Source organism: Streptococcus ovuberis, assembly GCF_012396585.1.
Lineage (GTDB): Bacteria > Bacillota > Bacilli > Lactobacillales > Streptococcaceae > Streptococcus > Streptococcus ovuberis.
Genome location: NZ_JAAXPR010000016.1, coordinates 1 through 54,640 on the forward strand (window position 1 = coordinate 1; position 54,640 = coordinate 54,640).

Sequence of the window (54,640 nt, forward strand, 5' to 3'; positions counted from 1 at the left end):
CATATGATTCTTTCTAATGAGTGGTTTGATTGCTTTTCATTATAGGTCATATGGGGCTTTTTTCATACTCAAAAAGGCTCCATAATCTCCGAGGTGGATTTACCCACTACAGAAATTATAGAGCCATTTTTTCTTGACAAGAATATCGCACTGCGATATAATCAACATATAACGAACCACGATACATCGAGATGCGAAAGGAGTGCTATGCAGGAGAAGATTAAGCGGGTCTACATTCCCATGACCGAGACGGCTTTTTATATCCTCTTTGCTTTGCAGGAGGAGCGGCATGGGTATGAGATTACCCAGCGGACCAAGGAACTAACTGCTGGACAGGTCATCATCAGCCCTGGCACCATGTACGGTAGCCTGTCCAAGATGGAGAAAGATGGTTTGATTCAGCTGGTGCGTGAGGAGCAAAAACGCAAGATTTACCGCACCACGCCGCTGGGTCAGGAAGTCCTGCAACTGGAGCAGGAGCGGATTGCTAGACTCTATCACAATAGCAAAGGAGACATCTATGAAACAGATAAGGCGCTTTAGTACCTATCAGGATCCACAAAAACTAGAGATCTATCTCCGCCAGCAGCATCAAGCGGGCCAAGCCTTACAGGCAATCCATGGTTTTTCGGGAAAGCTGACCTTTGCGACTACCGTCCCTGAGGATGTGGTCTATCGGCTGGACTATTATGAGGCCAAGGGCGGTTTTTTTCAGCCAGAGTACGATCATGGCTATCGAAAACTTTTTGCGGATGCGGGCTGGGAATTTGTAACATCGATGATGCCCTATGTGGTCTTTCGCCAGCCAGTGACGGCAGACACAGACCCTCGTGACCTATCGCTTTACAGTGACCGAGACAGCCTCTTAGCCTACCATAAAAAAGTGCTTCATCGCCAGTTGAGAATGGTTGCCATCCCCTTCTTGTTTCCTCTAAGTCAAGATTTAATGACAATAGCGACCGGTGGAGAATGGCGGAGCGGGCGGTTGGTCTTTCTTGGTCTAGTGTTATTGACCTATGCTGGTCTAGCCAGCTATTTTATCAGCAGTCATTATCAAAAAGTCAAAGGAGTAAACGATGGCAATTAAAACAGTTTTTAAATCCTTCTTTATCACCGATTTTGAGGAAGAAGCCGCTTACCTTGCGGCCATGCACCGGAAAGGCTGGAAGTTGACCAAGATTAGCTTTGACTGCCTCTTTCATTTTGAAGCAACAGCACCTGAAGAGATGGTCTAGCCAGCTTGACTTTAAGGGCAATGGCAGAGCAGATCAGGAGAGCTACTACCAACTCTATCAAGACTACGGCTGGGAACCAGTCACGACTTGCAATAGCTTTGAAATTTTTAGAAAACCTGCTCGTCAAGTGGAAGATGATGGCATTTTTAGTGACAATGCTAGTAAGTTGGAAATGATTGGCCGAATTTTTAAACGACGTTTCCTGCTTAGCATATTTTTATATCTTTACTTGATTGTCCTTCAAGATGAAAACACAACCTTCCGAATTGGGGTTAGCTTGATTTATCTACCACTCCTTCTTTATGTCGCTTATCGCTTTTACCGATTAAAAAGGAAATATGGAGGTGTGTGATGTGTCAGAAAAACAAACAGAAACAGGATACAGTCCTTCCAGTGTTCCTATTAAATGTAGTAACTTTTTGGAGATTTACCCTGCCTCGTACCAATCTGGCAGCCACTACCTTATCTGGCTGGGGCATTAATCTTTTAGCTCTTTTTCAGTTGGGCATTATGCTGGCGCTAGTGATTAAATCGTTGAGACAACGACAGTCATCTCAGTCTCAAGACTGAAATTAGCACTCTTGGCAAAAGAGTGCTAATTTTTTCTTGACAAGTGCTAGGAATGATGTATAATAGAATCATGAATTAGCACTCGGCGAATGAGAGTGCTAAAAATTAGAGGAGGTGAGGCTGTGATAACCGATCGTCAAAAGGCGATTTTAGATTTAATTGTAGACATCTTTACGCAGACTCAGGAACCTGTCGGGTCAAAAGCCTTACAGGAGCTGATTAACTCTTCTAGTGCGACCATTCGTAATGACATGTCTGCCCTTGAAAAATTAGGACTTTTAGAAAAAGCCCATACGTCAAGTGGACGGATGCCTAGTATCACAGGTTTTCAATATTTCGTGGAAAATTCTCTGACCCTAACGCAGGTGGCAGAGCACCATATCTATCAAGTTCTGAAAGCTTTTGATGATACCTTTTTTACCATAGAGGATCTCCTGCAGCGTGCGGCAGATGTGCTAGCAGAATTGACAGGCTACACAGCAGTCGCTCTGGATGTGGAGCCCAGTCGGCAGAAGTTGACTGGATTTGAACTGGTAACAACGACGACGCATACAGGGCTTGCTGTTTTTACTTTGGATGACTCATCGACTATCACTAGCCAATTTGCCTTGCCCAAAAACCTCTTGCCGACGGATTTGATGACCATTCGGCGACTAGTCCATGAGCGCTTTATCGGCAAGACAGTATTAGATATTCACTATCGCTTGAGAACAGAGATTCCTCAGATTGTGCAGAAATATTTCACAACGACGGATAATGTTCTGGATCTCTTTGAACACCTTTTCCGAGATATTTTCGAGGAGAAGATAATGGTGGCTGGCAAGGTCAAGTTGTTGGACTTTGCAGATTTTGAAACCTATCACTACTTGGACCAGATTCAGTTGGTTTCTCGGGAAATCCGAGAAGGCTTGACAGAGGACCAGATGCAAGTGGTCAAGGTTGCTGATAGCCGATCGTCAAATCTGGCTCAGCTGACTGTGATTAGTCAAAAGTTCCTGGTGCCTTATCGTGGTCATGGTATTTTGACCCTGATTGGACCGATCAGTTTGGATTACAAGCGGATGGTGAGCTTAGTCAATCTGGTCAATCAAGTTTTAGCTATGAAGTTGACAGACTTTTATCGCTATTTGAGCAGTAATCATTATGAAGTCAACTAAATTCACTGGGCAGTTGCCTAGAAGTCTCACGAATTTCAAGGTGAGTCTAAAAATCGCTTACTTATTATTGTAACTACGAATGGAGGACCCATGTCTGAAGAAATCAAAAACGAAGAAATTATTGAAGAAGAGGTAGTCGAAGAGGTTTCAGAGGTCGCTGAAGAAACAACAGGAGCAACCACTGAAAAAACTGACTTGGAATTAGCCCAAGAAAAGGCTGACGATTTTGAAAACAAATACCTGCGAGCCCACGCTGAAATGCAAAACATCCAGCGCCGAGCTAGCGAAGAACGCCAGACCCTGCAACGCTACCGTTCGCAGGACTTGGCCAAAAAAATCTTGCCTAGTCTCGACAACTTGGAGCGTGCCTTAGCTGTTGAAGGCTTGACGGACGACGTCAAAAAAGGCATCGAAATGGTTCAGGACAGTCTCCTCCAAGCCCTGAAAGAAGAAGGCGTTGAAGAGGTTGAGACAACAACTTTTGATCCAAATCTTCACATGGCAGTTCAAACCCTACCAGCTGATGACGACAACCCAGCAGACACTATCGCCCAAGTCTTCCAAAAAGGCTACAAACTCCATGAACGCCTGCTTAGACCAGCTATGGTGGTGGTGTATAACTAGTCAATAATGATGGGCGTTAAAACGCCTCATCATTATACGGCAACCGCTATGGCGGATTGCCTAGACTCCTTACTAGCTCGATAGCAAAATGGTATCGATTTTGCTATCTCACGTCGCAATTACACTATACAATGTTAATAGCTAATCAAAAAAATAAATAGGTCCGAAATGACGATAAACTATGAAAATAAGAAATAAAATTGCTATTTCGGATGCATCAGCAATGAAGCGAACGAAGTGAGCCATTCCGATACTCTTCACCGTAGTGGTCGTGAGATAAGCGATTGTTTCGCTTATCTCACGACGGAATTTTTGAGACCTTAGGCTCAAAAATTAGCTATAAAACGCCGTAGGCGTTTGCTAGCGTCCGCACTACCTAAGAAGAGGATCAATAAAAATAACTTTAAAAGAGGTAACACACATGTCTAAAATTATCGGTATTGACTTAGGTACAACTAACTCAGCTGTTGCAGTTCTTGAAGGAACTGAGAGCAAGATCATCGCTAACCCAGAAGGCAACCGCACAACGCCATCTGTGGTCTCCTTCAAAAACGGCGAAATCATCGTTGGTGATGCAGCAAAACGCCAAGCAGTGACCAACCCAGATACCATCATCTCCATCAAATCTAAAATGGGGACTTCTGAAAAAGTCTCTGCCAACGGCAAAGAATATACTCCGCAAGAAATCTCAGCCATGATTCTGCAATACCTCAAAGGCTATGCAGAAGAGTACCTTGGTGAGAAAGTGACTAAGGCAGTTATCACTGTTCCTGCCTACTTCAACGACGCGCAACGTCAAGCGACCAAAGACGCTGGTAAAATCGCTGGTCTTGAAGTAGAGCGTATCGTCAACGAACCAACCGCAGCAGCTCTGGCTTATGGTCTTGACAAGACAGACAAAGAAGAAAAAATCTTGGTCTTTGACCTTGGTGGTGGTACCTTTGACGTGTCTATCCTAGAACTCGGTGATGGGGTCTTCGACGTTCTCGCAACTGCTGGTGACAACAAACTCGGTGGTGACGACTTCGACCAGAAAATCATTGACCACATGGTGTCAGAATTCAAGAAAGAAAACGGCATTGACTTGTCAGCAGACAAGATGGCTCTTCAACGCTTGAAAGATGCAGCTGAAAAAGCTAAGAAAGACCTGTCAGGTGTAACCCAAACCCAAATTAGCTTGCCGTTCATCACAGCAGGAGCAGCTGGTCCACTCCACTTGGAAATGACCCTGACGCGTGCGAAATTTGATGAATTGACCCATGACTTGGTAGAGCGTACCAAAGTGCCTGTTCGTCAAGCCTTGTCTGATGCTGGTTTGTCAGCTTCTGAAATTGATGAGGTTATCCTTGTTGGTGGGTCAACCCGTATTCCAGCGGTGGTTGAAGCTGTCCGTAAAGAAACAGGTAAAGAACCAAACAAATCTGTTAACCCTGATGAAGTCGTTGCTATGGGTGCCGCTATCCAAGGTGGTGTCATCACTGGTGATGTGAAAGACGTTGTCCTTCTTGATGTAACCCCATTGTCACTCGGTATCGAGACTATGGGTGGAGTCTTCACTAAACTGATCGATCGTAACACAACCATTCCAACATCTAAGTCACAAGTCTTCTCAACAGCTGCTGATAACCAGCCTGCCGTAGACATCCACGTGCTTCAAGGTGAGCGTCCAATGGCTGCGGACAACAAGACACTTGGTCGCTTCCAGTTGACTGACATTCCAGCAGCACCTCGCGGTATCCCTCAAATCGAAGTAACCTTCGACATCGACAAGAACGGTATCGTATCTGTTAAGGCCAAAGATCTTGGTACACAAAAAGAGCAAACGATTGTGATCCAATCAAACTCTGGTCTTACCGATGAAGAAATCGACCGCATGATGAAAGATGCAGAAGCCAACGCAGAAGCTGATGCGAAGCGTAAGGAAGAAGTGGATCTTCGTAACAACGTAGACCAAGCCATCTTTGCGACTGAAAAGACCATCAAGGAAACCGAAGGCAAAGGCTTTGACGCTGAGCGTGATGCTGCCCAAGCTGCTTTGGACGAACTCAAAGCTGCCCAAGAAGCAAACAATATCGACGATATGAAAGCGAAATTGGAAGCCTTGAATGAAAAGGCACAAGGTTTGGCGGTGAAAATGTATGAGCAAGCCGCAGCAGCCCAGCAAGCTGCCGCAGGTGCAGAAGGTGCTCAAACTGCTGATAACAATGCTGGTGACGATGTCGTAGACGGCGAGTTTACGGAGAAGTAAGTGACAAAAACCGTTTAAAATCCGTTTGAAGATAGGCCGCAGAGCGGCGTCCCCTTCAACAGCTTACATCAGTAGGAGGAATTGTTATGTCACTGGTAGACAATAAAAGGAATGCTGTTGCTTTTTATGAAACAGCCTATCTGGGGAATCCTAGGGAAGCAGTGGAACTGTATGTTGGAGAAAACTATCTCCAACACAATCCTAAAGTGGAAGATGGCAAAGCGGGATTTATTGCTTATTTTGAAGAAATGAAGCAATACTGTCCAAATAAGGAAATTGAGTTTGTTAGAGTCATCGGAGAAGGTGATTTAGTTGCTCTTCACACCCATCAAACTTGGGGGGCTCCTGAGAATAAGGAATATGTGACCATGGATTTCTTCCGTTTTGAAGATGGTAAAATTGTAGAGCACTGGGATTCGATTCAAGAGGTCATGCCAACCAAGTCAGGCAGGGCAATGTACTAATTTTATAAATAGGATTAGCACTTTACCAACAAACCAGAGGTTGCAAGCCAGCCTCTGGTTTTGGGTAATTGTTGACGAGGAGGTTTTTCATGAAAAAAGTTGCCTGTTTGCTCTATCCCAATTTCTCTTTATATGAAATTGCCCCTCTGACCAGTACACTAGTCTTATCCTTTGAGAAAAAAATTGATTTTATCGCTACCTCAAAGGAAACAATTTATTCAGAGGACGGCCTGCCTTGTCATGCCACTAAAACCTTAGATGAGGTAGATGTAGAAGAATATGATTGTATTCTTTGCCCGGGCATGATTGACTTTACTCCGGCTTTACGAGATGACTGTCTCATTCAATTTCTTGCCAGTTTAAAAGGGAAATCGATCAAAATTGCAGCGATTTCCTCTGCTCCTATCTTACTTGCTAAGGCTGGGCTACTAGATAACACTCTATACACAGGTGGTATTTGGCAGAATTTCATCGATTATTTTGAGTTCTTGCCTAGAGATAATTTTCGCCCCCTACCGGTTTGTGAGGATGGGAATATCATTACAGGAACGGGGTTTACTGTTAATGCCTTTTCGCGTCAGGTCCTGACCAGTCTTGGATTGGTTGAAGATGCAAGTAGGTACTTCAAAGAGCTGGATAATTACTCTGAGGATGATTTTATGTTTCAGTTATCCAACGAAGCGTTTGAAGAGTTCAGGTCAACATTTGAAAAATTGTCTTAACCAATTTTGCAGAAAAGAATAAGGTTCGGTTATTCGAACACAGTCGTTTATCTAGTGTTTGGCAGGAAGTTATTGACGCAACTAAATACGGCTACGAATCGGTGAAAAAGAGAAATCTTCCTAGATAACAAGTATCTCTGTCGGGTTTCCTATTTTCGCTGAGATGAAATTACAGAAAGGAATACAAGTGTTCTTAATGGAACACGGGCTACGGGCTGTGCAAAAAAGATAGGGTTGTCTAGGACGCAAGTGTCTCTCGTCAAATCTCCTGTCTCTGCTTTGTCCGTAACGCCCTTTGTATCTTAATTATGAACAATCAAGAATACTACGACCGACTGGGCGTCTCCAAGTCTGCGTCGCAAGACGAGATTAAAAAGGCCTATCGGAAATTATCTAAAAAATATCACCCAGACATCAATAAGGAAGCTGGGGCGGAGCAAAAATACAAGGACATTCAAGAAGCTTACGAGACCCTGGGCGACGAGCAAAAACGGGCGAGCTATGACCAGTTTGGACCTGCTGGAGCAGGCGGTGGTTTTGGTGGTGGCGGTTTTGGCGGCTTTGATGGTGGCGGTTTTGGTGGTTTTGAAGACATCTTCTCTAGCTTCTTCGGTGGCGGTGGTGCTTCTCGCAATCCCAACGCCCCTCGTCAAGGGGATGACCTTCAATATCGAATCAATCTCAAATTTGAAGAGGCCATTTTCGGTACAGAAAAAGAGGTCAAATATAACCGCGAAGCAAGTTGTCATACCTGCCATGGTTCTGGAGCCAAGCCTGGCACTAGCCCTGTGACCTGCGGTCGTTGTCATGGTTCTGGTGTGATCAATGTTGATACGCAAACGCCACTCGGTATGATGCGTCGCCAAGTCACCTGTAATGTTTGTCACGGTCGTGGTCAAGAGATTAAAGATCCTTGCCAGACCTGTCATGGAACTGGTCATGAAAAGCAAGCCCATTCTGTGACGGTTAAGATCCCAGCAGGGATTGAGACAGGACAACAAATCCGTTTGTCAGGTCAAGGAGAAGCGGGCCTTAACGGTGGCCCCTACGGTGATCTTTATGTCGTGGTTAATGTTCAGGCTAGCGATAAGTTTGAACGCCAAGGGACAACGATTTACTATGATTTGAACATCAGTTTTGTTCAAGCTGCTTTAGGAGATACGGTGGACATTCCGACTGTTCATGGCGATGTGGAAATGACCATCCCAGCTGGCACGCAGACGGGTAAGAAATTCCGTCTGCGAGGCAAGGGGGCACCGCAATTACGTGGCTCAGGCCAAGGGGATCAATTTGTTACAGTCAACATTGTAACACCAACCAAACTCAATGATAAGCAGAGAGAGGCGCTCAAAGCGTTTGCTGCTGCTTCTGGTGAACAGGTCCAACCTAGTAAGAAAAAAGGTTTCTTCGAGTCTATCAAAGATGCCTTGGAAGGGGAATAAACCACTTATTAGCCAAGTTTCTCTAGTGAGGCTTGGCCTTTTTGTTGCGGCTAAGTTGAGCACTGCTGTCATGCTCATCGTCCATTGACGTTTATGCGATATTTTCCAAAGTGTTTTAAAATGAGTATTGATAGCTGGATTTAGGGGCATATTTTCATCGTTGTCCAACGAAAGAGTCAGGTGTTTTTTGTCTTTTTTCGCTTTAAGGATTTTTCAAGAAAAATTTCACTTTTCTTTAAGGTTCGAGCTTTATACTATTATCATCCTAGCAAGATAACTTGCAGGATCTCCTAAATTTTTTTATTTTCTTTTTCATATAATCTCCTGGGAAAAGCGGGTCTAACCTGCTTTTTCTGTTTTCTGTGATGTTCACTCCGTTTTGCAGCTACGGAGCGAAACAAGACCCGTTAGGTGGGGCGGAGTTCTGTTTTGGAGGTAGGTACTTTGTTTGATGATTTCACAGCAAAAACGATTTTGCATTGTGAATGGAGGCGAATAGTACTCCAAAAACCTCACTTGGCTAGGACAGTTCTAGTAATGTCCTTAAAGCCAATAAGGGTCAAGTCTACCTCCTCTTCTAATGGGGCTAACCCCGATTGCACGTGAATTCAGCTCACCTTATCCTTGCTTGCTTTGTTAGAAAATGATGGTAAACAAGATTCCTCTTTCCTGAAACTGAGCCCCCACAGATTGTTTTGAATAGTCTTTTTTTTCTGAGGTGAACGTGGTAGAATAGGTCCATGACACGATATAAAGCAATTATTTCTTATGATGGGACCAGATTTTCGGGGTTTCAACGACAACCTAATGAGCGTACGGTTCAGGAGGAATTGGAAAAAACCTTGATACGGATAAATAGTGGACAACCTGTGACGATTCATGGAGCTGGGCGGACAGATGCAGGTGTTCATGCTTATGGACAGGTCATCCATTTCGATCTTCCCCAAGAGCGCGATGTGGAAAAACTCCGGTTTGGTCTAGATACCCAGGCGCCGGAAGACATTGATGTCGTCTCAGTTGAGGTAGTGTCTGAGGACTTTCATGCCCGCTACAGCAAGCATAGCAAGACCTATGAGTTCCTCGTTGATACCGGTCGGCCTAAGAACCCCATGATGCGTCATTATGCGACAGCCTATCCTTATCCCTTGGACCTAGCCCTCATGCAAGAGGCTATTAAGGATTTGGTTGGTACGCATGATTTTACAGGGTTTACAGCAACAGGAACTAGTGTGGAAAATAAAGTCCGCACCATCACTCGGGCGACTGTAGAGTATGAGGGACGTCCTAATTTTTTGGTCTTTACTTTTACAGGCAATGGCTTTCTCTATAAGCAGGTCCGCAACATGGTTGGCACCCTCTTAAAAATTGGGAATGGACGGATGCCTGTTGGTCAGATAAAGCGGATTTTGGAAAGTAAAGAACGTAGTTTGGCGGGTCCAACAGCTGCTGGCAATGGCCTCTATTTAAAGGAGATTAGTTATGACGACTAAGTATGTTTTAGCGATTTCAGGCAATGATATTTTCAGTGGTGGGGGACTTTATGCGGATCTCTCGACGTATGCAGCTAACGACCTTCATGGCTTTGTAGCGGTGACCTGTCTCACTGCTATGACGGAAAATGGTTTTGAAGTCTTTGGCATTGACCGGACCATCTTTAATCATCAGTTGCAAAGTTTGAAAGATGTGCCTTTTTCAGCGATTAAGTTGGGGCTTTTGCCTGATGTGGAAATAGCAGAGCTGGCCTTGGATTTTATCAAGGGACATCAAGAAATTCCTATCGTTCTGGATCCTGTTTTGGTCTGCAAGGAGAGCCACGATGTTGCAGTCAGTGCCTTGCGCGATGAGCTCCTCAAGTTTTTCCCTTATGTGACCATTATCACGCCGAACCTGGTCGAAGCAGAGCTACTGGCTCAAACAACGATTGAAACTTTGGAAGATATGAAAGCTACGGCTAGGCGTTTGTATGAATTGGGAGCTAGAGCAGTTGTGGTTAAGGGAGGCAACCGCTTTAGCCAAGAGAAGGCGGTGGATGTCTTTTATGACGGTACGACCTTTGAGGTTCTAGAGTACCCAGTTCTTGAGAGCAATAATGTCGGAGCAGGTTGTACCTTTGCTTCTAGTATTGCTAGTCAGCTGGTTCTTGGGCGAGAAACGCATCAGGCCGTTCGTCTCTCAAAAGAGTTTGTCTATCAAGCTATCAAACATTCAGATCACTATGGAGTAAAACAACATCATGACCAATCATAAACTGAAAACCCTGACCTTACTAGCCGTTCTGACAGCCTTGACAATTGTCTTGGGCATGTTTGTCAGGTTGCCTACGCCTACTGGCGTCACCACCTTGCTTGATGTGGGGATTTTCTTCACTGCCTTTTACCTTGGTAGGCGCGAAGGAGCTATGGTTGGAGGATTATCAGCCTTCCTGTTCGACCTGATTGCAGGCTATCCGCAGTGGATGTTGATTAGTCTTTTTGCCCATGGCGCCCAAGGCTATCTAGCAGGATTCACAGGAAAAAAACGCCCGATCGGGCTAGTGCTTGCGACCGCAGTCATGGTTGGGACCTATTTCCTGGCTTCTAGTATCATGAATGGGGTTGGCGCTGCTTCGCTAGAAGTGTTGACTAATATGATGCAGAATGTCGTCGGAATGGTTGGAGGCTACCTGCTTTATAAGGCCTTTAAAGGCATCGGTGTGAGAGGTTTGGCATGAATCTAAAACAATTAGAAGTTGAAACGAGGGCCTTGGTCTTAGACTTGCTGGAAAGAAGCGCAATAGCCAGAGGCCAAATCTTTGTCCTAGGCCTATCTAGTTCTGAAGTGGCTGGTGGAACCATTGGAAAAAATTCTAGCCGCGAGATTGGCCAAGTGATCGTTAAGGTTCTTCTGGATGAGCTGACTGAGCGAGGGATCTATCTAGCGGTGCAGGGCTGTGAGCATTTGAATCGAGCGCTGGTGGTGGAAAGGGAACTAGCGCTAGCTAAGAATCTCGAGATTGTCAATGTCCTGCCGACCTTGCATGCCGGTGGCAGTGGTCAGTTAGCTGCCTTTGACTACATGGCTGATCCTGTAGAAGTGGAATTTATCGTGGGGCATACAGGGCTTGATATCGGGGATACGGCAATCGGTATGCATATCAAACATGTCCAAGTGCCCCTAAGACCTCTTCAGAGAGAGCTGGGGGGTGCCCATGTGACAGCCTTGACGACCAGGCCTAAACTTATTGGTGGTGCTAGAGCGGCGTATCAAACAGATCCGCTTCGAAAATTGTAAGGAAAGTATAGAGAGCTATTTAGATTTTTTTCTAAATAGCTCTTGTTTTTTGGTTTAGTGTGTGTTAAAATCTATTTAGAAATATTTCTAAATAGATTTTAAAGGAGCAAGTTATGGGATTTGGCGAGACTTTTAAAGCCTTATCTGATCCAGTTCGGCGTGAAATCTTGACACATTTGAAAAATGGTCCTGCGTCAGCAGGGGAGATTGCTGGCCGATTTGAGATGACAGGAGCGACCGTCTCTTATCACTTGAAAGTCTTAAAGAATGCTGATTTGATCAGCGAAACCAAGGTGAAAAATTTTATTTACTACGACCTCAACACTTCTGTATTAGAAGAGGTTCTGTTGTGGTTGACTGATTTGAAAGGAGAAATAGAAAATGAAGCTTAATAAAAGGTTGTTGGTGGTAACGTCCGTTTTCGTTTTTCTCCCCATGCTACTTGGGGTAGTCCTGTGGGAGCGATTGCCTGAGCAGTTGCCAACGCATTTTGGATTGGATGGGAGCGCAGATGGTTTTTCGAGTAAGGCAGAAGCGGTTTACCTGCACCCATTTATTTTTCTGGGGGTACACCTATTCTCTCTAGTTGTGACGACTATTAGTCCCAAGTCTCAAAACATCAGCCCTAAGATGATGCGTCTACTCTATTGGTTTATTCCAGTTTTAGCGGGTCTTCTTCAGACCATAACCTACCTAGTAGCATTGGGCTGGATAATAAATCCTACTCGGTTCATCTCTTTTTTGCTAGGCGGTTTCTTTATGCTTGTCGGGAATTACCTGCCAAAGACCAAACAGAATTATGCGGTTGGGATAAAGCTTCCGTGGACTTTGGATGATGAAGAAAATTGGAACAAGACCCACCGTCTGGCAGGCAGGGTGTGGATGTTGGCGGGGCTACTGATTTGTTTGTCTGTTTGCTTCCCTATTGAGCCTCTCTATGTTCTCCTTCCTCTGATTGCTATTATGATTCTACTGCCAGCTATTTATTCCTACAAGCTGAGCCGGCAAGGTGAGAAGTTAGATTTATGAAAGTTTGCTGGTGAAACGCTTTTGAGAATCAAAACTTTCTGCTAGAATAAGAGTATGTTAGATTTAAAGGACTATGGAATAGACATGTGGCCTAAGGAAAAGATTGAAGCTTTTCGTAAGGCACTCTTGGATTGGTATGATGCCAATAAACGCGATCTGCCCTGGCGGCGGACGGCAGATCCGTATGCCGTATGGGTATCCGAGATAATGCTTCAGCAGACTCAAGTGGTGACAGTGATTCCCTATTATGAGCGATTTTTAGACTGGTTTCCGACAGTTGAAGCCTTGGCTGAAGCGACTGAGGAGCGCCTTTTAAAGGCTTGGGAAGGTTTGGGGTATTACTCACGCGTACGCAACATGCAGGCGGCCGCCCAGCAGATTATGACGACGTTTGCAGGTGACTTTCCCCAGACTTACGAAGAGATTCTCAGCCTAAAAGGCATAGGTCCCTACACCGCCGGGGCTATTGCTAGTATGGCGTTTGGCCTGCCGGAGCCTGCTGTTGATGGTAATGTCATGCGGGTCATGGCGAGACTATTTGAGGTGGATTATGATATCGGAGATCCTAAAAATCGCAAGATTTTCCAAGCTATCATGGAGGAGCTGATTGATCCTGAGCGCCCGGGAGATTTCAATCAAGCTTTGATGGATTTGGGAACAGATATTGAAGCGCCTAAGAATCCTCGACCAGAGGAGAGTCCTGTCCGTGCGTTTAGCGCAGCCTATTTGCATGGGACCATGGACAAATACCCGATCAAGGAAGCTAAGAAAAAACCGAGACCCGTTGAGATTCAGGCCTTTGTTATCCGCAACCAAGAGGGGCAATATCTCCTAGAAAAAAATCAGGAAGGGCGTCTGTTATCGGGATTTTGGTCCTTTCCCATCATGGAGACCCAGCTGGTTGCTCAGCAGTTGGACCTCTTTGAGGAGGGAAATCAAGTCCTTGAACCCCTATCTCAACTAAGGGGGTTTGAGGAAAAGTATCAGCTGGAACCAGTTTGGAAGGAGCAAGCCTTCTCTTTAATCACCCATGTCTTTAGCCATCAAAAGTGGCGGATTCAGCTGGTTGAAGGCTGGGTAAAAGATCCGCAATTGCCTGACGAAGGGCAGCTTGTGTGGGCTGATTTAGAAGACTTTGAGACGTATCCCTTTGCCACACCACAGAAGAAGATGGTGGACGCTTATTTGAGAAATAGCTGAGCAGAAAAACCTTGTACACATTACTTACCCCATTTTAAGGGGAGATCCAAAGGAGGATTCTAATGAAAGTTACTGTAGATCAGAGTTTTTGGGAGATCTTTCCCCAAGCTCAAATTTCAGTTTTATCTGTTACGGGCATAGATAATCGGATCGATAAAGCGAAACTTGGCTATTTGCAAGAACTTCTGTCCCAAGCCAGCCAGAAGGCCCAAGCCTTTTTGACAGAAGATAATTTCGCACACAATGAGGTGATCAAGGAATGGCGGGAAGCATTCTCGCAATTTAAAACCAAGAAAGGTGCCCGTTCGTCGATTGAGGCCCTGCTCAAGCGTGTTAGTCAAGGTAGGGAGTTCCACCCCATCAATCCCTTGGTTGATCTCTATAACAGTATCTCACTAACGTATGGCTTACCATGTGGTGGGGAAGATGCGGCTTGTATCCAAGGTGATTTGCACCTAGGCAAGGCCTTAGGAGGAGAGTCCTTCCGTCCACTTGGTGAAGACGAGGATCTCCCTGCACTCCCTGAAGAGATCATCTACTATGATGAGGTTGGCGCTATTTGTCGTAATTTTAACTGGCGAGAAGCCCAACGCACCATGTTGACAGAAGAAACTACCAGCGCGGTTTTAATCATTGAAGCCATCAATGATGTCCAGAAAGTGCGAGAACTGGAAGCTATAGTAGCTCTGCAAGAACTGATCCAAGACTACTTCGGTGTAAAAGGAACGGTCAGTCATTTGACCAAAGAAGTGCCGACTGCTAATTTTTAAAAAAGAAAAAGACAGCTTGCCAGTCAGGAGCCCACTGAAAAAGTGAGTCTCATTAGAAATTGGACAGACAATAATTATTTCTTTCCCTAATAGTGAATTAAAAAAACGAATGAATGATAAAAAGTGTTCAGTAACTAGATATCATTATTCGTTTTTTATGATAATCATTTTTGCTATTTAGACTTTTTCAGTGCCTCGCCAGTCAGAACAAGTTGTTTTTAGCTGGAATCGGAATTGCCTAAGGATGAGCCAAGGATCGGCAATATCCTGATTTTCTGTGTTGGCCTTAATCTGATCTTCGGAAGATTGATCGGGGTGGCCAATATGCTACCATCCTTGATTTTAGCGATGTTAGGAACACTTTTTTTCTAAAACATTTTTCAAAATATGTCATTTATAGTTGACATGTTTTTACTTATCTGATATACTGATGGTGTAATATATATGTGACTTTGGGCAGATTGGTCCAAAAAATTTTAGACGAAGGTGTCATCTATAAGTGACATGTGAGGGAGACCTTAACATTTTTTAACTGCTGTGTCATATATACGAGCCGCTACATAGAATAGAGCGAACTAGCAAGTCAGATCTGCTATTTCCCCGAGAAAGGAGAAGTCATGAACCGTGTCAAGGACTTTCGCACCGAGTTAGGTCTGTCCCAGCTGGCCCTGGCTAAAAGCATCGGTGTCGCCAGACAGACCATCAATCTAATCGAAAATGACAAGTACAACCCCTCGCTGGACCTTTGCATCAAGCTGGCAGAGGCGCTCGAAACCGACCTCAACACCCTCTTTTGGGAGACCAGACATTTGTAAGGAGATAGGATGAAACACTTTGATAAAAACAACTTTTACCCCTTTTTTCTTCGCCGTTTTTATGGCATCAATGGGGAGCTGGATGAATACAGCATGGCAGAGATCAATAAATTCGGCAACCACATGTTTATGTTCCTCTATAGTTTGGTATTAGTGGGTTTCCTGCTGGAAATTTTTGCACTTGCGGACATCTGGGATATACTGGCCCTACTAGGAGTCTTTATCCCATTTAACGCCCAGGTTAAACTCATTAGACGTTTGGGACTAGATAAGCTTGAAGTCGAACAAGACCAAATGAAAGCAGCAAAGAAAACCATGTTCAAACGGGCTCTCTGGCAAACGCTCATCATGATGGTATTTATGCTCCTAACCTCTATCGCTATGTGGAGGATGGGAATTCCCCAAAAAGGTGGCACCAGTGCAGGGATTTTCTTTAAAATCGCAGTTCCAGGGGTAGTGGCTGTCCTGACCCCGATTGCTTTCTTGGTACAGCTGAAAGACAACCTCAAGAAAATTAGTCTGATCGAAGAAGGAGACGAGACATGAAACATAACTTTTTCATCCGTACCTTGACTTATCTCCTCATCTACCTGCCTATCAGCGTTATTATCGAAGTCACGACTGAGGGCGACTTGAGCAACTTTTTGACCTACCAGAGACTCTTTAGTACCCTTTTCTTTGGTGTCTTTATGGCAGCTCTCATGCCACATGTCATCAAAAAGCATAAATAGTAAAAAGGAGCTTCCCTATGAACAAATTAGGACACTTGACCCGCAGTAAAAAGGGGTTCATCACCTTTGCCATCGGCTACAGCCTCTTAACTCTCCTTTATCTTTACAGCTTTCTAATCGCCAAGGAGGATCTCATTATCATGCCTCTCTATCTCTTTTGGATGATTCAAACCGTCTCACTGTCCCAGGTAAACCGTACCAAGTACCAGGTCTGGGCCATGCGACTGGTTAGCATCGAATTAGCCCTAGTAACCGCGGTACAAGTCTATGCAGGTTTTGCCCGCCCTGTCTTTTATATCTTTGCTGGACTGATCTTTCTTTTGAGCTTCGTGAAGTACCCGAGTCCAACCGATTCTAACCATAAAGAATAAGGAGTTTTCGTATGAACAAAGAACCTTTTACCGACAAACTGATCAAACGCTTTTACGGTATCACAGGACCTCTGGATGAGTACAAGCGCCACGAGGTGGATCGTATTGGTAATATTGGGTTTATCGTCCTCTTTTATGTTTTGGTACTTGGGAATTTTTTGGCCATTTTGGCTGCTTATCATTACCCGGAGCAGGTTGCTCTGCTCTATCCGATCATTCTGACGGTAGTCATCTTGTTACTCAGTTTCTACATTGTTCTTAAGGGGAAAAAGGCTGGTGTCTCACACTTTGAAAAAGAAGAACTTAGCGAGAAGGAGCTCAAGAAACTCTCTTATGCAGGATTGAAAGCTGGCCTCTTTTTTGGAACAGGGGTGTACCTGATGCAGGGGCTTCTTCAGTGGCTAATCGATCAGGAACCCTTTCTTGCGGTGTTGACTAACTGGCGCACCGTGATTGTTGCCGTACTTCAGGGCATTTTCTTCGGTGGCTTCATCCACCTCATCATCAAATCCCGCATGAAAAGAAGAGACTAGGTATGAAGAAGCGCAATGATTATTTTGGGAAGCCTTATTTTCTCTGTTTAAGCATACTCTATAGTTTTTGGTATGGGTTATGCCTATACAGTTGCATTGCTGATGAAGAGCCCTTGTCATTCTTTCCCTTAGTGGTTTTTTGGCTGGTCCAAGCTCTTCCTCTCTTGACGACTTTCTGGAGCAAGTACCGTTTGAGGATGGTGCGCCTTGTGAGTCTGACTTTGGCAGTGGTCATGGCCGTAAAGATTGTCCGAAGCTTCCTTCCCAGCTATCAATGGTGCTTTGTCTTGGGGCTGCTTGTCCTAGCCACACTGCCTGAGACGTTTTTGAGACGGGTGACTCAGCAATAGATTTTAGCAAGTGACTTGTTTTAATTACTTTAACTTGTATTGAAAGGAAATGATTTATGAAAACATTAAAAAACAGCGCAAAATTTATCGGTTTGATTGCCCTGATTTTGGTCATCAACCTCAGTCCTATGTTCATGATTGGGAATCAAGCTAGGACCCCTGTTGGCCTTCAATGGTTTTTAAGCATTGGCTATCTGATCTTGGCCAGCCTAGTGATCCGTCTAGTTTACAAGCGCTATAAAACCTATGAAAGTCCTGAGGTCAGGGCACAGAAATTTGGCTGGAAGGACCTTGGCATCGCCCTGCTGTTCTTTTTGGGAACACGGGTAATCGCTATAGTGGGAGCCATCGTGTTCCAACTTTTACTGGGAACAGCTACTTCGGCTAACGATGCGGCTTTGACGGCGACAGTAGGTCAGGTACGTTCTATGTTTGTTCTTTACTTCGTAGCTTTCCATGTAGCGATCGGCCTTTTTGCTCCGATCTTGGAGGAGCTGGTTTTCCGTGGGTTGTTCACCAAGTATTTCTTCGCCAATCGTGCTGGAAAATGGCTACCGTTGATTCTTTCGTCAGCCATCTTTGCCCTGCTTCACATTGCGCATCCTGTAGAATTTATCGTCTATTTCCCACTGGGCGCTCTGTTCTACCTAGCCTATGCCCGCAGAGGGAACATCAAGGACTCCATAGCGGTGCATATCCTCAATAATAGCCTATTGGTCATTTTATCAATCGTGAATTATATCCTTTTGATGTTGCAATAAGAGATTAGAAAAGCCTATGAAAAAGTTAAGGGAATTTTCATAGGCTTTTTGGCTACTCGTCAACAAGGAAAAGATCAAGCGACTGTCAGAACTTTTTGCGTTTCCGTCAGAGAGATGTGGAGACTCAGAGCATTGGTCTGTCTTCCTTCTAGACGCAGAAATTCATCTGTGCTATAATAAACAATAAGTTGTAAGCGCTATATATAACATTGGAAATCGTTAGGAAAAGATTGTCAGAAAAATCTTAGTAGGCCAAGATTTAGAAAGGAAGGATTCTCATGTCTAAAGTGTTATTAGTGGTCAATCCAAGTGCTGGTGGGGAGAAAGCTAAAGTTTTTGAGCAGCAGGCTAAGAAGAAATTAGCGAGTTTATTCGAGGAAGTGGTTGTTAAGTATACTGAAAAAGCCGGTGATGCAACGACATTTACCAGAGAAGCAGCAAATGAGCGTTACGACAGTGTCTTTGTTATGGGGGGAGACGGCACGGTTAACGAAGGGATTAGTGGTTTAGCGGAATTGGATTACCGCCCGACCTTTGGCTTCTTTCCTTTAGGGACGGTTAATGATTTGGCACGTGCATTAGGCATGTCACTGGACCCCGAAGAAGCCATTCGTCGGCTTGATATCAGAAAAACGAAACCACTAGACATTGGTAAGGTCAATGACCAGTACTTCATGAATGTCGTGGCCATTGGGACCATTCCAGAGTCAATTAATAATGTCGATCCTGAGCAAAAAACCAAGTGGGGTAAATTAGCGTACTTTATTTCTGGTTTCAAACAGCTGACAGAGACTACTTTTTATGATTTTCGTTTGACTGTTGATGGAGTGGTCCAAGAGGTTAAGAGCAGTACCTTGCTGATTGGATCGTCCAACACCATCGGTGGTTTTGAAAGCATTCTCCCAGAAGCAAGGGTGAATGATGGCTTGTTGCATCTCATTTACCTCAAAGACCAAAGCCTGTTAGATACCTTGGTCGCTGTGCCAGCTTTACTGTCTGGGCATAGTGATTCTAGTGAGAATATTGGCTACCAGACCTTTCAAGACCTCAAAGTAGAATTACTGGACTCAGACACCCAACTCAGTATCAATGTAGACGGTGATGAGGGAGATCACTTGCCAGTCAAGATTAGGATATTGCCATCGCATCTGGATGTTTACTACTAGCTAGGACTTGTGGAGCAGTCACTCATCTTGGAAAAATCAGATTGCTAACGCTTTAACCAGTTTTGCCAAAAACCATTGGAAAGTTTCGGGAAGTGAATTTATGACCCAACTAGAAATTTAGTAAAAGTCAGCAAAAACCTTTGAAAAATCTTAGTCTTGTGGTAAAATTGTAGGGTATGTAAAAAAACTTAAGGAGAGACATCATGTCTGTATCATTTGAAACAAAAGAGACAAACCGCGGCGTTTTGACCTTTACCATCGCCCAAGCGGATATCCAACCAGAGTTGACAAAAGTTTTCAACAAGATTAAGAAAGATCTGGCAGTGCCAGGATTCCGTAAGGGGCATTTGCCACGTCCTATCTTCAACCAACGTTTTGGTGAAGAAGCGCTTTACCAAGATGCTTTGAATAACCTCTTGCCAGATGCCTATGAAGCAGCTGTAAAAGAAGCGGGAATCGAAGTAGTTGCTCAACCTAAAATTGATGTTTTATCTATGGAAAAAGGCCAAGATTGGACCATCACAGCTGATGTTGTGACAAAGCCTGAGGTAAAATTGGGTGATTACAAAAACCTTGAAGTAACTGTAGAGGCTTCAAAAGAAGTGACGGATGAAGATGTTGACGCTCGTCTTGATCGTGCGCGCAATAACTTGGCTGAGCTTGCGATTAAAGAAGGCAAAGCTGAAGAAGGCGACACTGTGGTTATCGACTTTGTTGGTTCTGTGGATGGCGAAGAATTTGAAGGTGGTAAAGGCGATAACTACTCACTTGAGCTTGGTTCAGGCCAATTCATTCCAGGTTTTGAAGACCAATTAGTTGGGCATGAGGCTGGCGAGACCGTTAATGTTGAAGTAACATTCCCAGAAGATTACCAAGCTGCAGACTTGGCTGGTAAACCAGCTGTCTTTGTAACAACTATCCATGAAGTCAAGACAAAAGAAATCCCAGACTTGGACGATGAGTTGGCTAAAGACTTGGATGAAGAAGTAGAGACCTTGGATGAATTGAAGGCGAAGTACCGCAAGGAATTGGAAGCTAGCAAGGAAGAGGCTTACACGGATGCAGTAGAAGCAGCAGCGATTGAGCTTGCTGTAGAGAACGCTGAAATCGTTGACCTACCAGAAGAGATGGTTCACGAAGAAGTACACCGTGCCATGGACGAATTCCTTGGTAATATGCAACGTCAAGGCATCTCACCAGAAATGTACTTCCAAATCACTGGCACTACTCGCGATGACCTTCATAAGCAACATGAAGCAGATGCAGACAAGCGCGTGAAAACCAACCTTGTTATCGAAGCTATTGCCAAGGCAGAAGGGTTTGAAGCTACGGATGAGGATATCGAAAACGAAATTCAAAACCTTTCAACTGACTACAATATCCCAGTTGAGCAAGTGCGTAGCCTGCTCTCAGCAGATATGCTTAAACATGATATCGCCGTTAAGAAGGCTGTTGAAGTTATCACCAGCACTGCTAAGGTAAAATAAAGAAGTCATAAAGATTGCCAAAAGAGTCCTTAGGATGATTTCGGCAATCTTTTTTAGGTGTGAGTAGAACCATTGAGTGCTGTAAAATAGCAACTATTTGTGTTTGGGTTAAAGAGTCGTCAGGTGTTCTGATCACTCGGTGTTAGCTCAGGTGGTTCAATTGTTGGAGTCTGTTTTATCGTTTTGGCAAAACATAGCCTGATTTTGAAAGAATGTTACTCATAAATAAAAGAGGAGCTGTTGTGAACGACTTCTCAAAAGCCTCGAGTTTTGTTATAATAAAGAAAACGATTCCAAAAGGAGGAGAATCATGGAAGTCAAAGAAATCATGAGGATTTTGGAGGAAATGAAGGTAGCCGTCTTTGCAACGGTTGATAAAGATGGCCTACCACATGCAAGGCATATTCATTTGGGTGTAGCCAATGAGCAGGGCGTCTTTTTTATGACGGGGCCCAATACCCAATTCCATGAGCAGATGATGGATACTGGCCAAGTAGCAGTGACAGCAATGGCACAAGAGGACTACCTCATTCAAGTCATTCGGATCGAGGGACGAGTAAGGCCTGTCGGCCCAGATTTGCTTCATGCCTTGTTGAAAGACAATCCTTACGTGTCATATGTTTATCCTACAGCGCAGGAGCAACAGGATGTTCAGGTTTTCCAACTTTATGAAGGAAAAGGGTTTTACCATAGCTTGACCCAAGGGCATAAATATGTCTTTTCCATCGGGGACAAGCAGTCTCCGACCAGCAGGACTATTGTTTAATAGGTTTATAGAGGGGTGCTTGGGATTTTTTGGTGCCTGAAATCGGTGAGGTTGCCTTCTATAGCCCGACAATCCGATGAGGTCAGTCACTAGAGACCGCATTGGGCATAGGCAAACCTTAAAAGATTTGATATAATAGAGACGACAAAAGATATTAGGGAGTATGCCATGATTGATTTAGCAGTAGCCTGGACCTTTACCAAGGAGACTTATGCGCCAGAAAATGCAATCAAACTATTGAGACCAGATGAAGATATTGTTGCGGTTTATAAGACAACCAAGGATATTGCTATTTTTACGGATAAGCGTTTGATTGTCAGAGATGCACCGCCTCTAGCTCCAAAGAAGGTGGAGACCTATGTCTTGCCTTACAGGGCTATCCAAATGTGGTCAACGGAGAAGAATGGCACAATTTTAGACTTCGGCGCAGATGTGGCATTATGGACACAGGTTGGCCGGATGAAGATCAATCTCAAAAAAGAAATTGACTTGCAAAAGTTTGAAGCCCTCTTGTCTGATCTCATTGTTTAATTTAGAACTTTAGCCAAAACATTCAGGCATAACATCTTAGTGGCGAAGATGGGTCATCGTTTTGTCGAGATAAGGTGACTAACTGAGTTGCCTGTGATGGTGTTAGCCGTGTTTTTCGAGTGGCAATGTAGGGGGCTTGGCAAAAGCCAAGGGGCAATGCTAACCGTATAGGACGGTTAGTTCGCGTTAAGACAAGTCTAATGTCTTGGGATGTCTTGTCTTGAAGAGAGACCGTCATGAGAGGTAAGTCCTCTGCTGAGTGATTCGCTCATTTTAGCATCTGTTTTAGCTTTTAAATGAGAGAGCGAGCAAAATCGCGTTTTCGGACGATCGATTGGGACTCGCTTTTTTCTTTTTAGGTTAGGCGGATTTTCGGCTTAAAGTTACTTTCGTTACATAAACATAAACGGAGTGGCTTTATGGTGATGGCGCTGAAAAAATGGGAAGTATCAACGTCCTTCACCACTGATAGCAGTCTGACTTTCTTGAAGCAGCTAGATTTTCTGTTTTGAAGGTTCAATCACTATAAAACTGCAACTGTCCGGTTGAAAGCGTACCGTTCCTTAAAAAATTGTGGTAAAATAATAAAAAAGATTTTTAGAGGATAATTTATGACTGTACTTTACCAATCAACACGAGATGCAAAATTGACAGCTACGGCTAGTCAAGCCATTTTACAGGGGTTGGCAACTGATGGTGGTCTCTTCACCCCACTTAATATCCCTCGGGTTAACCTTGATTTTGACCGTCTGACATCAGCATCATATCAAGAAGTTGCCAAGTTGATTCTATCAGCTTTCTTGGATGATTTTACGAGTGAGGAGTTGGATCACTGCATCGCGGCAGCTTATGATCACAAATTTGACGTGCCAGCCATTGCGCCTTTGGTTAAATTATCGGATCATCAGTACCATTTAGAGCTTTTTCATGGTTCGACCATTGCTTTTAAGGACATGGCCTTGTCTATTCTGCCTCACTTGATGACAACGGCTGCTAAAAAACATGCTTTGGAGCAAAAAATTGTAATCTTGACAGCCACTTCAGGAGATACTGGGAAGGCTGCAATGGCAGGTTTTGAAGATGTTCCAGAAACCGAGATCATCGTTTTTTATCCACGAGGTGGTGTCAGCAAGGTCCAAGAACTTCAAATGACCACTCAAACTGGGGAAAACACCCATGTTGTTGCGATTGAAGGGAACTTTGATGACGCTCAGACACAGGTTAAGAAAATGTTCAACGATGCTGACCTGAGAGAACGTTTGTCTGAAGCTGGTTATCAGTTCTCATCTGCTAATTCCATGAATATTGGCCGTTTGGTGCCTCAGATTGTCTACTATGTCTATGCCTATGCTCAGTTGGTCAAGTCAGGTGAAATTGCGGCAGGAGAGTTAATTAATATTGTCGTTCCGACAGGGAACTTCGGTAATATCTTGGCGGCTTACTATGCTCAGCAAATTGGTCTTCCTGCTAAGAAGCTAATCTGTGCTTCAAACGAAAACAAGGTGCTGACGGACTTTTTCAAGACCAAAACTTACGATAAGCAACGGGAGTTCAAAGTGACGACATCGCCATCTATGGATATCTTGGTTTCCTCCAACTTGGAGCGCTTGATTTTCCATTTGGTTGGCCATTCGGCAGAACAGACGGCCGACTTGATGCAAGGACTAAGCCAAGAGGGGCACTATAGTTTAGGTGAGGTTGACGAAGACATCTTGTCTCTTTTTGAAGCGGGCTACGCGACAGAGGCTGAGACTGCGAAAGAAATCAAGCGTCTCTTTGATGCAACCGGCTATATCCAGGATCCGCACACAGCAGTTGCATCAGCTGTTTACCAGGCCTATGTCAGAGAGAGTGGCGATAAAACGCCAACTGTCGTAGCGTCAACCGCAAGCCCCTATAAATTCCCTGTGGTAGCAGTTGAGGCTATAACAGGCCAGACTGGCTTGTCTGATTTTGAAGCTTTAGGAGAATTGCAACAACTTTCAGGCGTAGAGCTCCCACGAGCAGTTCGAGGTCTAGAGGTTGCACCTGTCAGACATGAGACGGTGGTTGAGGTAGCTGATATGCAAGGAGCAGTAGAGCGTTACCTTGGCTTGATGACCAATTAGAGATAAGGAATGATTTTTAGAGGATTCAGCCCTTTCCAGACGATGCTATATCACCGTAAAATTCTCTCGGTAGCTCTACCAGTTCTGGTAGAGAATCTCCTCCAAAGTCTCATGGGGCTTGTGGATACCTATCTCATAGCCCAGTTGGGAGTCGCTGTCGTCTCAGGAGTAGCTATAGCAAACAATGTGTTAGCTGTCTTTCAGGCAGTCTTCATAGCCCTTGGAGCGGTGGTGTCTGCTACTCTTGCTAAGCAAAACTGTAAGGATGACATGCGTCTCAGAGAAGCCATGCAAGTTTCTATCACACTAACCTTCTTGCTTGGTGGTGTCTTTGGCTTGATTGGCTTGATTGGGGGCTATGAGCTTTTACGACTCCTTGGAGCAAGATTGCAAGTTCTTCAGAATGGCTACTCTTACCTAGCCTATGTCGGTGGAAGCATTGTTTTGCTAGGATTGATGACAACTTTTAGCGCTATGTTAAGAATCTTGGGTAAAACGAGGGTTCCGATGATAGCTAGCTTTATGGTCAATCTCCTTAATATCTTCCTATCTATCATTGGGGTTTATGTCCTGAAATGGGGAGTGGTAGGTGTTGCTTTAGGAACGGTTTTAGCGCGTCTTTTAGGGGTTGTTTGGCTTTGGTTTCAAATCCCTATAAAGCCTAATTTCCTTCCTAAATTTGACAAGCTGATCTTCCTGCAAGTCTTTCCGGCAACTGGAGAACGTTTGATGATGCGGCTAGGAGACTTAGTCGTCATCGGCTTGATTGCTAATTTGGGGGCTCCTGTCTTGGCTGGCTACGCTATCGGTGAGACCCTGACGCAGTTTAACTACCTTCCTGGTCTCAGTGTGGCAGTGGCTACCGTTATCTTGACGGCTAGCTTACAGGATGACCCCAAAGCATTGCAACGTCTCCTTAAGGAAGCCTACTGCATGAGTTGTGGCTTAATGTTTGTCTTAGCTTTGCTCGTTCTTGTCGCTAGTCCTTGGCTAATGTCGCTTTATACCAAGAATTTAGAGGTGACTCGTTCTGGGACGGAGGTGATTTTAGCCTCGCTAATTGGAACCCCCTTTACAACTGGTACGTTAATAATGACGGCATTTTGGCAAGGATTGGGACAAGCGCAACAGCCTTTTTATGCGACAGCCTTGGGAATGTGGTTGCTTCGAATAGGGCTCAGCATGGTGTTGCTTTATTTCGTTCAGGCAGGTCTGTGGTCGATTCTTTTCGCAACTATTATAGACAATGCTTTCAGGTGGGGCTATTTGACCTACCTCTATCTATTAAAAAGGAGAACTACTTTTGTTAAAACTAGATAAACGATGGCTCCTGACCTTGGTCGTGGTCTTAGCGATTAGTCTGGCGGTCTTTCGCTACTGGTCTTTTGCCGAGCAGGTTTTAAAAACAACTTGGAAAGCGTCGCTTCCTTTTATTGGCGGTGCCATGTTGGCCTATGTGGTTAATATTTTGATGTCTGGCTATGAGAAAGTTTATAAAAAGTTGTTTAGAGGCAAACTGGCCAAACAATTAGCACGCCCTGTCTGCTTGGTTTTGGCAAATGCTACTTTTTTGATCCTCCTATTGATTTTACTAGGAATTGTTATTCCGGAGCTTGTTGAGAGTATTCAAGGGCTGATTGCCTTGGCGCCTAAAGCTATTCAAAACTTGGTGAAAAGTATTCAGGAAAATAGCTTGCTGAATAATACCCTTAATCAGTACTTTGGGAGTGATGCTTCAGAGGAGCTTACTAGGCAGATTAATGACTATGCGACTCAGATTTTAAATAGCTTGGGGACGTTTCTGTTGGGCCTTCTTAATTCCGTGACGGAGATTTTTTCGGCCTTGCTCAATATTTTTATGGCTGTGATTTTTTCACTCTACGTGCTTGCTAGCAAGGAAGACTTGGGCCTCCAATTCCGCCGTCTCCTGACAACTTATCTCCCTAAATTGGTTGCACCATTTGAAAATGTACGTCAGATCTTCCACCAGTCTTTCCGGAGCTTTTTTATCGGCCAGACGACAGAGGCTATCATTCTGGGGACCTTAACCTTTGTTGGGATGCTGATTTTTAATTTCCCTTATGCGTCAACAGTTAGTATTTTAGTTGGTTTTTCGGCCATGATTCCAGTCGTGGGTGCCTATATCGGAGTGACAGTAGGTGTCATTCTCATTATGACGCAGTCCTTTAGTCAAGCTATGTGGTTCCTTGTCTTTATCGTTATTCTTCAGCAATTTGAGGGAAATCTCATTTACCCTAGAGTTGTTGGAAATTCTGTTGGTCTTCCGGGAATGTGGGTCATCTTGGCTATCACAGTTGGTGGTGCCCTTGGTGGTATTTTTGGAATGTTAGTGGCGGTGCCCTTCCTAGCTTCTTGTTATAAATTGATTAAACAAGATGTCCAACGAAGAGAAGCTGAAAATAGAGCGATTGGATAAAAAAATAAAAAAAGATTGTCAAGTAACTTTACTTTACAAAAAAGATATGATATCATAGTGAAGTTGATGAAAATCAAAGACTATTATTTGGAGGAAACAGACTAATGGCAGTACCTGCACGTCGCACATCAAAAGCGAAGAAAAACAAACGTCGCACTCACTACAAATTGACAGCACCAACTGTAAAATTTGACGAAGTAACTGGTGATTACTCACGTTCACACCGTGTATCTTTGAAAGGATACTACAAAGGACGTAAAGTAGCTAAAGCTGGCGAATAAGAAGGGAGAGACAGATGCGCGTTAATATCACACTTGAACACAAAGAATCTGGTGAGCGTTTGTACTTGACTTCAAAAAACAAGCGTAACACCCCAGACCGTCTTCAATTGAAAAAATACTCACCAAAATTGCGTAAGCACGTGATTTTTACTGAGGTGAAATAGGGATTCACTACACGTCAATAGACGGTAGAAACCTTGATTTAAAGCGATTCTTGAAATTCTAAATTTCATTACATTGCAATACAAATCAGCCGAATCACTACCTTTTTCACTACCTTTATTTGAAATAAGAATATGGATTCGGACGATTAAAAGCAAGAGAGACTTCATCACGAGGTTTCTCCTTTTTCTATTTTCATTCCTAAAAATTTTTGAAATAGCGTAGTCTTTTCTAAAATTTATGGAATCTAAAACGCAAGCTCGACAAGCCTGCGTTTTTATTTTGGACAAAATAAAAGGGGGACCCAGCCCCCAACAAAATGTTCCAACGTTTGAGATAACCTCGAACCGAACTTAATACGGGGTCTAGCCCCTCTCTATAATTATATTACCTTTTTACTTTCTATAAGTCAAGAAAATTACTGATTTTTTTATTAATAATTTTTAAATCTTCATCTGAGAGTTGACCTATGGGGTAACCATCTAATCTATTTTTTGAAACTGTTCGAAGTTGCTCCAGTTTAATTACAGAATCATTATCAAGAAATTGATATACATTGTTCTTCATCAAAAAATGGAAAGGGTATTTTAGCCCTGACGTTACATCTCCGAATTTTTTGTATTTAATCGTAGATGTAATTGGTGCGACAGTGACGTGTGATAACCTCTTATTTCTTTTGGAAGAAGATAATACAACAACTGGTCTTTTTTTATTTGTTTCTTGACCGATATTTTCTCCTAAATCACACCAAAATACCGCACCTTTTTCTTTTTCCCACCAAGACATTCCATTTCTCAGTCGAAAGAAATCTAATGCCATTCTCTCTTTTTTAGTCGCCCAGGTATTAAGCAAACGTTGTTTTTCTGTTTGTTCTGTCATATAGTTCTCACCTATCGAATATCTTCAGACCATATCCTGTTATATTTGGATAATTATAAATTTTTGATTCAATCCTTCTGTAAAAATCTGATTCAACACCTTTGCTAATCTTATTATGTAATTCATAACCAATCATATCTGCCATTTCTAAATATGGATAAGACTGTTTTTTATTTTCTGTTCTTTTGTTATTGAAGTATACACCTCTAATCCTCGAACATATGCTATCACTAACATAATTGGTGCCATATTCTATATTTGGGACGATGGCTTGAAGCAATTCATTATCTTCTTTCTTGCCCCTTGCTTCAAGTATTATTACACCTGTTTTATTGTGATTTTCTAAAAATATGGCATAACGCTCAATTAGGAACAAAAGGGAAAACCAATACACTGGATAAGGGGTATTATATCTCCTAGTCAAAAAATCCTTGTCTATTCCTGACGAAAAAATCGTAAAGCCAGCTTTTTCAACAAACTGTAACAATTCCAGATTCATCTTTGGATAGTCAATGATTTTGGGATTAAATGCACCTACTTTTTTACGATAATCCCTTGAATGAAACACTACCCTTTGCTCATTAAACATAGCATTTTTCCAATACTTGTGTTTAATAGCCATTATATCAGAAATGAGCTTTTCACCATCTTTTCCAGCAATTAAGATGCCTGTCATTGAAAACCAACGATTATTCTGATTGTAGTTTTTTAATGTTGGCACCCCTGTTTCATCAATGAAAAGCATATAATCATGTTCTCCATTAAATTGTTCAAAACAAGTAGGGCTATTTTTCCAATCACTAGCCATTATTTACTTCCTTTCTGAACAACTTCTTTTGTTGCTTCTATCTGTTTATCAGCATACAAAACAACATCTCTAATAGCTAATTTTTTAATAGCTTGTACCAAGGTTGCCATGTAATCAAAATGGATTTCTCCCTTTTCATTGACTGGTAATTTTATCAGTTTATCCTTGACTACATTCCAACCACCTAATTTGTTTTTATATGAGTAAATCGGTAGGTCTGTAACCTTATTGATACTAGGAACAATAAAGAGGTAGTCATTTGGTCTTAGTTGCTTATCCGAACTAATCCAATCAATTGCATAAGCGTCAGATAGGACGGTAAATTCTTGTGATTGGAAGTAAGCTCTGTACACATCACTGTTAGACGGGATAGAGATAACATTTTGTAGAACCGTCGCTCCTTCTTTAGGAACATAGTAGTTTAACCCTTGATTCATAAAACTAGAGGTCAAGGCAGGTAAGCTGAATTCTCCTTGTGGTTCTTTTGGTAATTCTTTTGCTTTATAAGGTAATTTCTTGGTTTTAACTCTATCAAATAAATCACCCATGCGAAACTCTTGCCATTGTTGAGTACCAAATACCTCTAAAGCATCTTCTTCCTCTTGGGTTAGTTGATAATCTTTAAAACCACTTACTAATAGATACGCCTCGAGCGTCTCGATGCGTTCCGCCTCGAGCGCTTTTATGCAATTTTCCATATATGAAAATGCTATCTCGCTATTTATTGTTGGTAAGGCAATTTTATCATTTTCAACCTTATTAGCCCATGTTGCTAAATAATCTCTTGAATATTTTGGATAAAGAACCGATTCAAGCACTGCTCGCAAGAACAAATTTGTTTCAAAACTTACTTCTATATTTTTGACTTTGATTAAATAGCTTTCTGCAAGAATTCCTGTTTCCTTACGTTGTGCATAAACTAAGCCTGCTGCAATTGCACCGTTATAAATAATAGAAATAACATTACTGTGAGTTTCAAAATCGCCTTCTTTTGCCCAATACATAATCCCGTTATCACCTGATTTAGCATAAACCACGGGTACTGAGTATTCTTCTGTTTCTACCTTTGAAACAGCTTTAGCCCTGTCACCTACTCCCAAATATCTTGATGATAACTTTTCAAAAACATCGCCAATTCTGTATTCAAGCCACTCGCCTCCTTGGCTTTCAAATTCTTGTTCAATTTCTTCAAGACGAGGGCTTACAATTTTTTTGAGTTATCAATATCTTTATTTTTCAATAATTGGCTAACTTCCCACGCTAAATAATCTGATACTGATTTCTGTAAATCTTCAAGAGTAGGTTTAAGATTCGGTTTTATATGTTGGTCAAAATTCCAGTCTTCACCATGTTTTTCACCAGAGAGAGCAATAACATCTTCAATGTACTCTTTTTCTGTAAAAATATTCAACTCACCTTTACCGAATTTAACGAGATTAACCACCTCTTCATAACGTCCTACCGCATTATCAACATCTTGTAAATTAGTACTGGCTTTTGACTTCTTACGGTTAGAACGTTTGTAGCCATCGTTACGCAAATCAATAAACTTCACTCGCTGTTTGGCTTCATGCTTTTCTCCTACCTTAAAGACGTAAATAGAAGTCTGTACATTAGATTTTCCTATAAAAATATCCATTGGCATTTTGATAGATGATAAAAGTGTATTTTGCTCCAAAATCTTCTGATTAATTTCCTTTGCACGTCCTGAACCTGCTGAATCTTGGATAATGACAGAGGCGTAACCACCTTTCATCATAGACAAGGCACGCTTGACAAAGTTCATGCCATTCCCTGTTTCAGAGTAAGGCGGATTTAAAAGGAAAACATCTGCTGGGAAATGCTCATTATCTTTACCATAGCCATATTTCCCATTAAATTTCTTCAAACTATCATCTTGTAGGATATTACTTGAACCATCTCCCATCAGAATCATGTTTAGAACAGCCAACATGTAGATTTCTGGAAGAATTTCAATCCCAAGAATTTGTTCAGCCTTGATTTTCTCTTCCTTTTCTCTAAGTTCATCAGGGCTTGTAATTTCCTTTTTAGCGTCATCTAACATCAGATTCATAGCAGCCACCAACAGACCACCCGAACCTGTCGCAAAGTCCCAGATATAAGAATCCTTGTTTACTCGTGCTAGTTTCGCCATCAGAAGTGCTACATACCGAGGAGTTAACACCACGTCATTTTGGTCATCACCTGCAAAGCTCAACCATCTAAACATGATATTAAAGAGCTTACCTGTAAAGTCCGTATCCACTCCGATTTTGTAGAAATATCCTAGGTCGTCAATCACTTCTGTAAAGATTTCTTTGAGGAGAGATACTCCATTTCTTGGGTCTGAAAAACTGGATTCAAGAATCGTAGGCTCTAAATGACGTAAGATTTGTTTCTGTTTGGCTTGCGGTAGATTCTTCTCTTTCAGAAATGCCTTGATTTTACGGATTAAAATATCTCCATCTGTATCACCTTCTTCATTAGAAGATTTTAAATCTGCTGGTTCTAGGGGCTTCACCTTACCTGCCACCCCCAAGTTTGCCATGATACTGGCAGCCACTAGATGTATACGTGCTAAGGCACTGATATTTTTCTGCTTATTAAAAAGGCTTTCGTTTATTTTTGTTAGAGCGTCTTCAATCCTGTCTTCACGCTTTTGGTGAATCAAACGTAGTTCAGCTTCTGACAGTTGTAATTCTTTTACCTTTTCCGTAAACTCATCAAAATTTTCAGGTTTTAAGAAAGATAAATCTGAATATTCACCAACCTTTTGACCGATACCATAGTTAGACTTGGAAACATAGTAGACACCAAAACGAGTTTCAAGGTTGCCTGCCTCGTCCTCATCTCCTGTAATTCCAATCGCAATTACATTTGTATAACTAGAATATTGCAGAATAGCGTTAGCGTAGTGAACCGCACCATTTACCGCATAGCCGTTGATATTGGTATAGTTGGGATCACCCTTTTCTTTACCGCTTGTTTTCGTATTGGCGACATGGTCTTCTTTATCCAGCTTTTCAAGTTTGTTGCTACCCCACTTCAATTCAATCATGATAGGGTAGTAGTCTAACTTGCTATCTTTCAATAACAGTTTGACATCAACTAAGTTTGCACCCTCACCACCTGTTTTAGAGGGAGCTTTTGACAAGGCTTTGTCAATTTCTGGATTAACACTTTCATTTTGTGTTACAAACTCCATACCGTAGGAAGTCAACCACTTCTCTACTTCACGTTGAATTTTTACTTCTTTACTCTGTTTTGTTGCCATTGGTTCTTTCCGTTTTAATTTTTAAAATATTTTCTACACTACGTAATTATATCATATTTCACCTTCCTCTCTCAGTTTATTCCAGGTTTCATTTCTATGTTTATGTGTATCATATAAAGACTTTATGTAATCTTGCCCAGCTTTAATAATGCCATGTTGAAATTCTAACTCTGTCTTAAAAATTTTGTCCTCCCTATAAGGAGAATAAACCGTATCATATACCAATTCACGTTCTATTAAAGAATCTAATTGGGATACATCTTTTTTCACAATAGAATATACTCTATGTCCGATTGATTCTTCAATTGGTAACTTGTGTTCCCTCACAACCTTCAAAAATAGATTGACAATATCATCACAACCAAATTGATTTTTAAATGTAATTCCCTTGTTTACATACTCATCTTTTCCATTTACTTTTGTCCTTACGTATTTTGATGAATCAAGAAATTTTATAAATTCATTTTGAAAATCTTCCTCAATCGTTTCTAGCAATTCCTTCTCAGCTAAATGTCGAGAAATAGGGACATCTTCTGTATATAGTTGCTCCATATCTACATCTAAAAAGTGGGAATTATGCTCATTTAGAATTTCTGTATAAGCTATTGTCTCAGCAAAATAAATATCATCCATTAGAGTTTCATCGAAAATTGATTGCTGTTCATCTGTCAGATTCTTAACAATCAATCTCATCATTTCAGGAATGTAATCTCCTATCTCTTCATCATCTCCCCATGAAATCACTCTACATTGGTATTTACTTTCCACATCAGATAATCGCTGACCATTTAGAGTTTCATTTATTCTTTGAACTGCTGTATCAGTCAACAAGTATGGATTTCTTTTAGTTCTTCTACCCGATACAATCCATGAAATGATATTTGAGTTTTCAGGATAAATTTTAAAAAAACTAAATCCCCTACTATTAATCATTTTCTCTATTCTTTCTGAAGCCTTCAAACAAAAAAATTCCTGTAATTCTTCATTCATTTTTTTATCCCCTTTTTATGTATTTACGTAATTTAATTATATCAGAATGCACTACTTTTACATAATTAAATAAATTATACTGTAAACATACAAGGAAACTTGTAAATAAAAATTATTAATTGGTCCTAACTGGTGCGCACCGAACGGTCGGATTGAAACAAATATGAAAACTCAGACAATAACAGTCGAGTTCTGTATATATCTGTTTATCCGTTGATTTGGTGCGCTTTTCTGCATCTTTCGGTAATTCAGTATAGCTCAGATTAGTTTCTTTCCGTTTTTGGACTGAAAGGATAAAATATGACAAGCTATATTTCTGAATACTTTTCCAAGAAAAAGCAAAATAACAAAATTACTCAATCTCTCCCAGAAGAACAGCAAAGTTTCTGGTTAGAATTTTTAACCGGTAGTGACCGAATAGAAAGTAATGCTGACAGGCGAAGTCGTCGTAAAACTGTAAGTCTTGACTTCCAACTTAAAAACAAAAGAACAGGGGATGAAACAACACTACTTGATTTACTTATAGACGACACCCCAACTCCTCTTGAAAGTATCATTCAAACAGACTATGATGAATTTATTTCAAGTCAATTACCTCACTTAGAAGTTATCCTTGATGAGTTAGATGAATTAGATAAAGAAATCATTTTACTCTACTTCAATTACAAAGAACAGGAATGCGAACATAAAGGGTATGAATTTAAAAAGTATAAGCAACGCTCTTACCGTGAAATGGGAAGAATCTTAAATTTAGACTATCGAAAGATACAGCGTAAAATTCCTCGCATTATGGACTATGTAACAAGAAGGTTGCTAGAAGAAATAAATAAAAATAATTAGAAACTCTTGATAAAAAATGGTTCAACTACCTCCAAATATGTCAGTTTATTGGGGGTAGTTATTTTTTATAAGTCCAGCTCACGACCTCAAACCGAGCATGTCAACTGTACTATTAAAACACAAATTAAAATACAAGAGGTATTTAACTATGAAAATGAAAACACAATATCGCAAAGGCGGTTACTCAAATCAAACAGCAGAACAATATATTGATTTACAAGCCCCCATCTATTTACTTAGCGATGAACTTGAACCACAACAACGCTTTGAGGACGGTAAACCAACAGGTGAAATCATCGCTTATAAAACATGGTTTGGTCAAAAAGGTCTTCCACCATTTCAGGTGAAATTCCTTGAAAAAACTGACCTTCCTGAATATCTTTCTCTTGTTAATTTTGATAACTTACAAGCCTGTGAAATCAACTACAATGTTTACTTTAAAGCCGATGGATTGAAAGAGGTGAAATAATGGTTAAATCTCTTGCAAAAAGAGAATTGGAACAATACCTTTTACAGAGCCTAAATATGGCTTTAGGCTCTGTTTTACAGGGTGAAACATCATATACCAATTCTTTTAATATTTCTGTTCAAGAAGATGGTTTTATCTTCATTCCACGTCTTCCATCTGGCTTTATTATTGATGACGACTTGTATCAAAAGATTTTCCTAATCGCCAATGCGTCACTCTACCCACAGTACACACTGTTAAAGCAAAATTCCGCTTACTTTATCGCATTAAAAACAGATGATATTCATGTTCAACGAGGGCTATTCTTTCCGTGGAAAAAAGGCATTTCTGAACGTTTGGTTATTTCCGACCTTGAACAATTTTCCACATCTCTAAAAGGTAATAGTATTCCCATCATGAAAAATCTCGTTATTAACTATGATAAAGTAACTTCGCTTGCTATTGCTGGTAATTCCGGTTCTGGGAAGTCCTATGCTCTTACATATTTATTAAGTGTATTACAAAACATCTCTGACCTGATTATCGCTGATCCCAAATTCGATACTCCTTCACGTTGGGCAAGGCAACATCAAATTGCTGTTATTCACCCTCAAGAAAACCGTTCGAAGTCTGATTTTGTGTCAGAAATTAACGAAAGTTTAAGTCAATGCTTGGCTATTATTCATAAACGTCAAGGGATTCTCTTTGAAAATCCACGTCATGAGTTTAAACATCTAACTATTGTTATCGATGAAGTACTTGCCTTATCAGAAGGTGTCAATAAAAACATCAAGGATTCCTTCTTCTCCTTACTCTCTCAAATTGCATTACTAGGACGGGCAACAAAGGTTCATTTACTCCTTGTGAGCCAACGCTTTGACCACAATACTATACCTGTATCCGTACGGGAGCAACTTAACGTACTCATTCAGATTGGAAACATCAATCAGAAAACTACGCAGTTTTTGTTCCCAGACCTTAACCCAGAGGGTATTGTTATTCCAATTGGAAAGGGGACAGGGCTTATCCAAATTGTTGACAATGAACACCCGTATCAGGTTTTACCCCTACTTTGTCCTACATATTACACAAAGAAAGGTATTCTGTAACCAATGAAAAAATCGTATTATCAAAAAATCTTTAATCCGTGTATTGTCCTATTTTTTACTGGATTTCTCAGTATCATTTGTTCATTCTTGCTCAATATCGGTATGAATTCCTTACAAAGAATCGCCTATCTAGCCTTCCTTTATCAATTTGTAAGTACGCTCTATACTACTAACTTGCTTATTGCTATTATCTCACTCTTCCTTTTTCTAGCACTGGTTTATTATGAAGTGTTCTTACGATTAAAAGAAGATAGTCTATCAAACCTATGGAAATCCGTTTATCAGACATTTACTATGCGTATCTTTTTAAAACAAAGTGAACACTCTGAAACTGTAACAACTATAGAGCAAGCAAAAGTAACACGCTACAACCCCATTAATAAATATTTTAACCGAGCAGTTCGAAAAGCAATTGTAGACATTCGAGAGAATAAAGTTACGCTCTTGATTCGGATTCCTAAAACTCAACAAGCCACAAGAATTCTAAAAGATATGGAAATGCTTATTAGTGAAGAAATCGCCAACCGTAACCCCGACTATTACTTTTCAAGACCTGAGCGAAACGGCAAATGGTTGTATTTTGTCGGTACTAAACGAAAATAGCTAAAAGGAACGGTGCTGTGGCTCACGAAGTGAAAGCCAGACAGCACCGTTCTACACTCTAGGATTTTATGGGGGTTACTACGACCCCCCATAAAATCAATAATCAATAATCACAAAATTAACTAAAATATACATCCAAAGAGGTGCTTGCCTATGGCAAAAGAACAACGTTCCAATAAGTGGGCTTTCCTATTCTATAAAGAAAGTGCACCAAATAACTATTTAGATGTACTGGAAGAAATTCATGTCCCTTTTGTACTTTCACCATGGCATGATAAAGATATAAATAAGGAAACAGGAGAGTTTAAAAAACCTCACAAACATGGGGCATTCTATTTCGATTCTCTTAAAAGTTATTCTCAAGTCTCGGAACTTATCAAGGATAAATTAAACGGTCCTGCCCATGTTGAGCCTGTACTTTCCCCAAAAGGAATGTATGACTACTTTACCCATGCAGAAAACCCTGATAAAACTCCTTATGATACTAATGACATTGAAAGTGGTTGTGGATTCAATCTTGACCAATTCTTAGTACAACAAAACTCTGATGACTTCATGACAGAAGTCATTGATACGATTGAGCAAAATGACTTTACGGAATTTGAAGAGTTAGTCTGGTATGCACGAGATAACAACACCGCTTTACTAGGATTAATCATTGAGCGTACTTACTTTTTCGCCCGTTATCTGGATTCACGTAGGCACAATCCCAAACGGATAGAAAAAGTTATTGAAGAACAAGGAGAATCATCTGATGGATATAATTAAATTAAACCAAATTGAAGAGTTGCTAAATACACTTATTACAATTATTCAGAAAGAACTACAAAATACTGGCTCTTATGGAATTGTAACGCAAAAAGAACTTCTAAAAATTTTACAGATTTCTCCTAACACCTTGAAAACATGGGAAAATAAAGGTTTGAAACGCCTTGAACCTCCAATTGAAGGAACACGTACTGTCTATTATAAAATGGAAGACGTCATTGATTTTTTAACTATTTAACTGCTAACTGTGCTAGAATAGAGTTATCAAACAAAGAATGTGAGGGTTCTATTATAGCCTTTTGATTGTCCGAAGAAAGAGGCTCTATGAGTAAAGAAATCATTCAACACAATAATAAAAAGATAACAAAAATCACCAAACAAAATGGTGATGTCAGCTATTCAATCAAAGGTGTTTACATTGGAACTGATGTAAAAACTGGAAAGCGAATCACAAAAACCATTACTGCTAAAACATTGAAATCTTTGGATAGAAAAATTGTTGAAGCTAAAATTGAGTTTGAAAAAGCTGGCTCTACTATAAAAGAAACTATCCAAATTGATAATTTTGAAAGTCTAGCTGAGGTATGGTTTCGCAACTTCAAAACATGGGTATCCTCACAAAATACCATTAACCGAGTTAGAGGTTATCTTGATACCTATATCATTCCTCAATTTGGAGAGTATAAGCCTGAACAGATTGAACCTGCTGATATTCAACTTTGGGTAAACAAACTAGCGAGAAAAGCAAAGAAGGCTGTTGATTCTGGTATAAAACGTGCTCCTAAAGGCAGTGCAAAAGATTTTGGGGCCATGGCTCACAAAGTCAGCGATATTTTTGATTTTGGCATTACAAACTGTGGGCTAACTACCAACCCAGCTAAATCAATCAAAATCCCTCCAAAGCCTAAGGCGAGCAAAGAACGTATCATGGTACTTCATGATGATGACCTGAAGCACTGGCTATCTTACCTTGAAACCTTGCCCAATACAAGAGCAAATAGACGCTTTAAAGTTATTTGTAACACGCTGTTAGCGTCTGCGTTACGAATCAATGAGTTGCTAGCATTAGAAATATCTGACCTAGATTTTCAATCTAATGAAATTCTTGTATATAAGACCCTGATGTGGAAGAGTGCAAATAAGAAACTCGGTATAAAAGGGGAAATGGTTTGTAAAAAATCTCCTAAAACTGATTCTGGAAATCGTAGAGTTGCTGTTCCTGCTTCGATAATAGAGGAACTTAGAGAATTTCATAAGGAAATGACTACCTATTTTGAAAAACATGGTCTACCAAAATCTAAACTCATTTTCCCAACCATCTATGGCAACTATATGTGTGATAGAAACGAGCGAGCAACTCTTAAAAAACGATTATCAGCCCTTGGATTACCAGACTATGGATTCCATCTCTTCCGACATACACACGCTTCTATGATGTTAAATGCTGGTATGAACTGGAAAGAGTTACAACATAGAATGGGACACAAATCTATCACAACCACCATGGACACCTACGCTGAATTAGCACCTAAAAAGAAGTTTGAAGCAGTAGGTATCTTCCTAAACAAGATGGAAGAACTGGCAGATTGACTTCATCACTACCTTTATCACTACCTTTTTACTTCAAAACTCTATAAACCTTGATATAACAAGGTTTATAGGTCACTGATTTAACCCTTACTGAGGTGAAATAGGGATTCACTACACGTCAGTAGACGGTGAAAACCTTGATTTGATACAATTTCTGATTTTTTGAATTTCAGTACATTGCAGTACAAATCAATCAAATCTCTACATTTTTCTCTACACTTTTTAGATCATAAAATGTAAGTAGAACATGGAGATTATGAAAGGAACACTTCGTATGAGGTGTTCCTTTCATATATCCAGAAAGTAGCCCTTATTGGGTATTCTAGTACTATTATGATGTATCGAGCAAAACAGATAAAGAGAAAATTTTATGCTATAATAAGGGAAATGCTTGAAAAGGGAGAAAAAAGTGTCTATTATTGAAAAGTTGAAAGGTATTGGAATCTGTTTTGGTTTGTTTGTATTATCGCAAGTAGGAGGACTACTTGTGCTGTTACAGATAAGGCTAGGGAGTGGCTTTACCTTGCTACAAACGCTGTTGATTGCGAGTCTTATTCTAGCTGTTTGCTGGGGAGCAGTGGTATACGCCTACACCAAGGGGTGGCTTAGTCTTTCTCTCGGTTGGGTAAGGGGTCAGCACCTGAAACTTTTGCTAGTGTCTTATCCTTTGGTTTATGGAGCTTCCTTTCTTGGGACAGTGGTCATGAGTCTTCAAGGCGTGACAGAGATGGCCAACCAAGAAACCCTAGATGGATTGTTTGCACAAATCCCTGTCTTTTTGACCTTTTTGCTGGCTGGAGTATCTGCGCCAATCATCGAGGAAATCCTTTGCCGAGCAGCGGTGCCGCACTTACTGTTCCCACGATACCCAAGGCTAGGGCTAGTGATTGGGAGTCTTTTCTTTGCTTGGCTACATGTTCCGGGCCACCTGGGGGCTTGGATTATTTATGGCGGTATGGGCTTAGTCTTTGCTTGGTTGCGCTATAAGACTGGGAGACTTGAGATGGCGATTGCTGGACACATGCTCTGGAATGGTGTAGCTCTTTTGATAAGTTTGTTTTTGACCTAGTATCGCTGTTAGTATCCTCTGAAATAGAGCTATTGCGCAGAGAATCGGTTTTAGAAAACGGATCATCTCGTGTGGAGGACTAGGTTTCCTAAAAAGCATATGGTCAAAGGAATAAGACCTTGCGGGAGACTTAGGCTTCTTTGGAGTATTCTTTTAAACCAAAATGGCGATAAAAAGTTTAAAATTAAGAATCACTAAAAAACACTTGAAGAACAAAGCATTCTTCAAGTGTTTTTTGAAATGGCTAAGAAGTGGACTTGTCACCTGACAGGGTCTAAAAGGGAATAGAATCTTTTAAAATTTGAGTGATCTCCTCAGGAGACTCTTGACAACCACTTTTAATCCATGTCAGCAGGACAGAGTGTATCGTAGAGATGTAAATGTCACTGGAGAACTTTTCGGAGACGTTGTAATGGCGGGCTAGTTGTGTCGTTAGATCAATGTCTGAGAACGTTACGGTATCCCAGATGAATGTTTTAAAGAGGGATGTGAGATCTCCGTGATCAATCAGCAACTGCCATATTTGGTAGTTGCTCTTGATGTCTTCAAAGGCTTTGTTAAGAACTTCGTCTTGGAAAGTCAAATCTTCAACTAGGATCATAGAGAGTTTGGAAAAGATGATCTCAGTCAAAGTCGGAAAGATATCCTCTTTAGAGGTAAATAGTTTATAGAAAGAGGTTCGACTAATGCTGGCCTCCTTACAAATATCAATAATTGTTAGGGATTGAAACGAATGAGTCACCAAAAGATGACTCAGGGCCCTAACAATTCGTTGCTCAATCAGAGATAACAAAAGTAAAACCTCAAACGTATAAAATTATTTAATACTATTATATAAGAATATCATAAAATTTTCAAAAAAGTGAACAAAAAGTGATTAGTTGTCCACCGGACTTGTTGTAAAAATGTTAAACTTCCTTGTGAAGTTATTGTGCCTTTAAGTGGATCACTCTTTCAGTTAAAGGTTTTTGACGGTGTTTTCGGTATCTCGTAGAGTTATTGAAGGACATTATTATTGATATGAAATGGAGATTGCTTATGGAGAAGTCGCACAAATGGTGGGTAATCTCCGCAATTTGTGTATTTATCATGGGTATCTCAGGCTTTGGATTCTTGTATAATCAGTGGCAATCTCAGTCTTCAAAACAGGAAGGGACTGCACAGACGGCAACATCAAGCCAAGATTCCAAAACAACGGAGCCGTTGAATCAGCAACTGCCAGATTTTAGCATGCAAGACCTTGATGGCAATGCTGTTGCGATTAAGGACTTTTATGACAAGCCTATGGTGATTGTTGATTGGGCCAGTTGGTGTCCAGATTGTCGTGAGCATCTGCCAGAAATCCAAAAGGTCTATGAGGAGTATCAGGACAAGGTTCAATTTGTCATGATCAACTTGACCGATGGTAAACGCGAAACCAAGGAGCAGGGGCTTACTTTTCCTCATTATTTTGATGAGGGAGAAGTGGCAGGTAACGCTTTCAAGGTAAGGTATATCCCTTCGACTTACTTTGTAGACAAAGAGCAAGGGATCAGAGTGATTTTCAGCCGTCGGTTGACAGCTGATCAACTCAAAGAACAGATTAAAGCAATTCTATAATATATACGCAACTACAACGATAGCTATTTGCACATATGCATGCTATGGAAAGTGATTGGGGAAAATAAATTAATTTTTTAGGAGAATGTTATGAAGCGAAAGCTTTCGAAACTCTTCGACATGCTTGTGACCGTTGGTCTGGCTTTATCATTGGTTTTAGTTTCTCCCTACTCCGTTATTGCATTACTGATCATTACCTGTGAAGAATGTAAATGGATCGTTGAGAAAATTGAGGAAGTCAAGTGGGAGTTGCCACGGCAACCGATTGACCTGATTATCTTGGAAGACATGTCCGGTTCCTTTAAAGAGGCGATTGGTCTCATTAAACGATCATTTACTACCTTGACGACTCCGGTTGCAGAAAAGGACTATAAATAAGAAAAACAAAAACTTGTTTTTATGGGCAATCTAGATATGACGGACTGTATTATGATTGTGAATTATCAAGGAATTGATAGAGATTGTCAATTTAGTATAGAGAACTTGACTGGTGGAGTGACCCTGTCAGATGATGGCGGATATGTACACAACAAGACTGGACTGATTTCAGACCAAGCTAGTTTGAAGGGGGGCGACCAGCGTCTGAATAGGGAAGACATGGGTCATGATGAAAAACGAAACCCTGTCTTCCTATTGTTTACAGATGGGATTGCCAATCTAATTGAGTTTACTAATGGACGGCATTACTGCATTCGACAAGTGCTTAATGCTTGGGGATATGCTGATGAAACGCGCTACTATATCGCTAGTTCCTGAAGGTTCTCAAAGTTGCATCACCCACAAGGGTGTGTGAGGATGTTGAAGATCAGTTTGAAGCAACAGAAGGATATGTGGTTGATGCTGTCCGCATCAATGATAAGATGGTTGTTTCTGCTAAAGTTGAAGATACTTCTGGTATAGGATTAACCTATAGGGTGGAACAAACCACCCAAGATGATGCTAATAGGAATAAGTGGACGGTTCTACATGCGGCCATTCAAAAAGTAGCTGGGAAGAATCCAAAAGAAGAAAAAGGCCCTTATGTGGCATAGTCTTCAAGACTGAACGTTTGGTAGTTGAAGTTAAGCTTAAGTTTGGATTCCAAAAATAAGGAACAGCTGACCACACGAAATTCCTCCAAGATAGCTCAGGTTACGGTCTTTATAACCAAGCCTCTATCATGTGGAACGGTGGTGCCACTCCGAATGCTGCTGAACATGCGGGTGATAAAGACAAGGACACTAACAGTGCGATCCGTCTTTCAAATGCTGTCTACGTCAAACCACCTGTTCAAACAGAAATTAAGAAAGCCGTTAATGGCAAGGATCACCATGATCTAGCCATACCAGCAGAAGAGTTTACTTATAAGATTACCTCACCATGGCCAGGTCCAGTGAACTCCTCCAAACTCGTGGATAAAGTGCTTCCAGAACTTGAGATTATCTGAATTCTGTCAAAAATTCATGAGCAAACTAGGTGCTTTTGATAAATTAAAATGATAAAATGTGATTGTTTGGACTGTTTCTTAGAGCTATAAAATAGTGTATATTTTCTGAAAGTTTTAATTATTTAATAGATGAACAATTTCTAGATAAATATACATTTTCGAGATGGGAATTTTTTAGTAAAGAGTATTAGTTATTAAGAATGATAAGTTAGGGTGTGCATGGAGATTAAACAACTAAAAAAATTAAAAAGAGAACAATTAATTACCATTATGCTAGAACAGCAGGAAAGGATTGAGCAACAAGAAGAGGAAATAAAGCAATTGATAGAACGTTTAGAAGATAAAACTATTTTATTGGAAAAATCTGGTTCGATTGCGGAAGCTTCTTTAGCGCTTAATAAAGTTTTTGAGGCAGCTCAGGCAGCGGCTGATCAGTATCTACAAAATATTAAGAGAGAGAATTGAAATTATAAGAGGATGATCAAAAAGTATATGAACAATTCTGAGCTAAGTTCTAAAGAGCTAGCACAAGAGTTAGAGCGTCTAAGGTATAGAGGACGTTTTTGGACGATTATTAAACAAACGTTATATACGTTGTTAGCGGTTGTAGCTGTAGCTATTTTAATAGCGGTATTGTGGTTACCGGTGCTTAGAATTTATGGACAATCTATGAATAAAACATTGCAAGAAGATGATCTTGTGCTTACTGTAAAGGGATCTAGCTTTGAAACTGGAGATGTTATCGCGTTTTATTACAATAACAAAGTTTTGGTAAAGCGTGTGATTGCGCAGTCTGGGGATTGGGTAAACGTTGACTCTGAGGGTGATGTCTATGTCAATCAGAAAAAATTAGATGAACCTTATGTTCTGGATAAAGCGCTGGGAAAAAGTGACATCACGTATCCTTATCAAGTGCCAGAACAAGAAATTTTTGTGCTAGGTGATAATCGTTCGGCATCTATAGATTCCCGTAATACAGCCATTGGTGGCATTTCTGAAGAACAAATTGTTGGAAAAATCTCCTTTAGAATTTGGCCGTTAGATAGGTTTGGAGTCATCAAATAAAAGGTGTAACGAGAAAAAGTTGTTTTTACAACGAATTGTATGAGATTATTATGATGGATTGGAGGTAAGGTGGACAAGATTTATAGATATGTAACGAATTATGTTGGCAAATTTGAAAATCGAATGAAATGGAAGAGTATGACTTGGACTATCTTGGTTTTGGCAACTTTTCTAACCACGTATTTTTTGATTTTACCAGCAATTACAGTTACAGATAAACAAGCTGACGAGGCTGCGATACGGTTGGAAGTTGCGACAACCGAACAAAATTTTCTAGAAAAGACAGAGGAGTTGAATGTTGCTGATTCTATAACCACTTTGATGCATTCGGAAGAAACCGTAGAAACGTCAGAGCAAACAAAAGCTACTACAGACGCAACAACGGAAATCGAAACTACCAGTGAGAAAGGGAAGGAAGCAACTCACTTTGATGGTGCTTTGACTTATCGGGGTAGTGATTACACAGTCAAAGTGACTATTCCGAAAGAGGCAAAAATACCTGGCACGGTTCAGTTGGTTGCTGAAGAGATTAAGGAAGAAGAAGCTGAGTACCAAGGCTATAAAGAAAAAGTTCTACTCAAGGTTGCTCGCCATGAGGAAGAAATTCAGTTGCTGAGGTTATATGATATTCGCTTGCTTGTTGACGAGCAGGAAGTTGAACCACAAGCTTCCGTGAAAGTTGAAGTGTCTTATGACGAAAAGTTAGATGCTAAGGATGAAGACCTGAAAATTGTCCATTTTAAAGATGATGGACAGACAGAAGTTTTAAAATCAAAGGCAACTAAGGAAACTAAAAATACAGATAGTGACATTGCTTTTAAAACCGACTCTTTCTCTATTTATGCAATTGTACAAAATGGAAAAGAAGTCCCAAGACATACTTATAAATTTCAAAATGCTGATGGTTCAGAGTATAAGTTTATCAATAAATCTGGTGATGAAATTTCAGAACAAATTATAAAAAATGGTGAAGAATTACACGGGGTTGGAATTCCGATTACGGCCCATGGTCAACACTTTAATGGTTGGTTTATTTGGAATGAGGATCAAAGAACATTAGAGGAAGCTATTAAATTTGATGAACCTATAATAGTTAACGAAAGTAAAACTATTTATGTTCGTCCAAGTATGGGGAATATGGTTTACCTTACTGTCTACGATGATGAAGATGGGAAGATTATTCTCGAAAAGGAACAATTAGCACTGAATGGCGGAAGTGTTACTGAAGATTTGAGTAAGTTTAGTCAAGTAATCAAACCACCAACATCGACACAAGTTTTAGTTGGGTGGTCGCTGACACCACATGGGACGTTGCTACAAGGAGGTGTAAATGCGACGTTAACTCTAAACCAAGATGCTAATGTCTATCCGATTTTTAAAGAATCAAAGCGTTTGGAGTTTTATACAGATACTTTAAGTGGAACGGACAGTATTTCGAATGGTGCTCCTTATATTCCTCCTAAACTTGTTGTTTCAGGAGAAACTGTAACTCAATATAAACCAGAGGATCCTAAACGGTATGGATATACTTTTGGGGGATGGTATGATACAAAACCTATTAATGGGCAGAAGCCTAGTGGAAATTCGTTTAATTTTGATGCTCCTTTAACGACAGATAAACAGCTATATGCTTATTGGATTCCTGATAAAGCGAGTTATACGGTTGTCTATTGGTTGCAGCGGGCAACGGATAGTAAGAATGCGACGAAAGAGCTAAAAACATATGATTACGCTGGGCAGCGTTCAGTAGCTTCTGCGACTGTTGGCTCTACAGTATCAGTAACTACTGCTGATAAGAATGGAACACATATTACAGGTTTTGTGCCAGCTGGATTTGAGTACACAACAGATCGTGGAGAAACCACTACAACTGTTAAGGCAGATGGCTCTTCAGTATTGAATGTGTACTTTAATCGTCGGTTAATTACCATGAAGTTTTATGATAGCGCAAGTTACATTGCCTATAATAGCCCAATCTGGAATAGTAATGATCGTAATTTGAAAGTGCTAACAGGTTTATATGGGACTTCGTTGGAAAGTAACAACTATACTTGGCCGAATAGTGGCACTAATACTTGGAGCTATTATGAGTATACTGGCAGTGACATAGGCATGACTTACTTAGGAGAGTTTGTTCTACCAGAAGGAACTTATCCGAGGATTGCAGGTTCGTCAATAAGTCAAGAAATCCGATTGTTTAAATCAGGGACAAAAGCCAAAACAATCCATTTTTATAAACAACGAGTGGATGGAAGTTATGCTCCAATATGGAGTCCAGATGATACTGGTGTGTCTAGTTCAAATTCTACTACGTTTACATTTTCAGAAAAGTACAATGGATTTAATGTTCATAGTTATATCCGTTATGATATAACAGCAGACAAGTACGTGGATAATCAATGGCGTTTAACCAGTTCTGGAAATAATACCTCAACAGCCTCTGGATATTATTATTATTATAATTACCATATTACTAACCATTATGACTTACATGTGCGATATGAACGTAAGAAATTTAAATTAGACTTTAGATATCCGGAAACAAATGCTTCGCTAGATAATTTTGAGTCAAAGGAAGTCTTATATGAGGAAAATTTATCTAAGTTTAAACCAGATACCACTACGATTAAACCGACTCCGCCTAAACCGGGGTACGAGTGGGATGGTAAGTGGTATAAAGACCGGACGTTAACGCAAGAGTTTGATTGGAATGACAAAATGCCGGATCATGATTTGGTTGTCTATCCAGGATTTAGAAAAATTAAATATAATATCGTTTTGGATCCTAATGGGGGAGAATTGTTAGGCTCACAAGATACGCATTTTACTCTGTATTATGGAGACTCTGTTCCCAAGTATAATAACATGACACGGGACTATATTGAGGATCTTAGCGGAAGTCACTATTATCGTAAAGATACAGTAGCGATACCCGATATTGCTAATGATCGTGAAACTCAGCGTGCACACTATACGATAAATCCAGCAGAGCCCAATGTTAATCCACATCAACGCTATAGAGCAGATAAAGATGCCTATCATTTGATTGGTTGGTATGTCGTTGGGAAAGATGGAAACTTGGAGCGACCATATAACTTTAGTGGTGCTGTAACGAGCGACCTTACGCTGAGAGCGGAATGGCGTCGTACGGGAGAATATAGGATTGTTTATAGCGATATGGTTTATGGGCTAGACCTTAATCCAATCCAAAAAGATGGAATACAAGTAAAAGCAACGAATTTACCAAACGATTCTAATAAGTATGATGATAAGTCGCATGCAGAGTTAGAACGCCGTCCAACATCGCCAGAAGGTTATCGTTTCCGTGGTTGGCTGTATGATGGTAAAATTTATAATCCACATGATACCATCATTATTGATGCTCTAAAAGCAGATGTTAACAAGACTTTGACAGTTTATCCGGTCTATAAATCCATAGAATCCATACAGGTTGAAACTACTCATATCACCTATGATGGAAATGGTGGAGAACGTTTAGAGAGTGGGAAAGAAATAACCCAAAAAACGTATGATAAATTACCGGTGAATACGGTCCATAAGACTCAGGGGGCTGATTTCTTTACAAGGGATGGATATGAATTGATTGGCTGGCATACGGAAAAAGCAGATGCAGAGCGTGGCAATGTTGAGTATCGTTTGGGTCAAGATGTCGGACTGGATAACAATCCAGATGCTTCAAATATTCTCTATGCTGTTTGGAAACCTAGAGAATATACAGTTACTGTAACTAAAAAAGTTATTGGTAATGAGGTTGATAGACAAAAGGAGTTCAAGTTTGACCCGAGTCCAAATCTTCAGCAAGGAAACTTTGCTTTAAAAGATTCTGTTACTAACAACAATGAAAAGAAAATATTTACTAATGTTCCGTTTGGGACAGTTATTTCAATTGATGAGCAGGATTATGTAGAGTTTGCCAAGACAGAAGATATAACCCATTCGAAACCAGCTTCTGGTGCACAATCTTGGACTGATCGTGTTGTTAACCTACCTCAACTAACTGTTGATGGTGATATTGATATCGTTTTCACCAATACACGGAACATGCAACAAGTTGTCTTAAAGAAAGTTAGCGTTGAAAATATCAATACGAGCTTATCTGGTGCTGAATTTAATATCTATAAGGTTGAAAATGGGCAGAAGGCTTCAACGCCACTTTACACCAAAGTGACATCAAATGATGCAGGAATAGTTGTTAATGGACATACACAGGAGCCATTCTTCAATTTGCCAGTAGGTAGCTATCTTATTACAGAGACTAAGGCGCCAGATGGGTACAATCTTGAAAAAGCAGATATGTCTTTAGAAGTTACGGCGACAGGCGCAAGTTTTATTCAAAATGGTAACGCTGCGGCACCAACGGTGATTAATACACCAACTGCTCAGCAATTTGAATTCAAAATCACAAACTCAAAAGGTGCTGAATTACCATCGACTGGCGGTATCGGAAAACACCTTTATCTTATCCTAGGAATGCTATTAGCATTACCGGCAGGATTACTTTTATATAAAAAACACAAATTAATGTATTGATAGGCAATACTAGAAAGAAATTATTTATTTTATGAAAAAGAAAATTATTAAATCTATACTAGCAGCAATGCTTATTCTTGGAACTGTAGCACCAGCCACAGCACCGGTTTTTGCAGCTGGTCCTGGTAGTATTGAAATAAAGAATACTCAACAAAACACTGAATATAAAGCCTATAAAATTTTTGATGCGACTAATGATGGAGACGCTGTTTCTTACACGCTTCCTAAAGATAATCCGCTATTAAAAACTCAATCTTTTACTGAGCTATTTGACACTACAACAAATGGTGATTTAACTTACATTATGCCTAAAACTGGTGTTACACCAGAAAAAATTACAAAATGGGCTCAAACTTTAAAAGAACAATTGCCTGCTGTTGCTACAATAACGGAAACTGGCACCGATTCAACTGAAACCTTGAGCGTAGACTATGGGTACTATCTTGTTGATTCATCTCTTGATCAAGGTTCGGTTATCATGGTAACTTCTGCGACACCAAATGCTATTATTCATGAGAAAGAATCCAAGCCAACTTGGGGAGATCCTAATAGTGGAGCCGGTAAAAAAACTGATAAGAAAACATATAATATAGGGGATGAAATCACTTATACTGTTACCTATACAAATGCTACTAATTTCAATGGTGGAAATAAAGTTTATCAATATGTGATGGAAGATAACATGCCAGAGGCTACTGTTATTGAACTTGTGAAAGGCTCTATTGAAGTTAAAGTTAATGATAATGCGCTGACTAAATCTGATGTTATTGCTAAAGGGAATTATAAATTAGAAGAAAATGGTAATGATTTTAAGTTGATTATTCCATGGGCAGCTTCACAAGCACAAACTGCTGATGCACAACTTGGTAAGGGTGATGATTTCTTTTATGATAAAGGGGTTAATGTTATTGAAGTTACTTATAAAGGTATCTTAAAATCTGGAGCTACTGAGGGCTCTAGTGCTCAAAATACCAATATTGCTCGTATCTATCCGAATGATGTACCTGATTCAAATGATCCTGGGCAATCAGTGAATGTCTATGATGGTGAAATTAAAATTAAAAAAGTTGATGGTATAGAAAAAACAAAAGTGCTAGAAGGAGCTCAATTTGTTCTGAGAAGGAAAGATAATCAACTATATTATAAATTTGATGAATCCACTCAAAAAACGTCTTGGGAATCTGAACAAAGCCAAGCAACTGTCAAAGTAACTGGTAAGGACGGGGGGGCAACGTTCACTGGTCTAGCTGAAGGTGAGTATGAATTGATTGAGACGGTTGCTCCGAAAGGATATAATGTTTTAAAGGATCCGATTTCAGTTACATTAGCATTCAAAGAGGGTGCAACAGGAACAGATGATACATTGATTGCTACCCCTGAAATTAAAAATAACAGTGGTGCTGAGCTTCCGTCTACTGGTAGCTTTGGAACAAAACTTCTTTACATTGTTGGTACGACGCTAGTGATTGTGGCTGGTGTTACTCTTGTGGCACGTCGTCGCGCGGAAAACTAATGTTAGGCGAGCAGATGGATAAGGAGTTGCCTTGAAAGCATTTGTAAAAAAAAATCGGATATCCATTTTGCTTGTAACAATCATGATTGTAGGGATAGGTTTGATAGCCTATCCCTCAGTCGCTAATTATTGGAACGCTTTCCATCAATCACAAGCTATTATGGATTATCAAAAGAGTGTCTCTGCTATTGATACTAGTCAGTATGAGAAAATTCTTTCTAGCGCTAAAATCTATAATGAAAAATTTAAGGAGACTGGTATCAATTGGCACATGACTTCGGAAGAACGTGATGGCTATAATAAGGAGCTAGCTATTGATATGACAGGGAATATGGGATTTATTTCTATCCCAAAGATTGATGTTACACTCCCCCTTTATCATGGGACTTCTGAGGATGTGCTGCTAACTTCAATCGGTCATATTGAAGGGACGAGTCTCCCTGTCGGAGGTGTATCAACTCATTCAGTTTTATCTGGTCATAGAGGATTACCATCGTCACGTTTATTTACTGATTTGGATAAATTGAAGGTGGGTGATCGTTGGACGGTAAGTATTCTTAATGAATCTTATACTTACGAAGTTGATCAGATTAGAACGGTTTTACCGACAGATTTGAGTAATATTCAAATTGAAGAAGGTATGGATTATCAAACCTTGGTGACTTGTACGCCTTATGGTATTAATACTCACCGTCTTTTGGTGCGTGGTCACCGTGTCTCTAATGAAGATGGTGATGGTTTAGTGACACCTGATGCCATACAAATTGAACCGGTTTATATCGCCCCATTCATTGGTATTCCAATTGTTTTGATTCTTCTTATGATTTTTATGATTGAATCTAGAAATCATCGTAAACGCTACCAGATTTTTAAAAAATTAACCGAAAAGTGATGAGAATTAGGGGATTCTCATAGGACAGGTGGGGAGTATGGGAATTGTTAAGAAGAGTAATGAGAAGAAGTGAATCGGTTACACTAAATTAAACAATCTTATGCAGTGTTCTACACTGAATTAAAGAAAAGAGGAAATGGTTAAGTAGCACAGCAATTGGAGAGTGATGGCTATGAGACGAACTATTGAAACATGTTTTTCTGACCGGTATTGTCTATTTGATATCGAACATACATTAGCTAGATGGCTAACAGGACAACAGTTATGGAACAAATCGTTCTTGCCCATAATTTAAACTATTTTGAAATTAACTAGCATCACGAATTAAGTATAGATACGGTGCTCGAAAGATCAAACAATGTCTGACCACAGATGGCATCATCCTATTGCATCGTCGTATTCGTCGGATAATGAAACGCTTAAATCTCGTATCCGTTACCAACAGGCTAGCTTCAAACCGCAGTCTAAATGGAAAACTGATGCCCCATTCCAAATCGCTTAGGCAGATAATTTAACCAAGAAAAACCACTGGAAGCCATTGTGACAGACTTGACCTATGTTAGAGTTGGAGTACGCTGGGCGTATGTTTACTTTGATTATTGACCTCTATAATCGTGAAATCATTGGTCTGTCAGTCGGTTGGCACAAGACGGCAGAGCTCGTCAAACAAGCCATCCAGAGTGTCCCTTATGCGCTGACCAAGGTCAATCTTTTCCGTTCTGACCGTGGCAAAGAATTTGATAATCAGCTGATTGATGACATGTTGAAGTCCTTCGGAATCACCCGCTCTCTCAGTCAAGCTGGCTGTCCTTATGACAATGCAGTAGCTGAGAGCACCTATCGTTCCTTTAAATTGGCGTTTATTAATCGAGAAACCTTTCATTCACTAGAAGAACTAACCTTTAAAACCAAGAACTATGTCCACTGGTGGAACCACCATCGCATTCATGGGAGTCTCAACTATCAAACACCAATGACTAGGAGAGTGATTGCTTAAGAAAAACACTTTATAATTTCTGTACAGAAAACTATTGCCTTTTCAATGGCTTTGAAGGTTTCTTCACGTTCTAAGCAAGTTGGATGTCATTGCGTTCTGAGAGGGTAAGGTGTTTATATTTTGCCATAGTAAGGACTCATTTCTAACACAAACGTCTCAGACTTAATTCCACCATAAAAATCCGTTTTAGGCTAAGTTCCACTTCGAAAGCTAAAGTGGAATTTACTTTGGGAAATTAGCTCTTGTTTCCTATCTAGTCTTGAAGTTTCAAATTCCTGCCAAAATTGTTTAAAACATGGTATAATGAGAGGGACATTTTGTTGCAAACGGAGAATTTTATGACTTTTTACAATCACAAAGACATCGAACCCAAGTGGCAGGGCTACTGGGCAGACAACCATACCTTTAAGACGGGTACGGACAAGGATAAGCCGAACTTTTATGCTCTTGACATGTTTCCTTACCCATCAGGGGCTGGTCTCCACGTGGGACACCCTGAGGGCTACACGGCGACAGATATTCTCAGCCGTTACAAGCGGGCGCAAGGTTACAATGTCCTTCACCCTATGGGCTGGGATGCCTTTGGTCTGCCGGCTGAGCAGTATGCCATGGACACGGGCAATGACCCTGCTGACTTTACGGCAGAGAATATTGCGAATTTCAAACGTCAGATTAACGCCCTGGGCTTTTCCTATGACTGGGATCGGGAAATCAATACGACTGACCCTGATTACTATAAGTGGACCCAGTGGATTTTTACCAAGCTTTATGAAAAAGGGCTGGCCTATGAGGCCGAAGTGCCAGTAAACTGGGTAGAGGAATTGGGAACCGCCATCGCCAACGAAGAAGTCCTGCCAGACGGCACGTCTGAACGAGGTGGTTATCCAGTCGTTCGCAAGCCGATGCGCCAGTGGATGCTGAAAATCACCGCCTATGCGGAACGTCTCCTCAATGACTTGGAAGAGCTAGACTGGCCAGAATCCATCAAAGACATGCAGCGCAACTGGATTGGCAAGTCAACAGGTGCAAATGTGACCTTCAAGATCAAGGACACAGACCTTGAGTTTACTGTCTTTACCACACGGCCTGATACCCTTTTTGGAGCGACTTATGCAGTTCTTGCGCCAGAGCACGCTTTGGTCGAAGAGATTACAACTGCTGACCAAGCCCAAGCTGTTGCAGACTACAAGCATCAAGCTAGTCTCAAGTCGGATTTGGCTCGGACAGACCTCAACAAGGACAAGACAGGTGTTTGGACGGGTGCCTATGCCATTAACCCTGTCAATGGGCGTGAGATCCCTATCTGGATTGCGGACTATGTCTTAGCGAGCTACGGGACAGGTGCTATCATGGCGGTTCCTGCCCATGATGAGCGGGACTGGGACTTTGCCAAGGCCTTTGACCTTGAGATTATTCCTGTCCTTGAGGGCGGCAATGTCCAAGAAGCAGCTTATACAGAAGACGGCGTTCATATCAACTCTGATTTCCTGAATGGGTTGGATAAGGCGGAGGCTATTGCTAAGATGGTAGCTTGGTTAGAAGAAAACGGCGTTGGTCAGGAGAAAATCACCTATCGCCTCCGTGACTGGCTCTTCAGCCGTCAGCGTTACTGGGGTGAGCCGATTCCAATTATCCATTGGGAAGATGGTACCAGCACGGCGATTCCTGAGAGTGAGCTGCCGCTCATTTTGCCAAAAACCAGTGACATCAAGCCGTCTGGGACAGGCGAGAGCCCGTTGGCCAATCTGACTGACTGGCTAACGGTGACCCGTGAAGATGGGGTCAAGGGTCGTCGTGAGACCAATACCATGCCGCAATGGGCAGGCTCAAGCTGGTATTACCTGCGCTACATTGACCCGAAAAACAGTGACAAATTGGCAGACGAAGACCTTCTCAAGGCCTGGTTGCCAGTTGATATTTACATCGGTGGGGCTGAGCACGCCGTGCTTCACCTGCTCTATGCCCGCTTCTGGCACAAGTTCCTCTACGACATCGGTGTGGTGCCGACCAAGGAGCCATTCCAAAAACTCTTTAACCAAGGGATGATTTTGGGAACTAGTTACCGTGATGGTCGTGGGGCGCTGGTGGCTAGTGACAAGGTAGAAAAACGTGACGGCAGCTTCTTCCATGTGGAAACGGGTGAAGAGCTAATACAATTGCCAGCCAAGATGTCCAAATCCCTCAAGAACGTGGTCAACCCTGATGATGTGGTCAACCAGTACGGAGCGGATACTCTGCGGGTTTACGAGATGTTCATGGGGCCGCTTGATGCGTCTATCGCTTGGAGCGAGGAAGGTCTGGAGGGCAGCCGCAAGTTCCTCGACCGTGTCTACCGCTTGATCACGACCAAGCCATTGGTTGCGGATAATAGCGGAGCGCTGGACAAGGTGTACCATGAGACAGTGAAAGTCGTCACTGAGCATATTGAAGAGCTCAAGTTCAACACAGCCATTGCCCAGATGATGATTTTCGTCAACGCTGCCAACAAAGAAGATCAGCTCTATCTTGATTATGCCAAAGGCTTTATCCAGCTGCTAGCGCCATTTGCACCGCACTTGGGTGAGGAACTCTGGGCAAGCGTGACAGGTGCAATAGATGGCATTTCTTATGTGACCTGGCCGACTTATGATGAGAGTAAACTGGTCGAAGACGAAATCGAAATCGTTGTCCAAATCAAGGGCAAGGTCAAAGCTCGCCTAACGGTTGCCAAGGACCTCAGCCAAGAAGAGCTGGAGAAAACTGCTCTGGCAGATAGCAAAGTCCAAGCTGAAATTGCAGGACAGACGGTGGTCAAGGTCATTGTTGTACCGAATAAGTTGGTCAACATTGTGACGAAATAACGAGAGAAATCGACTTTATAAGGGCCTCATTGTCAACTGTAGTGGGTTGACCAATCTAACATCGAGAGAGGACAAGCTTTGTCTTCTCTTGTTTTATGTTTATCGCAATGAAAATGCGAGTTTTGAAGTTTTCAAAGTTCCGAAACCCA

The 54,640-nt window shown here is 41.1% G+C and carries 61 protein-coding genes and 3 pseudogenes; 57 read left to right on the plus strand and 7 right to left on the minus strand.

Features of this window, described 5'->3' with window-relative positions:
- Window positions 1-207: 207 nt before the first annotated feature.
- The 36 genes from HF992_RS08310 to rpmG all read left to right on the plus strand — a co-directional run bounded on the left by HF992_RS08310 (window position 208) and on the right by rpmG (window position 27,232).
- Window positions 208-543, plus strand: coding sequence for a PadR family transcriptional regulator (locus tag HF992_RS08310; RefSeq protein WP_168549575.1), 336 nt, complete (start codon window positions 208-210; stop codon window positions 541-543).
- On the plus strand, window positions 521-1,087 hold the full coding sequence (locus HF992_RS08315) for a DUF2812 domain-containing protein (RefSeq protein ID WP_168549576.1): 567 nt from the start codon (window positions 521-523) through the stop codon (window positions 1,085-1,087). Before HF992_RS08310 ends, HF992_RS08315 begins: the two co-directional genes overlap by 23 nt.
- On the plus strand, window positions 1,077-1,235 hold the full coding sequence (locus tag HF992_RS08320) for a DUF2812 domain-containing protein (protein WP_168549577.1): 159 nt from the start codon (window positions 1,077-1,079) through the stop codon (window positions 1,233-1,235). The genes HF992_RS08315 and HF992_RS08320 overlap by 11 nt, the downstream gene beginning before the upstream one ends.
- Window positions 1,186-1,587, plus strand: a complete 402-nt coding sequence (locus HF992_RS08325; RefSeq protein WP_168549578.1) for a DUF2812 domain-containing protein — start codon at window positions 1,186-1,188, stop codon at window positions 1,585-1,587. Before HF992_RS08320 ends, HF992_RS08325 begins: the two co-directional genes overlap by 50 nt.
- Window positions 1,587-1,805: a hypothetical protein gene (locus HF992_RS08330; RefSeq protein ID WP_168549579.1), complete on the plus strand. Its 219-nt coding sequence runs from the start codon at window positions 1,587-1,589 to the stop codon at window positions 1,803-1,805. Before HF992_RS08325 ends, HF992_RS08330 begins: the two co-directional genes overlap by 1 nt.
- A gap of 122 nt (window positions 1,806-1,927) precedes the next feature.
- Window positions 1,928-2,962: a heat-inducible transcriptional repressor HrcA gene (gene hrcA / locus HF992_RS08335; RefSeq protein WP_168549580.1), complete on the plus strand. Its 1,035-nt coding sequence runs from the start codon at window positions 1,928-1,930 to the stop codon at window positions 2,960-2,962.
- Window positions 2,963-3,052: 90 nt separating this feature from the next.
- Entirely contained in the window at window positions 3,053-3,586 is a 534-nt protein-coding gene (gene grpE, locus HF992_RS08340; protein WP_168549581.1) for a nucleotide exchange factor GrpE, read from the plus strand.
- 421 nt (window positions 3,587-4,007) lie between these two features.
- Complete coding sequence (gene dnaK / locus HF992_RS08345) at window positions 4,008-5,834, plus strand: molecular chaperone DnaK (RefSeq protein ID WP_168549582.1); 1,827 nt, start codon at window positions 4,008-4,010, stop codon at window positions 5,832-5,834.
- 86 nt (window positions 5,835-5,920) lie between these two features.
- Window positions 5,921-6,298 carry a nuclear transport factor 2 family protein gene (locus HF992_RS08350; protein WP_168549583.1) on the plus strand — a complete coding sequence of 126 codons (378 nt, stop codon included), beginning with the start codon at window positions 5,921-5,923 and terminating at the stop codon, window positions 6,296-6,298.
- Between the two features lie 89 nt (window positions 6,299-6,387).
- Window positions 6,388-7,020, plus strand: coding sequence for a DJ-1/PfpI family protein (locus tag HF992_RS08355; RefSeq protein WP_168549584.1), 633 nt, complete (start codon window positions 6,388-6,390; stop codon window positions 7,018-7,020).
- Between the two features lie 308 nt (window positions 7,021-7,328).
- Window positions 7,329-8,462 (plus strand): molecular chaperone DnaJ, encoded by a 1,134-nt coding sequence (gene dnaJ, locus HF992_RS08360; protein ID WP_168549585.1) that lies wholly within the window; start codon window positions 7,329-7,331, stop codon window positions 8,460-8,462.
- Between the two features lie 740 nt (window positions 8,463-9,202).
- Window positions 9,203-9,952: a tRNA pseudouridine(38-40) synthase TruA gene (truA, locus tag HF992_RS08365; RefSeq protein WP_168549586.1), complete on the plus strand. Its 750-nt coding sequence runs from the start codon at window positions 9,203-9,205 to the stop codon at window positions 9,950-9,952.
- Window positions 9,942-10,709 (plus strand): bifunctional hydroxymethylpyrimidine kinase/phosphomethylpyrimidine kinase, encoded by a 768-nt coding sequence (locus tag HF992_RS08370; RefSeq protein WP_168549587.1) that lies wholly within the window; start codon window positions 9,942-9,944, stop codon window positions 10,707-10,709. The genes truA and HF992_RS08370 overlap by 11 nt, the downstream gene beginning before the upstream one ends.
- A complete protein-coding gene (locus HF992_RS08375; protein WP_168549588.1) occupies window positions 10,696-11,172 on the plus strand; it encodes an ECF transporter S component in 477 nt (158 codons plus the stop codon). The genes HF992_RS08370 and HF992_RS08375 overlap by 14 nt, the downstream gene beginning before the upstream one ends.
- Window positions 11,169-11,732, plus strand: a complete 564-nt coding sequence (locus tag HF992_RS08380; protein WP_168549589.1) for a TIGR01440 family protein — start codon at window positions 11,169-11,171, stop codon at window positions 11,730-11,732. The genes HF992_RS08375 and HF992_RS08380 overlap by 4 nt, the downstream gene beginning before the upstream one ends.
- Before the next feature lie 113 nt (window positions 11,733-11,845).
- A complete protein-coding gene (locus tag HF992_RS08385; RefSeq protein WP_168549590.1) occupies window positions 11,846-12,124 on the plus strand; it encodes an autorepressor SdpR family transcription factor in 279 nt (92 codons plus the stop codon).
- Window positions 12,114-12,761 carry an SdpI family protein gene (locus tag HF992_RS08390; protein ID WP_168549591.1) on the plus strand — a complete coding sequence of 216 codons (648 nt, stop codon included), beginning with the start codon at window positions 12,114-12,116 and terminating at the stop codon, window positions 12,759-12,761. The genes HF992_RS08385 and HF992_RS08390 overlap by 11 nt, the downstream gene beginning before the upstream one ends.
- A gap of 54 nt (window positions 12,762-12,815) precedes the next feature.
- The gene (gene mutY / locus HF992_RS08395; RefSeq protein ID WP_168549592.1) at window positions 12,816-13,961 is read left to right on the plus strand and encodes an A/G-specific adenine glycosylase; all 1,146 of its coding nucleotides are present in this window, start codon (window positions 12,816-12,818) and stop codon (window positions 13,959-13,961) included.
- 62 nt (window positions 13,962-14,023) lie between these two features.
- Window positions 14,024-14,731, plus strand: coding sequence for a B3/B4 domain-containing protein (locus tag HF992_RS08400; protein WP_168549593.1), 708 nt, complete (start codon window positions 14,024-14,026; stop codon window positions 14,729-14,731).
- A gap of 234 nt (window positions 14,732-14,965) precedes the next feature.
- Entirely contained in the window at window positions 14,966-15,103 is a 138-nt protein-coding gene (locus HF992_RS08405; protein WP_425505602.1) for a DUF554 family protein, read from the plus strand.
- Window positions 15,104-15,348: 245 nt separating this feature from the next.
- On the plus strand, window positions 15,349-15,546 hold the full coding sequence (locus tag HF992_RS08410) for a helix-turn-helix transcriptional regulator (protein ID WP_168549594.1): 198 nt from the start codon (window positions 15,349-15,351) through the stop codon (window positions 15,544-15,546).
- Between the two features lie 9 nt (window positions 15,547-15,555).
- Window positions 15,556-16,092 (plus strand): DUF3278 domain-containing protein, encoded by a 537-nt coding sequence (locus HF992_RS08415; protein WP_168549595.1) that lies wholly within the window; start codon window positions 15,556-15,558, stop codon window positions 16,090-16,092.
- Window positions 16,089-16,277, plus strand: a complete 189-nt coding sequence (locus HF992_RS08420) for a hypothetical protein (RefSeq protein ID WP_168549596.1) — start codon at window positions 16,089-16,091, stop codon at window positions 16,275-16,277. Before HF992_RS08415 ends, HF992_RS08420 begins: the two co-directional genes overlap by 4 nt.
- A 17-nt stretch (window positions 16,278-16,294) precedes the next feature.
- Window positions 16,295-16,648, plus strand: a complete 354-nt coding sequence (locus tag HF992_RS08425) for a hypothetical protein (protein ID WP_168549597.1) — start codon at window positions 16,295-16,297, stop codon at window positions 16,646-16,648.
- Window positions 16,649-16,659: 11 nt separating this feature from the next.
- The gene (locus HF992_RS08430) at window positions 16,660-17,181 is read left to right on the plus strand and encodes a DUF3278 domain-containing protein (RefSeq protein ID WP_168549598.1); all 522 of its coding nucleotides are present in this window, start codon (window positions 16,660-16,662) and stop codon (window positions 17,179-17,181) included.
- 2 nt (window positions 17,182-17,183) lie between these two features.
- Window positions 17,184-17,531 carry a hypothetical protein gene (locus HF992_RS08435; RefSeq protein WP_168549599.1) on the plus strand — a complete coding sequence of 116 codons (348 nt, stop codon included), beginning with the start codon at window positions 17,184-17,186 and terminating at the stop codon, window positions 17,529-17,531.
- A 56-nt stretch (window positions 17,532-17,587) separates the two neighbouring features.
- Window positions 17,588-18,292, plus strand: a complete 705-nt coding sequence (locus HF992_RS08440; RefSeq protein ID WP_168549600.1) for a CPBP family intramembrane glutamic endopeptidase — start codon at window positions 17,588-17,590, stop codon at window positions 18,290-18,292.
- Between the two features lie 278 nt (window positions 18,293-18,570).
- On the plus strand, window positions 18,571-19,458 hold the full coding sequence (locus HF992_RS08445; RefSeq protein WP_168549601.1) for a diacylglycerol/lipid kinase family protein: 888 nt from the start codon (window positions 18,571-18,573) through the stop codon (window positions 19,456-19,458).
- Between the two features lie 203 nt (window positions 19,459-19,661).
- Entirely contained in the window at window positions 19,662-20,945 is a 1,284-nt protein-coding gene (gene tig / locus HF992_RS08450; RefSeq protein ID WP_168549602.1) for a trigger factor, read from the plus strand.
- A gap of 310 nt (window positions 20,946-21,255) precedes the next feature.
- The gene (locus HF992_RS08455; RefSeq protein ID WP_168549603.1) at window positions 21,256-21,711 is read left to right on the plus strand and encodes a pyridoxamine 5'-phosphate oxidase family protein; all 456 of its coding nucleotides are present in this window, start codon (window positions 21,256-21,258) and stop codon (window positions 21,709-21,711) included.
- Between the two features lie 168 nt (window positions 21,712-21,879).
- Entirely contained in the window at window positions 21,880-22,242 is a 363-nt protein-coding gene (locus HF992_RS08460) for a PH domain-containing protein (protein WP_168549604.1), read from the plus strand.
- A 611-nt stretch (window positions 22,243-22,853) separates the two neighbouring features.
- On the plus strand, window positions 22,854-24,350 hold the full coding sequence (gene thrC, locus HF992_RS08465; RefSeq protein ID WP_168549605.1) for a threonine synthase: 1,497 nt from the start codon (window positions 22,854-22,856) through the stop codon (window positions 24,348-24,350).
- A gap of 9 nt (window positions 24,351-24,359) precedes the next feature.
- Window positions 24,360-25,670: an MATE family efflux transporter gene (locus HF992_RS08470; RefSeq protein WP_168549606.1), complete on the plus strand. Its 1,311-nt coding sequence runs from the start codon at window positions 24,360-24,362 to the stop codon at window positions 25,668-25,670.
- Window positions 25,654-26,787 (plus strand): AI-2E family transporter, encoded by a 1,134-nt coding sequence (locus HF992_RS08475; protein ID WP_168549607.1) that lies wholly within the window; start codon window positions 25,654-25,656, stop codon window positions 26,785-26,787. Before HF992_RS08470 ends, HF992_RS08475 begins: the two co-directional genes overlap by 17 nt.
- 104 nt (window positions 26,788-26,891) lie before the next feature.
- The gene (gene rpmF / locus HF992_RS08480) at window positions 26,892-27,068 is read left to right on the plus strand and encodes a 50S ribosomal protein L32 (RefSeq protein ID WP_168549608.1); all 177 of its coding nucleotides are present in this window, start codon (window positions 26,892-26,894) and stop codon (window positions 27,066-27,068) included.
- A gap of 14 nt (window positions 27,069-27,082) precedes the next feature.
- Window positions 27,083-27,232 carry a 50S ribosomal protein L33 gene (gene rpmG, locus HF992_RS08485; RefSeq protein ID WP_002262412.1) on the plus strand — a complete coding sequence of 50 codons (150 nt, stop codon included), beginning with the start codon at window positions 27,083-27,085 and terminating at the stop codon, window positions 27,230-27,232.
- A 400-nt stretch (window positions 27,233-27,632) separates the two neighbouring features.
- On the opposite strand, the gene HF992_RS08490 is transcribed toward rpmG, so the two are convergent.
- From HF992_RS08490 to HF992_RS08510, 5 genes are all read right to left on the minus strand, one after another.
- Complete coding sequence (locus tag HF992_RS08490) at window positions 27,633-28,109, minus strand: type II toxin-antitoxin system PemK/MazF family toxin (RefSeq protein ID WP_168549609.1); 477 nt, start codon at window positions 28,107-28,109, stop codon at window positions 27,633-27,635.
- Window positions 28,110-28,116: 7 nt separating this feature from the next.
- Window positions 28,117-28,917, minus strand: coding sequence for a DUF3800 domain-containing protein (locus HF992_RS08495; RefSeq protein ID WP_168549610.1), 801 nt, complete (start codon window positions 28,915-28,917; stop codon window positions 28,117-28,119).
- Complete coding sequence (locus tag HF992_RS08500; RefSeq protein WP_246201274.1) at window positions 28,917-30,017, minus strand: restriction endonuclease subunit S; 1,101 nt, start codon at window positions 30,015-30,017, stop codon at window positions 28,917-28,919. Before HF992_RS08500 ends, HF992_RS08495 begins: the two co-directional genes overlap by 1 nt.
- Window positions 30,018-30,118: 101 nt before the next feature.
- Window positions 30,119-32,191 (minus strand): HsdM family class I SAM-dependent methyltransferase, encoded by a 2,073-nt coding sequence (locus HF992_RS08505; RefSeq protein ID WP_168549611.1) that lies wholly within the window; start codon window positions 32,189-32,191, stop codon window positions 30,119-30,121.
- Window positions 32,192-32,242: 51 nt separating this feature from the next.
- Window positions 32,243-33,181, minus strand: a complete 939-nt coding sequence (locus HF992_RS08510) for a hypothetical protein (protein ID WP_168549612.1) — start codon at window positions 33,179-33,181, stop codon at window positions 32,243-32,245.
- 300 nt (window positions 33,182-33,481) lie between these two features.
- Here HF992_RS08510 and HF992_RS08515 point away from each other — a divergent pair, with 300 nt between their 5' ends.
- The 8 genes from HF992_RS08515 to HF992_RS12295 all read left to right on the plus strand — a co-directional run bounded on the left by HF992_RS08515 (window position 33,482) and on the right by HF992_RS12295 (window position 39,608).
- Window positions 33,482-34,021 (plus strand): hypothetical protein, encoded by a 540-nt coding sequence (locus tag HF992_RS08515; protein WP_168549613.1) that lies wholly within the window; start codon window positions 33,482-33,484, stop codon window positions 34,019-34,021.
- 154 nt (window positions 34,022-34,175) lie between these two features.
- A complete protein-coding gene (locus tag HF992_RS08520; protein WP_168549630.1) occupies window positions 34,176-34,490 on the plus strand; it encodes a hypothetical protein in 315 nt (104 codons plus the stop codon).
- A complete protein-coding gene (locus tag HF992_RS08525; RefSeq protein WP_168549614.1) occupies window positions 34,490-35,578 on the plus strand; it encodes a cell division protein FtsK in 1,089 nt (362 codons plus the stop codon). The genes HF992_RS08520 and HF992_RS08525 overlap by 1 nt, the downstream gene beginning before the upstream one ends.
- A 3-nt stretch (window positions 35,579-35,581) precedes the next feature.
- Window positions 35,582-36,181 carry a hypothetical protein gene (locus tag HF992_RS08530; RefSeq protein WP_168549615.1) on the plus strand — a complete coding sequence of 200 codons (600 nt, stop codon included), beginning with the start codon at window positions 35,582-35,584 and terminating at the stop codon, window positions 36,179-36,181.
- A 153-nt stretch (window positions 36,182-36,334) separates the two neighbouring features.
- A complete protein-coding gene (locus tag HF992_RS08535) occupies window positions 36,335-36,949 on the plus strand; it encodes a replication protein (protein ID WP_168549616.1) in 615 nt (204 codons plus the stop codon).
- Window positions 36,936-37,187 carry a MerR family transcriptional regulator gene (locus tag HF992_RS08540; RefSeq protein WP_061408828.1) on the plus strand — a complete coding sequence of 84 codons (252 nt, stop codon included), beginning with the start codon at window positions 36,936-36,938 and terminating at the stop codon, window positions 37,185-37,187. The genes HF992_RS08535 and HF992_RS08540 overlap by 14 nt, the downstream gene beginning before the upstream one ends.
- An 86-nt stretch (window positions 37,188-37,273) precedes the next feature.
- A complete protein-coding gene (locus tag HF992_RS08545; protein WP_168549617.1) occupies window positions 37,274-38,539 on the plus strand; it encodes a tyrosine-type recombinase/integrase in 1,266 nt (421 codons plus the stop codon).
- Window positions 38,540-38,948: 409 nt separating this feature from the next.
- A complete protein-coding gene (locus tag HF992_RS12295; protein WP_168549618.1) occupies window positions 38,949-39,608 on the plus strand; it encodes a CPBP family glutamic-type intramembrane protease in 660 nt (219 codons plus the stop codon).
- Between the two features lie 274 nt (window positions 39,609-39,882).
- Here the strand turns inward: HF992_RS12295 and HF992_RS08555 are convergent, their stop codons facing one another.
- Both HF992_RS08555 and HF992_RS12405 read right to left on the minus strand, forming a co-directional pair.
- Entirely contained in the window at window positions 39,883-40,239 is a 357-nt protein-coding gene (locus tag HF992_RS08555; RefSeq protein ID WP_246201275.1) for a TetR-like C-terminal domain-containing protein, read from the minus strand.
- A gap of 18 nt (window positions 40,240-40,257) precedes the next feature.
- Window positions 40,258-40,401: pseudogene (locus HF992_RS12405) on the minus strand (TetR/AcrR family transcriptional regulator); the annotation flags it as partial.
- A 245-nt stretch (window positions 40,402-40,646) separates the two neighbouring features.
- Here HF992_RS12405 and HF992_RS08560 point away from each other — a divergent pair.
- The 13 genes and pseudogenes from HF992_RS08560 to leuS all read left to right on the plus strand — a co-directional run bounded on the left by HF992_RS08560 (window position 40,647) and on the right by leuS (window position 54,491).
- Window positions 40,647-41,207 carry a TlpA family protein disulfide reductase gene (locus HF992_RS08560; protein WP_168549620.1) on the plus strand — a complete coding sequence of 187 codons (561 nt, stop codon included), beginning with the start codon at window positions 40,647-40,649 and terminating at the stop codon, window positions 41,205-41,207.
- A gap of 90 nt (window positions 41,208-41,297) precedes the next feature.
- Window positions 41,298-41,585 (plus strand): hypothetical protein, encoded by a 288-nt coding sequence (locus HF992_RS08565; protein ID WP_168549621.1) that lies wholly within the window; start codon window positions 41,298-41,300, stop codon window positions 41,583-41,585.
- 51 nt (window positions 41,586-41,636) lie between these two features.
- Complete coding sequence (locus HF992_RS08570) at window positions 41,637-41,963, plus strand: hypothetical protein (RefSeq protein ID WP_168549622.1); 327 nt, start codon at window positions 41,637-41,639, stop codon at window positions 41,961-41,963.
- Window positions 41,964-41,992: 29 nt separating this feature from the next.
- Window positions 41,993-42,238, plus strand: a complete 246-nt coding sequence (locus HF992_RS08575; RefSeq protein ID WP_168549623.1) for a hypothetical protein — start codon at window positions 41,993-41,995, stop codon at window positions 42,236-42,238.
- A gap of 128 nt (window positions 42,239-42,366) precedes the next feature.
- On the plus strand, window positions 42,367-42,633 hold the full coding sequence (locus tag HF992_RS08580; RefSeq protein ID WP_168549624.1) for a hypothetical protein: 267 nt from the start codon (window positions 42,367-42,369) through the stop codon (window positions 42,631-42,633).
- A 219-nt stretch (window positions 42,634-42,852) separates the two neighbouring features.
- Window positions 42,853-43,098 carry a DNA repair protein gene (locus HF992_RS08585; protein ID WP_210729450.1) on the plus strand — a complete coding sequence of 82 codons (246 nt, stop codon included), beginning with the start codon at window positions 42,853-42,855 and terminating at the stop codon, window positions 43,096-43,098.
- Window positions 43,099-43,110: 12 nt separating this feature from the next.
- On the plus strand, window positions 43,111-43,698 hold the full coding sequence (lepB, locus tag HF992_RS08590; protein ID WP_246201276.1) for a signal peptidase I: 588 nt from the start codon (window positions 43,111-43,113) through the stop codon (window positions 43,696-43,698).
- Window positions 43,699-43,767: 69 nt separating this feature from the next.
- The gene (locus HF992_RS08595) at window positions 43,768-48,249 is read left to right on the plus strand and encodes an InlB B-repeat-containing protein (protein WP_168549625.1); all 4,482 of its coding nucleotides are present in this window, start codon (window positions 43,768-43,770) and stop codon (window positions 48,247-48,249) included.
- 31 nt (window positions 48,250-48,280) lie between these two features.
- Window positions 48,281-49,762, plus strand: coding sequence for a SpaH/EbpB family LPXTG-anchored major pilin (locus HF992_RS08600; RefSeq protein WP_168549626.1), 1,482 nt, complete (start codon window positions 48,281-48,283; stop codon window positions 49,760-49,762).
- Window positions 49,763-49,844: 82 nt separating this feature from the next.
- A complete protein-coding gene (locus HF992_RS08605) occupies window positions 49,845-50,654 on the plus strand; it encodes a class C sortase (protein ID WP_168549632.1) in 810 nt (269 codons plus the stop codon).
- Window positions 50,655-50,802: 148 nt separating this feature from the next.
- A pseudogene (locus HF992_RS12060) lies at window positions 50,803-50,969 on the plus strand (IS982 family transposase); the annotation flags it as partial.
- A gap of 11 nt (window positions 50,970-50,980) precedes the next feature.
- A pseudogene (locus HF992_RS08610) lies at window positions 50,981-51,651 on the plus strand (IS3 family transposase); the annotation flags it as partial.
- Window positions 51,652-51,989: 338 nt separating this feature from the next.
- Complete coding sequence (gene leuS / locus HF992_RS08615) at window positions 51,990-54,491, plus strand: leucine--tRNA ligase (protein ID WP_168549627.1); 2,502 nt, start codon at window positions 51,990-51,992, stop codon at window positions 54,489-54,491.
- Window positions 54,492-54,640 lie beyond the last annotated feature (149 nt).

What these genes read in the sequence shown, in the direction of transcription:
- HF992_RS08410 (WP_168549594.1), top strand. Translation starts at nt 15,349, where the DNA reads ATGAACCGTGTCAAGGACTTTCGCACCGAGTTAGGTCTGTCCCAGCTG.
- HF992_RS08310 (WP_168549575.1), top strand. Translation starts at nt 208, where the DNA reads ATGCAGGAGAAGATTAAGCGGGTCTACATTCCCATGACCGAGACGGCT.
- dnaK (WP_168549582.1), top strand. Translation starts at nt 4,008, where the DNA reads ATGTCTAAAATTATCGGTATTGACTTAGGTACAACTAACTCAGCTGTT.
- HF992_RS08445 (WP_168549601.1), top strand. Translation starts at nt 18,571, where the DNA reads ATGTCTAAAGTGTTATTAGTGGTCAATCCAAGTGCTGGTGGGGAGAAA.
- HF992_RS08515 (WP_168549613.1), top strand. Translation starts at nt 33,482, where the DNA reads ATGACAAGCTATATTTCTGAATACTTTTCCAAGAAAAAGCAAAATAAC.
- tig (WP_168549602.1), top strand. Translation starts at nt 19,662, where the DNA reads ATGTCTGTATCATTTGAAACAAAAGAGACAAACCGCGGCGTTTTGACC.
- mutY (WP_168549592.1), top strand. Translation starts at nt 12,816, where the DNA reads ATGTTAGATTTAAAGGACTATGGAATAGACATGTGGCCTAAGGAAAAG.
- HF992_RS08540 (WP_061408828.1), top strand. Translation starts at nt 36,936, where the DNA reads ATGGATATAATTAAATTAAACCAAATTGAAGAGTTGCTAAATACACTT.
- HF992_RS08565 (WP_168549621.1), top strand. Translation starts at nt 41,298, where the DNA reads ATGAAGCGAAAGCTTTCGAAACTCTTCGACATGCTTGTGACCGTTGGT.
- HF992_RS08495 (WP_168549610.1), bottom strand. Translation starts at nt 28,917, where the DNA reads ATGGCTAGTGATTGGAAAAATAGCCCTACTTGTTTTGAACAATTTAAT.
- thrC (WP_168549605.1), top strand. Translation starts at nt 22,854, where the DNA reads ATGACTGTACTTTACCAATCAACACGAGATGCAAAATTGACAGCTACG.
- HF992_RS08570 (WP_168549622.1), top strand. Translation starts at nt 41,637, where the DNA reads ATGATTGTGAATTATCAAGGAATTGATAGAGATTGTCAATTTAGTATA.
- HF992_RS08530 (WP_168549615.1), top strand. Translation starts at nt 35,582, where the DNA reads ATGAAAAAATCGTATTATCAAAAAATCTTTAATCCGTGTATTGTCCTA.
- leuS (WP_168549627.1), top strand. Translation starts at nt 51,990, where the DNA reads ATGACTTTTTACAATCACAAAGACATCGAACCCAAGTGGCAGGGCTAC.
- HF992_RS08505 (WP_168549611.1), bottom strand. Translation starts at nt 32,191, where the DNA reads ATGGCAACAAAACAGAGTAAAGAAGTAAAAATTCAACGTGAAGTAGAG.
- lepB (WP_246201276.1), top strand. Translation starts at nt 43,111, where the DNA reads ATGATCAAAAAGTATATGAACAATTCTGAGCTAAGTTCTAAAGAGCTA.
- HF992_RS08580 (WP_168549624.1), top strand. Translation starts at nt 42,367, where the DNA reads ATGTGGAACGGTGGTGCCACTCCGAATGCTGCTGAACATGCGGGTGAT.
- HF992_RS08440 (WP_168549600.1), top strand. Translation starts at nt 17,588, where the DNA reads ATGAAAACATTAAAAAACAGCGCAAAATTTATCGGTTTGATTGCCCTG.
- HF992_RS08415 (WP_168549595.1), top strand. Translation starts at nt 15,556, where the DNA reads ATGAAACACTTTGATAAAAACAACTTTTACCCCTTTTTTCTTCGCCGT.
- truA (WP_168549586.1), top strand. Translation starts at nt 9,203, where the DNA reads ATGACACGATATAAAGCAATTATTTCTTATGATGGGACCAGATTTTCG.
- HF992_RS08435 (WP_168549599.1), top strand. Translation starts at nt 17,184, where the DNA reads ATGAAGAAGCGCAATGATTATTTTGGGAAGCCTTATTTTCTCTGTTTA.
- dnaJ (WP_168549585.1), top strand. Translation starts at nt 7,329, where the DNA reads ATGAACAATCAAGAATACTACGACCGACTGGGCGTCTCCAAGTCTGCG.
- HF992_RS08390 (WP_168549591.1), top strand. Translation starts at nt 12,114, where the DNA reads ATGAAGCTTAATAAAAGGTTGTTGGTGGTAACGTCCGTTTTCGTTTTT.
- HF992_RS08460 (WP_168549604.1), top strand. Translation starts at nt 21,880, where the DNA reads ATGATTGATTTAGCAGTAGCCTGGACCTTTACCAAGGAGACTTATGCG.
- HF992_RS08525 (WP_168549614.1), top strand. Translation starts at nt 34,490, where the DNA reads ATGGTTAAATCTCTTGCAAAAAGAGAATTGGAACAATACCTTTTACAG.
- HF992_RS08375 (WP_168549588.1), top strand. Translation starts at nt 10,696, where the DNA reads ATGACCAATCATAAACTGAAAACCCTGACCTTACTAGCCGTTCTGACA.
- HF992_RS08355 (WP_168549584.1), top strand. Translation starts at nt 6,388, where the DNA reads ATGAAAAAAGTTGCCTGTTTGCTCTATCCCAATTTCTCTTTATATGAA.
- HF992_RS08370 (WP_168549587.1), top strand. Translation starts at nt 9,942, where the DNA reads ATGACGACTAAGTATGTTTTAGCGATTTCAGGCAATGATATTTTCAGT.
- rpmG (WP_002262412.1), top strand. Translation starts at nt 27,083, where the DNA reads ATGCGCGTTAATATCACACTTGAACACAAAGAATCTGGTGAGCGTTTG.
- HF992_RS08560 (WP_168549620.1), top strand. Translation starts at nt 40,647, where the DNA reads ATGGAGAAGTCGCACAAATGGTGGGTAATCTCCGCAATTTGTGTATTT.
- HF992_RS08420 (WP_168549596.1), top strand. Translation starts at nt 16,089, where the DNA reads ATGAAACATAACTTTTTCATCCGTACCTTGACTTATCTCCTCATCTAC.
- HF992_RS08315 (WP_168549576.1), top strand. Translation starts at nt 521, where the DNA reads ATGAAACAGATAAGGCGCTTTAGTACCTATCAGGATCCACAAAAACTA.
- HF992_RS08585 (WP_210729450.1), top strand. Translation starts at nt 42,853, where the DNA reads ATGGAGATTAAACAACTAAAAAAATTAAAAAGAGAACAATTAATTACC.
- HF992_RS08490 (WP_168549609.1), bottom strand. Translation starts at nt 28,109, where the DNA reads ATGACAGAACAAACAGAAAAACAACGTTTGCTTAATACCTGGGCGACT.
- HF992_RS08350 (WP_168549583.1), top strand. Translation starts at nt 5,921, where the DNA reads ATGTCACTGGTAGACAATAAAAGGAATGCTGTTGCTTTTTATGAAACA.
- HF992_RS08520 (WP_168549630.1), top strand. Translation starts at nt 34,176, where the DNA reads ATGAAAACACAATATCGCAAAGGCGGTTACTCAAATCAAACAGCAGAA.
- HF992_RS08510 (WP_168549612.1), bottom strand. Translation starts at nt 33,181, where the DNA reads ATGAATGAAGAATTACAGGAATTTTTTTGTTTGAAGGCTTCAGAAAGA.
- HF992_RS08600 (WP_168549626.1), top strand. Translation starts at nt 48,281, where the DNA reads ATGAAAAAGAAAATTATTAAATCTATACTAGCAGCAATGCTTATTCTT.
- grpE (WP_168549581.1), top strand. Translation starts at nt 3,053, where the DNA reads ATGTCTGAAGAAATCAAAAACGAAGAAATTATTGAAGAAGAGGTAGTC.
- HF992_RS08385 (WP_168549590.1), top strand. Translation starts at nt 11,846, where the DNA reads ATGGGATTTGGCGAGACTTTTAAAGCCTTATCTGATCCAGTTCGGCGT.
- HF992_RS08535 (WP_168549616.1), top strand. Translation starts at nt 36,335, where the DNA reads ATGGCAAAAGAACAACGTTCCAATAAGTGGGCTTTCCTATTCTATAAA.
- rpmF (WP_168549608.1), top strand. Translation starts at nt 26,892, where the DNA reads ATGGCAGTACCTGCACGTCGCACATCAAAAGCGAAGAAAAACAAACGT.
- HF992_RS08380 (WP_168549589.1), top strand. Translation starts at nt 11,169, where the DNA reads ATGAATCTAAAACAATTAGAAGTTGAAACGAGGGCCTTGGTCTTAGAC.
- HF992_RS08430 (WP_168549598.1), top strand. Translation starts at nt 16,660, where the DNA reads ATGAACAAAGAACCTTTTACCGACAAACTGATCAAACGCTTTTACGGT.
- HF992_RS08605 (WP_168549632.1), top strand. Translation starts at nt 49,845, where the DNA reads ATGATTGTAGGGATAGGTTTGATAGCCTATCCCTCAGTCGCTAATTAT.
- HF992_RS08545 (WP_168549617.1), top strand. Translation starts at nt 37,274, where the DNA reads ATGAGTAAAGAAATCATTCAACACAATAATAAAAAGATAACAAAAATC.
- HF992_RS08400 (WP_168549593.1), top strand. Translation starts at nt 14,024, where the DNA reads ATGAAAGTTACTGTAGATCAGAGTTTTTGGGAGATCTTTCCCCAAGCT.
- HF992_RS08470 (WP_168549606.1), top strand. Translation starts at nt 24,360, where the DNA reads ATGATTTTTAGAGGATTCAGCCCTTTCCAGACGATGCTATATCACCGT.
- HF992_RS08455 (WP_168549603.1), top strand. Translation starts at nt 21,256, where the DNA reads ATGGAAGTCAAAGAAATCATGAGGATTTTGGAGGAAATGAAGGTAGCC.
- HF992_RS08425 (WP_168549597.1), top strand. Translation starts at nt 16,295, where the DNA reads ATGAACAAATTAGGACACTTGACCCGCAGTAAAAAGGGGTTCATCACC.
- HF992_RS08330 (WP_168549579.1), top strand. Translation starts at nt 1,587, where the DNA reads ATGTGTCAGAAAAACAAACAGAAACAGGATACAGTCCTTCCAGTGTTC.
- HF992_RS08320 (WP_168549577.1), top strand. Translation starts at nt 1,077, where the DNA reads ATGGCAATTAAAACAGTTTTTAAATCCTTCTTTATCACCGATTTTGAG.